Origin of the sequence: Streptomyces sp. NPDC047043 (assembly GCF_040644055.1) — a bacterium.
Taxonomy (GTDB): Bacteria; Actinomycetota; Actinomycetes; order Streptomycetales; family Streptomycetaceae; genus Streptomyces.
In genome coordinates this window covers 226,388-282,830 of sequence record NZ_JBEYVO010000005.1, presented here as the reverse complement: position 1 = coordinate 282,830, position 56,443 = coordinate 226,388, and the positions used below count along the sequence as shown (strand labels likewise).

The 56,443-nt window shown below is 71.1% G+C and carries 50 protein-coding genes and 1 pseudogene (2 of these 51 cut by a window edge); 36 read left to right on the top strand and 15 right to left on the bottom strand.

The window, feature by feature from the left end:
• The 3 genes in view from tatC to ABZ880_RS10340 are tightly spaced (at most 60 nt apart) and all read left to right on the top strand, a layout consistent with a single transcriptional unit that may run on beyond the window.
• Positions 1 to 357, top strand: partial view of a twin-arginine translocase subunit TatC gene (gene tatC / locus ABZ880_RS10350; RefSeq protein WP_361259791.1) — the end only. The gene continues 603 nt to the left of window position 1, outside the view; the window shows 357 of its 960 coding nt (coding positions 604–960); its start codon lies beyond the left edge, outside the window; it ends in the stop codon at positions 355 to 357.
• A 31-nt stretch (positions 358 to 388) separates the two neighbouring features.
• Entirely contained in the window at positions 389 to 1,291 is a 903-nt protein-coding gene (locus ABZ880_RS10345; RefSeq protein WP_361259789.1) for a diacylglycerol kinase, read from the top strand.
• 60 nt (positions 1,292 to 1,351) lie between these two features.
• A complete protein-coding gene (locus ABZ880_RS10340; RefSeq protein WP_361259787.1) occupies positions 1,352 to 4,213 on the top strand; it encodes a DEAD/DEAH box helicase in 2,862 nt (953 codons plus the stop codon).
• Between the two features lie 298 nt (positions 4,214 to 4,511).
• Here the strand turns inward: ABZ880_RS10340 and atzF are convergent, their stop codons facing one another.
• The 4 genes from atzF to ABZ880_RS10320 are packed head-to-tail and all read right to left on the bottom strand — an operon-like array spanning position 4,512 to position 11,117.
• Positions 4,512 to 6,161: an allophanate hydrolase gene (gene atzF / locus ABZ880_RS10335; protein WP_361259785.1), complete on the bottom strand. Its 1,650-nt coding sequence runs from the start codon at positions 6,159 to 6,161 to the stop codon at positions 4,512 to 4,514.
• Between the two features lie 14 nt (positions 6,162 to 6,175).
• Positions 6,176 to 9,688 (bottom strand): 5-oxoprolinase/urea amidolyase family protein, encoded by a 3,513-nt coding sequence (locus ABZ880_RS10330; protein ID WP_361259783.1) that lies wholly within the window; start codon positions 9,686 to 9,688, stop codon positions 6,176 to 6,178.
• Complete coding sequence (locus tag ABZ880_RS10325) at positions 9,685 to 10,296, bottom strand: urea amidolyase associated protein UAAP2 (protein WP_361259781.1); 612 nt, start codon at positions 10,294 to 10,296, stop codon at positions 9,685 to 9,687. The genes ABZ880_RS10330 and ABZ880_RS10325 overlap by 4 nt, the downstream gene beginning before the upstream one ends.
• Entirely contained in the window at positions 10,293 to 11,117 is an 825-nt protein-coding gene (locus ABZ880_RS10320) for an urea amidolyase associated protein UAAP1 (protein WP_361259779.1), read from the bottom strand. Before ABZ880_RS10320 ends, ABZ880_RS10325 begins: the two co-directional genes overlap by 4 nt.
• 187 nt (positions 11,118 to 11,304) lie before the next feature.
• Here ABZ880_RS10320 and ABZ880_RS10315 point away from each other — a divergent pair, with 187 nt between their 5' ends.
• The 6 genes from ABZ880_RS10315 to ABZ880_RS10290 all read left to right on the top strand — a co-directional run bounded on the left by ABZ880_RS10315 (position 11,305) and on the right by ABZ880_RS10290 (position 16,820).
• Positions 11,305 to 11,931 (top strand): TetR/AcrR family transcriptional regulator, encoded by a 627-nt coding sequence (locus ABZ880_RS10315; protein WP_361259777.1) that lies wholly within the window; start codon positions 11,305 to 11,307, stop codon positions 11,929 to 11,931.
• A 326-nt stretch (positions 11,932 to 12,257) separates the two neighbouring features.
• Positions 12,258 to 13,847 (top strand): ATP-binding protein, encoded by a 1,590-nt coding sequence (locus ABZ880_RS10310; protein WP_361259776.1) that lies wholly within the window; start codon positions 12,258 to 12,260, stop codon positions 13,845 to 13,847.
• Positions 13,844 to 14,251 (top strand): roadblock/LC7 domain-containing protein, encoded by a 408-nt coding sequence (locus ABZ880_RS10305; RefSeq protein WP_361259774.1) that lies wholly within the window; start codon positions 13,844 to 13,846, stop codon positions 14,249 to 14,251. The genes ABZ880_RS10310 and ABZ880_RS10305 overlap by 4 nt, the downstream gene beginning before the upstream one ends.
• Positions 14,248 to 14,646: a DUF742 domain-containing protein gene (locus ABZ880_RS10300; RefSeq protein WP_361259772.1), complete on the top strand. Its 399-nt coding sequence runs from the start codon at positions 14,248 to 14,250 to the stop codon at positions 14,644 to 14,646. The genes ABZ880_RS10305 and ABZ880_RS10300 overlap by 4 nt, the downstream gene beginning before the upstream one ends.
• Positions 14,627 to 15,247, top strand: coding sequence for an ATP/GTP-binding protein (locus ABZ880_RS10295; protein ID WP_361259770.1), 621 nt, complete (start codon positions 14,627 to 14,629; stop codon positions 15,245 to 15,247). Before ABZ880_RS10300 ends, ABZ880_RS10295 begins: the two co-directional genes overlap by 20 nt.
• A gap of 61 nt (positions 15,248 to 15,308) precedes the next feature.
• The gene (locus ABZ880_RS10290) at positions 15,309 to 16,820 is read left to right on the top strand and encodes a cytochrome P450 (RefSeq protein WP_361259768.1); all 1,512 of its coding nucleotides are present in this window, start codon (positions 15,309 to 15,311) and stop codon (positions 16,818 to 16,820) included.
• On the opposite strand, the gene ABZ880_RS10285 is transcribed toward ABZ880_RS10290, so the two are convergent.
• On the bottom strand, positions 16,814 to 17,764 hold the full coding sequence (locus tag ABZ880_RS10285; RefSeq protein WP_361259766.1) for an RluA family pseudouridine synthase: 951 nt from the start codon (positions 17,762 to 17,764) through the stop codon (positions 16,814 to 16,816). The two genes, ABZ880_RS10290 and ABZ880_RS10285, sit on opposite strands and share 7 nt — an antisense overlap.
• A 67-nt stretch (positions 17,765 to 17,831) precedes the next feature.
• On the opposite strand from ABZ880_RS10285, the gene ABZ880_RS10280 reads away from it, so the two are divergent.
• The gene (locus ABZ880_RS10280; protein ID WP_361259764.1) at positions 17,832 to 18,413 is read left to right on the top strand and encodes a GNAT family N-acetyltransferase; all 582 of its coding nucleotides are present in this window, start codon (positions 17,832 to 17,834) and stop codon (positions 18,411 to 18,413) included.
• Between the two features lies 1 nt (position 18,414).
• Here the strand turns inward: ABZ880_RS10280 and ABZ880_RS10275 are convergent, their stop codons facing one another.
• Positions 18,415 to 19,974, bottom strand: a complete 1,560-nt coding sequence (locus ABZ880_RS10275) for an amino acid permease (RefSeq protein ID WP_361259763.1) — start codon at positions 19,972 to 19,974, stop codon at positions 18,415 to 18,417.
• 223 nt (positions 19,975 to 20,197) lie between these two features.
• Here ABZ880_RS10275 and ABZ880_RS10270 point away from each other — a divergent pair, with 223 nt between their 5' ends.
• The 3 genes from ABZ880_RS10270 (at position 20,198) to ABZ880_RS10260 (ending at position 22,780) form a co-directional block, all read left to right on the top strand.
• On the top strand, positions 20,198 to 20,818 hold the full coding sequence (locus ABZ880_RS10270; RefSeq protein WP_361259762.1) for a PadR family transcriptional regulator: 621 nt from the start codon (positions 20,198 to 20,200) through the stop codon (positions 20,816 to 20,818).
• A gap of 172 nt (positions 20,819 to 20,990) precedes the next feature.
• The gene (locus ABZ880_RS10265) at positions 20,991 to 22,007 is read left to right on the top strand and encodes an ATP-binding cassette domain-containing protein (protein ID WP_361259760.1); all 1,017 of its coding nucleotides are present in this window, start codon (positions 20,991 to 20,993) and stop codon (positions 22,005 to 22,007) included.
• Complete coding sequence (locus tag ABZ880_RS10260; RefSeq protein WP_361259758.1) at positions 22,004 to 22,780, top strand: ABC transporter permease; 777 nt, start codon at positions 22,004 to 22,006, stop codon at positions 22,778 to 22,780. The genes ABZ880_RS10265 and ABZ880_RS10260 overlap by 4 nt, the downstream gene beginning before the upstream one ends.
• Positions 22,781 to 22,828: 48 nt before the next feature.
• Here ABZ880_RS10260 and ABZ880_RS10255 read toward each other — a convergent pair whose 3' ends face one another.
• The 3 genes from ABZ880_RS10255 to ABZ880_RS10245 form a co-directional block, all read right to left on the bottom strand.
• Positions 22,829 to 23,671 (bottom strand): siderophore-interacting protein, encoded by an 843-nt coding sequence (locus ABZ880_RS10255; protein WP_361259756.1) that lies wholly within the window; start codon positions 23,669 to 23,671, stop codon positions 22,829 to 22,831.
• A 102-nt stretch (positions 23,672 to 23,773) separates the two neighbouring features.
• Complete coding sequence (locus ABZ880_RS10250; RefSeq protein ID WP_361259955.1) at positions 23,774 to 24,703, bottom strand: 5'-3' exonuclease; 930 nt, start codon at positions 24,701 to 24,703, stop codon at positions 23,774 to 23,776.
• A 21-nt stretch (positions 24,704 to 24,724) separates the two neighbouring features.
• Complete coding sequence (locus ABZ880_RS10245) at positions 24,725 to 25,078, bottom strand: hypothetical protein (protein WP_361259754.1); 354 nt, start codon at positions 25,076 to 25,078, stop codon at positions 24,725 to 24,727.
• Between the two features lie 141 nt (positions 25,079 to 25,219).
• On the opposite strand from ABZ880_RS10245, the gene ABZ880_RS10240 reads away from it, so the two are divergent.
• From ABZ880_RS10240 to ABZ880_RS10220, 5 genes and pseudogenes are all read left to right on the top strand, one after another.
• Entirely contained in the window at positions 25,220 to 26,269 is a 1,050-nt protein-coding gene (locus ABZ880_RS10240; RefSeq protein WP_361259753.1) for a betaine/proline/choline family ABC transporter ATP-binding protein, read from the top strand.
• Positions 26,262 to 28,877: an ABC transporter permease/substrate binding protein gene (locus ABZ880_RS10235; RefSeq protein WP_361259751.1), complete on the top strand. Its 2,616-nt coding sequence runs from the start codon at positions 26,262 to 26,264 to the stop codon at positions 28,875 to 28,877. The genes ABZ880_RS10240 and ABZ880_RS10235 overlap by 8 nt, the downstream gene beginning before the upstream one ends.
• Before the next feature lie 151 nt (positions 28,878 to 29,028).
• The gene (locus ABZ880_RS10230; RefSeq protein ID WP_361259749.1) at positions 29,029 to 29,991 is read left to right on the top strand and encodes a hypothetical protein; all 963 of its coding nucleotides are present in this window, start codon (positions 29,029 to 29,031) and stop codon (positions 29,989 to 29,991) included.
• A gap of 120 nt (positions 29,992 to 30,111) precedes the next feature.
• Complete coding sequence (locus tag ABZ880_RS10225) at positions 30,112 to 30,690, top strand: XRE family transcriptional regulator (protein WP_361259748.1); 579 nt, start codon at positions 30,112 to 30,114, stop codon at positions 30,688 to 30,690.
• A gap of 6 nt (positions 30,691 to 30,696) precedes the next feature.
• Positions 30,697 to 31,305, top strand: a pseudogene (locus ABZ880_RS10220) (helical backbone metal receptor); the annotation flags it as partial.
• On the opposite strand, the gene ABZ880_RS10215 reads toward ABZ880_RS10220, so the two are convergent.
• Entirely contained in the window at positions 31,283 to 32,506 is a 1,224-nt protein-coding gene (locus tag ABZ880_RS10215; RefSeq protein WP_361259746.1) for a TDT family transporter, read from the bottom strand. The pseudogene ABZ880_RS10220 and the gene ABZ880_RS10215 sit on opposite strands and share 23 nt — an antisense overlap.
• A gap of 70 nt (positions 32,507 to 32,576) precedes the next feature.
• Here ABZ880_RS10215 and ABZ880_RS10210 point away from each other — a divergent pair, with 70 nt between their 5' ends.
• Positions 32,577 to 33,512, top strand: a complete 936-nt coding sequence (locus ABZ880_RS10210; protein WP_361259744.1) for a LysR family transcriptional regulator — start codon at positions 32,577 to 32,579, stop codon at positions 33,510 to 33,512.
• A gap of 15 nt (positions 33,513 to 33,527) precedes the next feature.
• Here ABZ880_RS10210 and ABZ880_RS10205 read toward each other — a convergent pair whose 3' ends face one another.
• Positions 33,528 to 34,232 carry a gamma-glutamyl-gamma-aminobutyrate hydrolase family protein gene (locus ABZ880_RS10205; protein WP_361259742.1) on the bottom strand — a complete coding sequence of 235 codons (705 nt, stop codon included), beginning with the start codon at positions 34,230 to 34,232 and terminating at the stop codon, positions 33,528 to 33,530.
• A gap of 66 nt (positions 34,233 to 34,298) precedes the next feature.
• Positions 34,299 to 35,033 (bottom strand): FCD domain-containing protein, encoded by a 735-nt coding sequence (locus ABZ880_RS10200; RefSeq protein WP_361259741.1) that lies wholly within the window; start codon positions 35,031 to 35,033, stop codon positions 34,299 to 34,301.
• Between the two features lie 95 nt (positions 35,034 to 35,128).
• Here ABZ880_RS10200 and ABZ880_RS10195 point away from each other — a divergent pair, with 95 nt between their 5' ends.
• From ABZ880_RS10195 to ABZ880_RS10180, 4 genes are read left to right on the top strand one after another with little or no spacing between them, the layout of a single operon-like run.
• Positions 35,129 to 36,493 carry a glutamine synthetase family protein gene (locus tag ABZ880_RS10195; protein ID WP_361259739.1) on the top strand — a complete coding sequence of 455 codons (1,365 nt, stop codon included), beginning with the start codon at positions 35,129 to 35,131 and terminating at the stop codon, positions 36,491 to 36,493.
• Positions 36,490 to 37,881, top strand: a complete 1,392-nt coding sequence (locus ABZ880_RS10190) for an aldehyde dehydrogenase family protein (RefSeq protein WP_361259737.1) — start codon at positions 36,490 to 36,492, stop codon at positions 37,879 to 37,881. The genes ABZ880_RS10195 and ABZ880_RS10190 overlap by 4 nt, the downstream gene beginning before the upstream one ends.
• Positions 37,878 to 38,660 carry a 3-oxoacyl-ACP reductase gene (locus ABZ880_RS10185; RefSeq protein WP_361259735.1) on the top strand — a complete coding sequence of 261 codons (783 nt, stop codon included), beginning with the start codon at positions 37,878 to 37,880 and terminating at the stop codon, positions 38,658 to 38,660. The genes ABZ880_RS10190 and ABZ880_RS10185 overlap by 4 nt, the downstream gene beginning before the upstream one ends.
• A 52-nt stretch (positions 38,661 to 38,712) precedes the next feature.
• Positions 38,713 to 39,624: a DUF2510 domain-containing protein gene (locus tag ABZ880_RS10180; protein WP_361259953.1), complete on the top strand. Its 912-nt coding sequence runs from the start codon at positions 38,713 to 38,715 to the stop codon at positions 39,622 to 39,624.
• On the opposite strand, the gene ABZ880_RS10175 is transcribed toward ABZ880_RS10180, so the two are convergent.
• A complete protein-coding gene (locus tag ABZ880_RS10175; RefSeq protein ID WP_361259733.1) occupies positions 39,621 to 40,823 on the bottom strand; it encodes an amino acid deaminase/aldolase in 1,203 nt (400 codons plus the stop codon). The two genes, ABZ880_RS10180 and ABZ880_RS10175, sit on opposite strands and share 4 nt — an antisense overlap.
• 277 nt (positions 40,824 to 41,100) lie before the next feature.
• Here ABZ880_RS10175 and ABZ880_RS10170 point away from each other — a divergent pair, with 277 nt between their 5' ends.
• The 3 genes from ABZ880_RS10170 (at position 41,101) to ABZ880_RS10160 (ending at position 44,766) form a co-directional block, all read left to right on the top strand.
• Complete coding sequence (locus tag ABZ880_RS10170) at positions 41,101 to 43,077, top strand: hypothetical protein (RefSeq protein WP_361259731.1); 1,977 nt, start codon at positions 41,101 to 41,103, stop codon at positions 43,075 to 43,077.
• Positions 43,074 to 44,264, top strand: coding sequence for a type VII secretion-associated serine protease mycosin (gene mycP, locus ABZ880_RS10165; protein WP_361259729.1), 1,191 nt, complete (start codon positions 43,074 to 43,076; stop codon positions 44,262 to 44,264). The genes ABZ880_RS10170 and mycP overlap by 4 nt, the downstream gene beginning before the upstream one ends.
• A 112-nt stretch (positions 44,265 to 44,376) precedes the next feature.
• On the top strand, positions 44,377 to 44,766 hold the full coding sequence (locus ABZ880_RS10160; RefSeq protein WP_361259727.1) for a hypothetical protein: 390 nt from the start codon (positions 44,377 to 44,379) through the stop codon (positions 44,764 to 44,766).
• Here ABZ880_RS10160 and ABZ880_RS10155 read toward each other — a convergent pair.
• Positions 44,755 to 45,756, bottom strand: a complete 1,002-nt coding sequence (locus tag ABZ880_RS10155) for a serine hydrolase (protein ID WP_361259725.1) — start codon at positions 45,754 to 45,756, stop codon at positions 44,755 to 44,757. The two genes, ABZ880_RS10160 and ABZ880_RS10155, sit on opposite strands and share 12 nt — an antisense overlap.
• 150 nt (positions 45,757 to 45,906) lie before the next feature.
• Between ABZ880_RS10155 and ABZ880_RS10150 the strand changes: the two genes are divergently transcribed.
• Positions 45,907 to 46,638: an SseB family protein gene (locus ABZ880_RS10150; RefSeq protein ID WP_361259723.1), complete on the top strand. Its 732-nt coding sequence runs from the start codon at positions 45,907 to 45,909 to the stop codon at positions 46,636 to 46,638.
• A 30-nt stretch (positions 46,639 to 46,668) separates the two neighbouring features.
• On the opposite strand, the gene ABZ880_RS10145 is transcribed toward ABZ880_RS10150, so the two are convergent.
• Positions 46,669 to 47,043 carry a DUF1844 domain-containing protein gene (locus ABZ880_RS10145; protein ID WP_361259721.1) on the bottom strand — a complete coding sequence of 125 codons (375 nt, stop codon included), beginning with the start codon at positions 47,041 to 47,043 and terminating at the stop codon, positions 46,669 to 46,671.
• Between the two features lie 376 nt (positions 47,044 to 47,419).
• On the opposite strand from ABZ880_RS10145, the gene infC reads away from it, so the two are divergent.
• The 9 genes from infC to ABZ880_RS10100 all read left to right on the top strand — a co-directional run.
• Positions 47,420 to 48,079, top strand: coding sequence for a translation initiation factor IF-3 (gene infC / locus ABZ880_RS10140; protein ID WP_361259951.1), 660 nt, complete (start codon positions 47,420 to 47,422; stop codon positions 48,077 to 48,079).
• 111 nt (positions 48,080 to 48,190) lie between these two features.
• The gene (rpmI, locus tag ABZ880_RS10135; protein ID WP_361259719.1) at positions 48,191 to 48,385 is read left to right on the top strand and encodes a 50S ribosomal protein L35; all 195 of its coding nucleotides are present in this window, start codon (positions 48,191 to 48,193) and stop codon (positions 48,383 to 48,385) included.
• 102 nt (positions 48,386 to 48,487) lie between these two features.
• A complete protein-coding gene (rplT, locus tag ABZ880_RS10130) occupies positions 48,488 to 48,871 on the top strand; it encodes a 50S ribosomal protein L20 (protein WP_004933571.1) in 384 nt (127 codons plus the stop codon).
• A 96-nt stretch (positions 48,872 to 48,967) separates the two neighbouring features.
• Positions 48,968 to 49,816, top strand: a complete 849-nt coding sequence (locus ABZ880_RS10125) for an RNA methyltransferase (protein ID WP_361259717.1) — start codon at positions 48,968 to 48,970, stop codon at positions 49,814 to 49,816.
• A 53-nt stretch (positions 49,817 to 49,869) separates the two neighbouring features.
• On the top strand, positions 49,870 to 51,015 hold the full coding sequence (locus ABZ880_RS10120) for an ATP-binding protein (RefSeq protein ID WP_361259715.1): 1,146 nt from the start codon (positions 49,870 to 49,872) through the stop codon (positions 51,013 to 51,015).
• A 139-nt stretch (positions 51,016 to 51,154) separates the two neighbouring features.
• Complete coding sequence (pheS, locus tag ABZ880_RS10115) at positions 51,155 to 52,276, top strand: phenylalanine--tRNA ligase subunit alpha (RefSeq protein ID WP_361259713.1); 1,122 nt, start codon at positions 51,155 to 51,157, stop codon at positions 52,274 to 52,276.
• Positions 52,276 to 54,789, top strand: coding sequence for a phenylalanine--tRNA ligase subunit beta (gene pheT / locus ABZ880_RS10110; protein ID WP_361259711.1), 2,514 nt, complete (start codon positions 52,276 to 52,278; stop codon positions 54,787 to 54,789). The genes pheS and pheT overlap by 1 nt, the downstream gene beginning before the upstream one ends.
• A 175-nt stretch (positions 54,790 to 54,964) precedes the next feature.
• Positions 54,965 to 56,038, top strand: coding sequence for a PP2C family protein-serine/threonine phosphatase (locus ABZ880_RS10105; protein ID WP_361259709.1), 1,074 nt, complete (start codon positions 54,965 to 54,967; stop codon positions 56,036 to 56,038).
• 337 nt (positions 56,039 to 56,375) lie between these two features.
• On the top strand, positions 56,376 to 56,443 hold the beginning of the coding sequence (locus tag ABZ880_RS10100) for a transcriptional regulator (protein WP_361259708.1). It continues 1,273 nt past the right edge of the window; the window shows 68 of its 1,341 coding nt (coding positions 1–68); it begins with the start codon at positions 56,376 to 56,378; its stop codon lies off the right edge, out of view.

The window sequence follows — 56,443 nt, the reverse complement described above, 5'->3', positions numbered from 1 at the left end:
CTGATCATGCTGAACCTGACCAGGGTGCTCACCGGCAAGCGGATGCTCGGCTGGTGGCGCGGCATGATCATGGGCATCACGGTGTTCGCGGCCATCGCCACGCCCAGCACCGACCCCATTTCGATGCTGGCGCTCGCCGGACCGATCTGGGTGCTGTACTTCGGCGCGGTCGCCTTCTCGCTGACGAACGACAGGCGCAGGCGCCGCCGCGAGGAGGAGGGCCCCGCCGACGACGAGGCCTCCGACCTGGATCTCACCCCCGAGGACATCGGCGAGGTGGAGACCGTCTCCGCGAGCCGGGCACTGCCCGAGCAGGCGAGCACGGACCGGGTCAACGGTTATGACGACGTGACCTGACAAGCGGGCGGCAGCTCGTAGGGTCACTCCCGTGACCAGCGAGATCACCCTCTTCGTCAACCCCACCGCGGGCCGCGGCCGGGGCGCCCACGCGGCGCAGCCGGCCGCTTCCGCTTTGCGGGCGGCAGGCTTCGCGGTGCGTACGGTCTCCGGGGAGAACGCCGAGGAGGCCCTCACGCGCGCGCGTGCCGCCGTCGCGGACGGGACCGGTGCCCTGGTCGCCGTGGGCGGCGACGGCATGCTCAACCTCGCCCTCCAGGCCGTCGCCGGCACCGGCACCCCGCTCGGTCTGGTCGCCGTCGGCACCGGCAACGACTTCGCCCGCGCCCTCGGCCTTCCGCTGCGGGACCCGGCCGCCGCGGGCCGCGTGCTCGCCGAGGCGCTCAAGGAGGGCCGGCTGCGGGAGATCGACCTCGGTCAGGCGAACGGCCACTGGTTCGGTGCCGTCCTTGCCTCAGGCTTCGACTCCCGCGTCAACGACCGCGGCAACCGCATGCGATGGCCCAAGGGCCGACTGCGGTACGACCTCGCGATGCTCGCCGAACTCGCCGCCTTCCGCCCGTACCCTTACCGGATCACGCTGGACGACGGTGACGTCCAGGAGGTCGAGGCGACGCTCGTGGCCGTCGGCAACGGGCCGTCGTACGGCGGCGGCATGAGGATCTGTCCCGGTGCCGATCTCACCGACGGGCTGTTCGACGTGACCGTGGTCGGGAACTGCGGCCGGGCCACGCTGCTCAAGGTGTTCCCGTCCGTGTACCGGGGGACTCACGTCGAGCACCCCAAGGTCACGGTGTTCCGGGCGGCGAAAGTCGAGCTGGCCGCCGAGGGCATCACCGGGTACGCGGACGGGGAGCGGCTCGGGCCGCTGCCGCTGACCGCACGGTGCATACCGGGTGCGCTGCGGGTCGTGGGTCCCCGAGACCGGCCGTAAGTCCGGTCGCAGGCCGTTGAGCTGCGTAAAGCCCAGGTTTCCAATTGGCTGATCCGGATAATGATCGTCCTGTTGTCAGTGGGGCCCGGTACGCTCGAAAGCACGATGACAGAGGACCTCTCACCGGCCGAGCGGTACGCGGCAGCTCGTCTGCGGGCAGCCGAGCAGGCCACCGCGCTCGCGGGCTTCCGCGAGATGTACGACTTCGGTCTCGACCCCTTCCAGATCGAGGCCTGCCAGGCACTCGAAGCGGGCAAGGGCGTGCTGGTCGCGGCACCCACCGGCTCCGGCAAGACGATCGTGGGCGAGTTCGCCGTCCACCTCGCCCTGCAACAGGGCAAGAAGTGCTTCTACACGACACCCATCAAGGCGCTGTCGAACCAGAAGTACGCCGATCTGTGCCGCCGTTACGGCGCGGACAAGGTCGGCCTGCTCACCGGCGACAACAGCGTCAACTCCGAGGCGCCGGTGGTCGTGATGACCACCGAGGTGCTGCGGAACATGCTGTACGCCGGGTCGCAGACGCTTCTCGGGCTCGGGTACGTGGTCATGGACGAGGTGCACTACCTCTCCGACCGGTTCCGGGGCGCCGTGTGGGAAGAGGTGATCATTCACCTGCCGGAGTCCGTGACCCTCGTCTCGCTGTCGGCGACCGTCTCCAACGCCGAGGAGTTCGGCGACTGGCTCGACACCGTCCGCGGCGACACCGAGGTGATCGTCTCCGAGCACCGGCCCGTGCCGCTGTTCCAGCACGTGCTCGCCGGGCGGCGGATGTACGACCTGTTCGAGGAGGGCGAGGGCAGCAAGAAGGCCGTCAATCCCGATCTGACGCGGCTTGCGCGGATGGAGGCCAGCCGGCCGTCGTACCAGGACCGGCGGCGCGGACGGGCGATGCGCGAGGCCGATCGGGAGCGGGAGCGGCGGCAGCGGTCGCGGGTGTGGACTCCGGGGCGGCCCGAGGTCATTGAGCGGCTTGATGCCGAGGGGTTGCTGCCTGCGATCACCTTCATTTTCAGCCGCGCCGCTTGTGAGGCCGCCGTTCAGCAGTGTCTGTACGCCGGGCTGCGGCTCAACGACGACGAGGCGCGGGGGAAGGTGCGGGCGCTCGTCGAGGAGCGTACGGCCTCGATTCCCACCGAGGATCTGCACGTCCTCGGGTACTACGAGTGGCTCGAGGGGCTCGAGCGGGGGATCGCGGCCCACCATGCGGGGATGCTGCCGACCTTCAAGGAGGTCGTCGAGGAGCTGTTCGTGCGGGGGCTGGTGAAGGCCGTCTTCGCCACCGAGACGCTGGCTCTGGGCATCAACATGCCTGCGCGGTCCGTGGTGTTGGAGAAGCTCGTCAAGTGGAACGGCGAGCAGCATGCGGACATCACGCCGGGCGAGTACACGCAGCTGACGGGGCGTGCGGGGCGCCGGGGGATCGACGTCGAGGGGCACGCTGTCGTGCTCTGGCAGCGCGGGATGAGTCCTGAGCATCTGGCGGGGCTGGCCGGGACGCGTACTTATCCGCTGCGGTCCAGTTTCAAGCCGTCGTACAACATGGCGGTCAATCTGGTCGAGCAGTTCGGGCGGCATCGGTCGCGGGAGCTGCTGGAGACGTCGTTCGCGCAGTTCCAGGCTGACAAGTCGGTCGTGGGGATTTCGCGGCAGGTGCAGCGCAACGAGGAGGGGCTGGAGGGCTACAAGGCTTCCATGACCTGCCACTTGGGCGACTTCGAGGAGTATGCGCGGCTGCGGCGGGAGCTCAAGGACCGGGAGACCGAGCTGGCTCGGCAGGGGGCGGCGGAGCGGCGGGCCGAGGCGGCTGTTGCGCTGGAGAAGCTCAAGCCGGGGGATGTCATCCATGTGCCGACGGGCAAGTACGCGGGGCTGGCGCTGGTGTTGGACCCGGGGCTGCCTGCCGGGCGCTCCAACGGGCATCGGGGATTTGAGCATCATGACGGGCCGCGGCCGCTGGTGCTGACTGCGGAGCGGCAGGTCAAGCGGCTGGCCTCGATGGACTTTCCGGTGCCGGTCGAGGCGTTGGAACGGATGCGGATTCCGAAGTCGTTCAATCCGCGGTCGCCGCAGTCGCGTCGGGATCTCGCGTCGGCGTTGCGGACCAAGGCCGGGCACATTTCGCCGGAGCGGGCGCGGAAGAAGCGGTCGCAGGCTGCCGATGACCGGGAGATCGCGCGGTTGCGTACGGCGCTTCGGGCGCATCCCTGTCATGGGTGCAGTGATCGGGAGGACCATGCGCGGTGGGCCGAGCGGTATCACCGGCTGCTTCGGGACACCTCGCAGTTGGAGCGGAGGATCGAAGGCCGTACGAACACGATCGCTCGGACCTTTGACCGGATTGTCGCGCTGTTGACCGAGCTGGACTATCTGCGTGGTGACGAGGTCACCGAGCATGGGAAGCGGCTTGCTCGGCTTTACGGTGAGCTCGATCTGCTGGCCAGTGAGTGTCTGCGGGCGGGGGTCTGGGAGGGGCTTGCGCCTGCGGAACTTGCGGCTTGTGTCTCGGCGTTGGTGTACGAGGCGCGGGTCGGGGACGATGCGATGGCGCCGAAGCTGCCGTCCGGGAAGGCGAAGGCTGCGCTGGGGGAGATGGTGCGGATCTGGGGGCGGTTGGATGCCCTCGAGGAGGACTTCCGGATCACTCAGACCGAAGGGGTGGGGCAGCGGGAGCCGGATCTTGGGTTTGCCTGGGCCGCGTATATGTGGGCCTCGGGGAAGGGGCTGGACGAGGTGCTTCGGGAGGCGGAGATGCCGGCCGGGGACTTTGTGCGGTGGTGCAAGCAGGTGATTGATGTGCTGGGGCAGATTTCGGCGGCGGCGCCTGTGGCTGGTGGGGATGGGGCGACGGTGGCGAAGAATGCGCGTAAGGCGGTTGATCTGCTGTTGCGGGGGGTTGTGGCCTACTCGTCGGTGGGGTGATTGTCGGCGGGCGGGTGCGGGTGGTGTGTGGCTTGTCGCGCACACGCGGCGGAGCCGCAAATCGATACAGCCCCGCGCCCCTGGGTGCCTGCGGCGCATCTGCCCGTTCGGTGGGGGTTCGCCCAGCGCCTGCGGTGTGTTGGGAGTCGGGGCCGCGCCGGGGGGGGGTGTCCGTCCTCGGTCGGGCGGTTGCTGTCTCGCTCCTCTGTGCTCGGCGGTGACGCCCGCCGCTGCGGGCGGACACCCCCCGGCACGTCCCCTTCCCGCCGTACGCGGCTTGTGGGTCCCAGGGCGGTCGCTAGCGGCTGAGATACGCTCGCCAGCCTCCGTACGACGTGATGTCCTCCGCGTCCTCCAGGGCCCTCGGCTCGCAGAGGAAGCCGGGGATCCGCGTGCCGGTGGAGAGTTCCACGCTGCCCAGTGTCATGGGGTGGGGGAGGGTGGCCAGGAGGCGGCCCAGGCCCTCGGTCGGGAGGCGCCATACCTCTGTCTCGATCTTGGCTCCGCCCTTGCCCACGTACACGAGTCCCGGCTTGCGGGGTTCTGTCGGCAGTGCGTGCAGTCTGTACGCCGGTGCCGTTGTGGTTGCGTGGTCCAGGCGGGCTCCCAGTGCCAGGAGCTGGGGGTTGAGGGGCTGGCCGGTCAAGTGGGCTCCTACCACCGCCAGTTGGGTTTCCGGGCGGAGCAGTTCGGCGATTCTTGCCAGGCGGTCGTCCGTGAAGGCCGGGCCTATCAGCATGACGCCGAAGGGGAGGGCGTTCACCTCGCCGGCCGGGACTGCGAGTGCTGCCAGGTAGAAGAGGTTGGTGGAGTTGGTGAAGCGGCCCAGGCGGGCGTTGGTGCCCAGGGGGTCGGCGGCCACCTCGGCGAGGGTCGGGTGGCCCGGTGCGGTGGGTAGCAACAGGGCGTCCGCGTCTGCCAGTTCGGCCAGGGCGCGGGTGCGGAGGGTCGCCAGGCGGTCCTGGTCGGCGTAGAGCTGGTGGGCCGGGATGTCGCGGGCCCTGGTGATGATGCCGGTGACCGTAGGGTCGAGGCCTTCGACGCCATCTGCGATCGCCTTGTCGATAAAGCTACCGACGGCCGTGTAGCGCTCGGCCACGAAGGCTCCCTCGTAGAGCATGGCCGCCGCCTCGGTGAAGGGGGTCAGGTCGAGGGAGCGGATGTCGGCACCCGACGATCTGAGTTGGGCGACCGCCGTGTCGTATGCCTCGGCCCAGCCCTCGTCCAGTTCGCCGAGTTGGTCTCGGGATGGGACCGCTATGCGCCATGGGCCCGGTGTGCGCTGGGGGAGGGGTGGGAGTTCGCGGGTCGGTGGGGAGGTCATGAAGGACAGGGCCTGTTCGGCCTCCGGGAGGGTGCGGGCGAAGACCGTCACGCAGTCGATCGAGGCGCAGGCCGGGACCACGCCTGTTGTCGGGACCAGGCCTCGGGTCGGTTTGAGGCCGACTATGCCGTTGAAGGCGGCCGGGACCCGGCCCGAGCCTGCCGTGTCCGTGCCCAGGGCGAGGTCCACTATGCCCAGGGCCACCGCTACCGCCGAGCCGGAGCTGGAGCCGCCGCTGATTCGGGACGGGTCGTGGGCGTTGCGGACTGCGCCGTGAGGGGAGCGGGTGCCCACCAGGCCCGTTGCGAACTGGTCCAGGTTCGTCGTGCCCAGCACGATCGCGCCGGCGGCGCGGAGACGGGCCACCACCGGTGCGTCGGACTCGGGCTCGTAGGCGTATGCCGGGCAGCCCGCGGTGGTGGGCAGGCCGGCCACGTCGATGTTGCCCTTCGCGGCGAACAGGCGCCCGGCGAGCGGGAGTTGGTCGCCTGCTGCCACGCGGGCGTCGATCGCTCGGGCCTCCGCCTCGACGTCCGGCTGCGGGCGCAGGTCGATCCAGATCTCGGGGCGGTCCACCGCCTCGATACGGGCGTAGGCGGCACGGACACGGGAGAGAGCGGACATTGCTTGTTCCTCTTTCAGTTCGTGGCCGGGGCCAGCACGACCAGTGCCGTTCCCGCCTCCACCTGGTCGCCCGGCCTTGCCAGGATCTCCGTGACCACTCCGTCCATCGGTGCGTGGACTCTCGACTCCATCTTCATCGCCTCCAGGGCCAGGAGCGGCTGCCCCGTCGTCACCTCGTCGCCCGGCGATACGTTCAACTGCCATACGGAAGCCGCGAATTCGGCCTCTATCAGGCGGCCGCCCGGCGGCACCGTCAGCTCCGTCGGGGGTGCCGGTGGTGCGGATGCTGCCTGTGCGCGGGTGAATTCGCCTGCTGCCTCCCACGCATCCCGCTCGGCCGCGAAGGCCGTCTGCTGGCGGGTCCTGAACCCCGCTATGGAGTCAGCCTGTTCGGTGAGGAAGGTGTTGTACTCGGCCAGCGAGAAGGTGCCTTCTTCGATGTGCGGGACGAAGCGGCCGGATGTGATGTCGGCTCGCAGGTCGAGGAGTTCGTCCGCTTCCACCGGGTACCACTTGATGCGGTCGAAGAAGCGGAGCAGCCAGGGTGAGCCCGGTTCGAACGCGCCGCGCTGCTGCCAGCCCGACCAGACCTGGGTGGTGCGCCCGACGAACTGGTAGCCGCCCGGGCCCTCCATGCCGTAGATGCACAGGTAGGCGCCGCCGATGCCGACCGAGTTCTCCGCCGTCCAGGTGCGGGCCGGGTTGTACTTCGTCGTCACCAGGCGGTGGCGGGGGTCCAGGGGGGTGGCCACCGGGGCGCCCAAGTACACGTCTCCCAGGCCCAGTACGAGGTATTCGGCCTCGAAGACCGTGCGGTACACGTCGTTGACGGAGTCCAGGCCGTTCACGCGGCGGATGAACTCGATGTTCCAGGGGCACCAAGGGGCGTCGTCGCGGACGCCCGCCATGTAGCGGGCTATCGCCTCGCGGGTCGCCGGGTCGTCCCAGGAGAGGGGGAGGTGGACCGTGCGGGAGGGGACGATCAGTTCGTCGGTGGGCGGGAGTGTGGAGGTGATCTCCCGTACGGCAGTGAGGAGTTCGCTTTGTGGGAGGCGGTTAGGGTCTGCCTGGATCTGGAGGGAGCGGATGCCGGGGGTGAGGTCCGTGATGCCGTCGGGGCCCTGCTCCGCGACTGCCTCCATCAGGGCGTGGACGCGCATGCGAAGTGCCAGGTCGAGCTGCATGGGGCCGAATTCGACCAGCAGGTTGTCGTCGCCGCTGCGGCGGTAGGTGATGTCGCCGTCCCGGGCCAGTACGCCGCCGTCCACGATCTCGGGTCGCGGTGAACCGTCGACCTCGACCGGGGCGAACTTCACGGTGTCGCCCGGGCGCAGCTGGCCCAGCTTCCAGCGCTCGCCGCTCAGGACCGTGGCCGGGCAGACGAAGCCGCCGAGGGACGGGCCGTCCGGGCCGAGCAGTACCGGCATGTCGCCCGTGTAGTCGACGGCGCCGACCGAGTACGGGGTGTCGTGGATGTTGGACGGGTGCAGGCCCGCCTCGCCACCGTCGGTGCGCGCCCAGCGCGGCTTGGGGCCGACCAGGCGTACACCGGTGCGGGCCGAGTTGAAGTGGACCTTCCAGTCGGCGGCGTAGAAGTCGTGGATGTCGTCCTCGGTGAAGAACTCCGGTGCGGCGTGCGGGCCTTCGGCCGCACCGATGTGCCAGACGGTGGAGAAATCCGGGCGGTTCTCCGACGGGACCGGGGTGCCGTCGGCGACCGTGCCGCCGTGCAGCACGTCGCCCGTACGCAGTGCCCGGCCGCCGTGCCCGCCGAAGCGGCCCAGTGTGAAGGTGCTCGCGCTGCCGAGGAAGGCGGGTATGTCGAGGCCGCCGGCGAAGAGTACGTAGGTGCGCAGGCCGTGTTCCGTAGGCGCGCCGATCTCCAGTACGGCACCTGCCGGCACCGTCACCGGCTCCCACTGCGCGGCCGGCCTGCCGTCGACCGTGACCTCGCCCGGTGCGCCCGTCACGCACACCGTCGTCGGGTGCGTGAACCTCAACGACGGGCCCTGGAGGGTGCATTCGAGGCCCGGTGCGCCCTCGGGGTTGCCCAGCGCGCGGTTGCCGAGCCGGAAGGACAGGTCGTCCATCGGGCCGGACGGGGGGACGCCGACCTGCCAGTAGCCGGTGCGGCCCGGCCAGTCCTGCACGGTGGTCAGGGTGCCGCCGGAGACGACCTCGATGCGCGGGGTCGGGTCGGTGACCTGCGCGAGGGTCGCCGTGGAGTGGGTGGCCGCTCGGAAGGCGTGGTCGGTGAGCGCAGCCCGGACCAGGCCCAGGTTCGTCTCGATCCCGTCGACTCGGGTGCGGGCCAGCGCCTCGTCCAGTCGGCGCAGGGCGTGGGCGCGGTCGGGGCCGTATGCGATGACCTTCGCGAGCATGGGGTCGTACGACGTCGTCACCTCGGTGCCGGTCTCCACCCAGCCGTCGACGCGTACGCCGGGCGGGAACTCGACCCGTGTCAACAGGCCCGCACTGGGCCGGTGTTCGCGTGAGGGATCCTCGGCGTAGAGGCGGGCCTCGACGGCGTGCCCGCGGGGTGCGCCCGGGTCGCGTACCACGTCGGACTCCCCGCGGGCCAGGCGCAGCATCCAGGCGACGAGGTCGACGCGGTAGATCTCCTCGGTGACCGGATGTTCCACCTGGAGGCGGGTGTTGACCTCGAGGAAGTACGCCTCCTCGCGGGCCGCGTCGTAGACGAACTCGACGGTCCCCGCGGAGCGGTAGTCGACCGAGGCGCACAAGTCGCGGGCGGATGCCGTGAGCTGGTCGCGCACGTGGGAGGGGAGACCGGGTGCCGGTGCCTCCTCCAGGACCTTCTGGTTGCGGCGCTGGAGGGAGCAGTCCCGGTCGCCGAAGGTGACGACCCGGCCCTCGCCGTCGCCGAAGACCTGCACCTCGACATGGCGGGCACGCTCGACCAGGCGTTCCAGGAAGACGCCGGCGGAGGAGAAGGAGGCGGCGGCCACGCGCTGCACGCGGTCCCAGGCGTCGGTCAGTTCGTCGGCCGATCGACATGCCGACATGCCGATACCGCCGCCACCGCCGGTCGCCTTGAGCATGACCGGATAGCCGATCGCCGCTGCGTGTGCGAGGGCCTCGTCCAGCGACGCCAGCAGGTCCGTTCCGGGTGCCAGCGGCACGCCTGCCGTCTGGGCCGCCGCGCGTGCCGTGTGCTTGGCGCCGAACAGCTCCAGCTGCTCCGGGGTGGGCCCGACGAACACGATTCCGGCGTCCTCGCAGCGGCGTGCGAAGGCCGCGTCCTCGGAGAGGAAGCCGTAGCCGGGGTGGATCGCACCCGCGCCGGTGTCCTTGGCCGCCTTCAGTACCAGGTCGGTGTCGAGGTACGACTCCTTCGCGGGCGCCGGGCCCAGCCGCACCGCCTCGTCGGCGAGCCGCACGTGGGGGGCCGAGCGGTCCGGGTCGGAGTACACCGCGACCGTGCGCAGGCCGAGTTCGCGGGCGGTGCGGATGATCCGTACCGCGATCTCGCCCCGGTTGGCGACCAGCAGTTTGTCGAAGCTCATGCGTCGTCCCCCGGAGCGGTGGCGCCGATCGTCATCTCCACCGCCGTCGGCTCGAAGCCGTTGCAAGGGTTGTTGATCTGGGGGCAGTTGGAGACCAGGACCAGGACGTCGCGCTCCGCGCGCAGGGTCAGCTTCAGGCCCGGGGCCGAGATGCCGTCGACGATGCCGAGGGTGCCGTCCTTCTCCACCGGGACGTTCATGTACCAGTTGATGTTGGAGACCAGATCGCGCTTGCCGAGGCCGTAACGTGCGCCCTCCGCAAGGAAGTTGTCCACGCACGCGTGCTGCGACCAGGTGTGGTGTCCGTACCGGAGGGTGTTGGACTCCTTGGAGCAGGCGCCGCCGACCGTGTCGTGGCGGCCCACCTCGTCGTCGATGACGGTCATGAGCGGCGTGTGCTCGTTGCTCATCAGCACGCTGCCCGTGGTCAGGAAGATGTTGCCCTGCGCGTGGATGGTGTCGGGCGCGCTGTAGCGGACCGACGTGTCGTGGGCGTCGTAGACGAGGAAGTCGACGGCCTGGTTGCCGTGCAGGTCGGTGACGGTCAGCGTCTGGCCGGTGCGGATCACGGACGACCAGGCCGCCCGGGCCGGAACCACGGTCTTCATGCGAGCCCCCTCGCGGCAATGAATTCGGCGGTGTTCAGGAAGGCGCGGCGGCCCTCGGGTGTGGCCTCCCGCAGCGGATCGCCGGGGGCGGTCGGCGCGGCGCGCCAGGCGAGCACCTCCAGTGGGGTGCTGACGTAGTCGGGGCGCGGGTCGGCCGGGTGCGGCACGTTGGCGATCAGGACGGTCAGGTCCTGCTCGGCGCGCAGCGTGACGCTGCCGCCCGGGCCGGACGAGCCGGTGAAGTCCAGGCTTCCGTCCTCGCGCACCTCGACGCCCTGGAAGAAGGAGAGGGACGGCGGCAGGTCGCGCGGCTCCAGGCCGTTCTTCGCGGCCGCCAGTTTGAACAGCTCGCGCCCGGCGGGGGAGTCGGACTGCGGGGTGCCGTCGCCGTACCGCTCCGTGTTGCGTACGAGGGTGGAGGTGCCGCACAGGGCGTCGTGCCGGCCCGAGGTGTCGGTGACGACGCTCGCGAGCACGCGGCCCTGGTCGGACAGCAGGAGCTGTCCCTCGCCGAGGTAGGCGTTCCACTGGACCTTCACCGTGTCGGCGACGTTCAGCCGCTCCCAGGGCCGGTCCGCCACGTACAGCAGCAGGTGGGCGCAGGCGTCGCCGTGCAGGTCGGTCAGGCGCAGCTCCGTGCCGCGGGCCAGCACCCGGTGGGTGTAGTTGCCGCCCGCCACGGTCTCGGCCCACACCAGGTGGCCCGCCTCGCAGGGCGGGTCCGGCCAGTCGGCGGACGGCACGACGGGCATGGCCTCGGCGCGCGTGCCCTCCTGGGCGCGTGCGTGGTCGCGGGCTCCGTACGTGGTCTCTGTCGCCATCGCGGGACCTCCGGCTCCGGGTCGTCTCTTCGGTCGTCGTCTCGTGCGGGGTTATTTCTGTCGCTCGACAGAAATTAGGAGGCGGTCGGGTCGCCGGGATTGCCCGCGTGTTGCCGGTGGGTTACCGCCCCCTCACCGGGTTCACCCTGAGATCGCCGTAACCAGGTGATATGCGAGGATCGAACGCATGGGGACGACAGGTGGGCGCCGGGTCGGCAGGCCGCGGGCCGCGCAGCGGCCGGACAGCGGACTCTCGCCGCGCGACGAACTGCTCGCGGCCGCCGCCGAGTTGTTCACCACCCGCGGCTACGCGGCCACCACCACCCGCGCGGTCGCCGAGCGCGCGGGCATGCGGCAGGCCTCCATGTACCACTACGTCTCCGGCAAGGAGGAACTGCTCGCCGAGCTCCTCGAGTCCACGGTCACGCCCTCGCTGACGTACGCCCGCGAACTCCTCGCCGACGACGCGACCCCGCCCGAGGACCGGCTGTGGGACCTGTGCCGGACCGACGTGGAGCTGCTGTGCGGCGGCCCGCACAACCTCGGCGGGCTCTATCTGCTGCCCGAGGTGCGCGCCGAACGCTTCGCCGGCTTCCATGCCGTGCGCGCCGAACTCAAGGACGCCTACCGGCAGTTGCTCGCCGCCACCACCACGGGCGGGGCGCTGGCCAAGAGCGAGCTGGATCTCCGTACGGACCTGCTGTTCGGGTTGATCGAGGGCGTGATCCTCGTGCACCGCTCCGATCCCGAGCGCCCGGTGTCGGTGTTCGCGGAGGCTACGGCGGACGCGGCCCTGCGGATCGCGGGCGTCTGAACTGGCCTTCCGGCGGCATCCGGAGGCCGATCTTCACTCGTCACGGTGAGTGGTATTCGTACGCCCATACGCTGTGACGCACCGTGTGCGAGTGAAACCTGAGCGTGTAAATGGGGCCGAGCGTACTCCCTGTGGCAGCCCCGTTTCAGGTGCTTGCTGAATATGACACGGCGATGATCCGGTCGGACTAAGCTCGCCCGCAGTGCACCGAGTTGAGGCGTATTCGTGCGCTTGTTCCCAAAAATACCGAAGATCCAGCGCAGTCCCATGCGTACCCCACTTGCAAGCTCCCCAGACACCCAGCCGATCTTTTTCAGAGGGCCTACATGGTGAGTGTTCAATCCCCTCCCCGGCGTGAACTTCCCTACGCGCGCTTGCTGTTGCTGCCCGCCATACTGATGGCCGCGGCGACCGGAGCCGCCGTCGCCTCGGTGACCGGGCCGGCCCGGACGGCAGTCGGCTGGTGCGGCGGTATCGCCACGCTGCTGGTGATCGCGACGGTGGCCGAAGCGGTGCGCCGCGGCCGAGCCCTGCGGGCCCTGCGCGAGAACGGCGCCCGTCACAGCGCGTATCTGGAACGGCGCATCGCCGGCCACGACCAGGAGATGCACCGCCTCGCGCACGAGATCACACCGACCGCCATTCACTGGTTGCGCGGCGGAAATTCGCCCGCAGAGGTGATTCAGCAACTCGGTGACATCGACCCGTCCTGGCGCGGACTGCCCGAGGCACAGGTGTCGTTGGTCAAGCAGGTGCTCGACATCATCGACACCGAGGAAGCCATCCGCGAGTCCTCGCAGCGCTCCTTCGTCAACGTCGCCCGCCGCGTTCAGGCGATCGTCCACCAACAGGCCAATGAACTCCGGGAGATGGAGGAGGACCACGGCCGCAACCCCGAGGTCTTCGACGACCTGCTGCGCATCGACCACGGCACCGCGCTGATCGGCCGCCTCGCCGACTCCATCTCCGTCCTCGGCGGCGGCCGCCCCGGCCGTCAGTGGCCGGCGCCGGTACCGCTGTACAGCGTGCTGCGCGGCGCCATGTCGCGCATCCTGGAGTACCGGCGCATCTCGCTGGACAACATCGCCAAGGTCAACATCCGCGGCATCTCCGTCGAGCCGGTCATCCACGCCTGTGCCGAACTCCTCGACAACGCCACGCGCTACTCGCCGCCGCAGACCAAGGTCCACGTCATCGCGACCGAGGTGCAGACCGGCATCGCCATCGAGATCGAGGACGCCGGCGTCAGCCTCAGCGAGGAGGCCCGCGCCCGGGCCGAGGGCATGCTGGAGCGCGCCAAGGCCGGCGTAGACCTCCAGGACCTCGGCGACTCCCCGCGCCTCGGCCTGGCCGTCGTGGGGCGCCTGTGCAAGGCGTACGACATGCAGATCTCGCTGCGCTCCTCGGCGTACGGCGGTGTGCGTGCCGTCCTCGTCGTGCCGCGCATCATGATGACGGAGGAGCCGGCGCCCGGCCTCGCGCACGGCATCGGCGTGACCTCCGCACCCAAGCTCGAACTCGGCGGCGTGGAAGGTCCCAACCGCGCCCCGAAGCGGCGCCGTCCCACCAGCCCGCGCATCCCGGCCGGCGTGTCCATGGAGGACGAGGTCCCCGTCGTCACCGAATGGACCGCGGGCGGTCTGCCGCAGCGGCGCAGCCGGGTGAAGACCCCGCTCAGCGTGCGGCTCGCCGAACAGGCCGCCGCGGAACGCGCCGAGCGGGAGGCCCAGGCGGCCCGGCCGGCCTGGGCGGCACCCGAGCCCGAGCCGGAGCCCGAGAAGAAGGACGAGCCCGAACCCGGGCTCTGGGTCGAGGCGTTCTGGAACGGACTCAAGGGCACGCCGGACCCGTTCGACATTCAGACGACCACCGAGCCGGCCCGCGTTGAGGCCGACGACGAGAGGGACCACAAGTGATCCAGCAGCGAGCCAACTTCGACTGGATGCTCAAGGACCTCGCCGACGGAGTACCGGGCATCGAGATGATCGTGGTGCTCTCCGCCGACGGCCTGCGCATCGCTCGCTACGGAGGCGATCCGGACGCGGCCGACCGCGTGGCCGCGGCCTGCGCGGGCCTGCAGAGCCTGGCGAGCGCCGTCGCCCACGAGATCCCGGACAGCGACGGCCGGATGAAGCTGGTCATCATCGAGATCAACGGCGGCTACTTCTATCTGATGGCCGCCGGGCCCAACGCCTATCTCGCGGTCCTCTCCGACGTGGTCGCCGAGCCCGGGCTGATGAGCAACCGCATGCGCGACCTCGTCGTACGCATCGGGGCCCATCTCACCAGTCCGCCCCGGCGCAACGGGCAGACCGTATGACTCCTCCGCAACGCCGGCGGCGATATCCCAAGGAAGAACCGCTCCCCGAACCCGGCCCCGCGCAGGGCGACCGGAAGGAGCCGGAGCGGCTGTACGTGGTCGCCGGACCGGACGGCGAGCGCGCCGACGTCGACCTGGTCACGTTAATCGTGGCGCGCGCCGACCCGCCGGCCTCGGCCACACCGGAGCAGTCGGCGACGCTCCGGCTGTGCGCGGCCCCCCTGTCGGTGGCCGAACTCTCGGCCTATCTGAACCTGCCGTTCAGTGTGGTGACCGTCCTGCTCACCGAGATGCTGACGGCCGAACTGGTGCAGGCGCGCGCCCCGATCGTCCGCCAGGCGCTCCCCGACCGTTCCCTCCTCGAAGCGGTGATGCATGGACTTCAAAGGCTCTGACACCATCCCCGGACCACGGACAGAGGATCATCTGCCGCACACGGCCCAGGCCGCGGTGAAGATCGTGATCGTGGGCGGCTTCGGAGTCGGCAAGACGACGATGGTCGGTTCGGTCAGCGAGATCAGGCCGCTGACCACCGAGGAGACCATGACGCAGGCCGGCGTCGGGGTCGACGACAACTACGGTTCGGACACCAAGACGGCCACCACCGTGGCCATGGACTTCGGCCGTATCAGCATCACCGAACAGCTGGTGCTCTACCTCTTCGGCACCCCCGGCCAGGAACGCTTCTGGTTCCTGTGGAACGGCCTGTTCGAGGGCGCGCTCGGCGCGGTCGTGCTGATCGACACCCGCCGCCTCGAGGTCAGCTTCGACGTCATAGGACGACTGGAGGAGCGCGGCGTGCCGTTCGTGGTCGCCGTCAACTCCTTCCCGGACGGGCCCCGTTACCCCATCGCCGACCTCCGCACCGCGCTCGACCTGGCCGAGGAGATCCCGATCATCGAGTGCGACGCCCGCCGCCGGGCCTCCAGCCGCGACGTCCTGATGACCCTGATGCGCTTCCTGCACTCGCTCGCCATGACGGGTGCGCTCACCTGACCGTCCTCACCCGTATCCGTCCCAACTCCCCCGACAACGGATCCACTTCGGAGCGACCACTGTGACGCCTGAATCCCACTCCCTCACCGGCACGGACCCCAAGGCCGGCCCACCGCCCGGCTGCCCCGCCCACGGCCGCGGCCCCGGCGGGCTGCACCGGCTCTACGGTCCCGAGGCGGAGGACCTGGCCTCCCTGTACGAGCAACTCCGCGACGAGCACGGCTCGGTGGCGCCCGTGCTGCTCCACGACGACGTGCCGATGTGGGCGGTGCTCGGCCACACCGAGAACCTGCACATGGTGCGCTCGCCCTCGCAGTTCTGCCGGGACAGCCGCCTGTGGACCCCGCTCATGGAGGGCATGGTCAAGCCCGACCACCCGCTGATGCCGCACATCGCCTGGCAGCCGATCTGCTCCCACGCCGAGGGCGACGAACACCTGCGCCTGCGGGCGGCGGTCACGGGCGCCATGTCGACCATCGACCACCGCAGCCTCCGCCGCCACATCAACCGCTACACCCAGCGCCTGGTCAACCGCTTCTGCGAGGAGGGGACGGCCGATCTCGTCGGCCAGTTCGCCGAGCACCTGCCGATGGCCATCATGTGCGAGATCCTCGGCATGCGCGAGGAGTACGACGACCGGCTCGTGCAGGCCGCCCGCGACGCGCTCAAGGGCACCGAGACGGCCATCGCCAGCCACGGCTACGTCATGGACGCGCTCAGCCGGCTCACCACCCGCCGCCGGGCCAAGCCCGAGGAGGACTTCACCAGCCACCTCATCACGCACCCGGCGCGGCTGACCGACGACGAGGTCAGGGAGCACCTGCGCGTCGTGCTCTTCGCCGCCTACGAGGCCACGGTCAACCTGCTGTCCAACGTGCTGCGCATGGTCCTCACCGACCCGCGCTTCCGGGCCCAGCTCAACGGCGGCCAGATGACGGTGCCGGAGGCGGTCGAGCAGTCGCTGTGGGACGAGCCGCCGTTCAGCTCGGTCTTCGCCTACTTCGCCAAGCAGGACACGGAGCTCGGCGGCCAGCACATCCGCAGGGGCGACGGACTGCTCCTGGGGATCGCCCCGGGCAACGTCGACCCGCGGGTCCGCCCCGACCTGGCGGCCAACATGCAGGGCAACCGCTCCCATCTCGCCTTCGGCGGCGGGCCGCACGAGTGCCCCGGTCAGGACATCGGCCGTGCCATCGCCGACACCGGTATCGACGCACTGCTCATGCGACTGCCCGACGTCGAACTCGACTGCGACGAGGACGAGTTGGTGTGGCGGCAGTCGATCTCCTCGCGCCACCTGGTGGAGCTGCCGGTGCGGTTCGCGCCGAAGCCGCCGCAGGACGTGATGCAGAAGCCGGCCCATGCGCCCGTCCCGTCGCAGCGCACCGACTGGCAGGTCGGCACCCCGCAGCCCGAGCCGGCCGCTGCCGCCGTCGCCGAGCAGGCCCGGACCGCCGCCCCCGCCGCCGAGCCGCAGCCGGTGGCCCCGCCGCAGCAGCCCGTGCCGGCGCCCGAACCGGTGCGCCCGATGGGTGCCTGGCGGCGTTTCCTGCGCTGGTGGCGCGGTTACTGACCGGACCGGTCGCCGTACGAGGACCAGGCCTCGAGCGTTCTCGTGCTCCGGAACCGGTGCTCCACCCCCGTGACCGGATCGGTGAACTCCAGCGCCCGCGCCAGCAGTTGGAGCGGCCGCCGGAAGTCACCGGCCGGCACGGGGTCCTTCACCACCGGATAGAGCGGGTCGCCGAGGATGGGCACGCCCAGCGCGTTCATGTGGACGCGCAGCTGATGGGTCTGCCCGGTGCTCGGCACCAGCCGGTACCGCCCCGGACCGTCCGCCCGGTGCTCGATCAGTTCCACCCGGCTGACGGCGTTCGGCTCGCCCTCCACCTCGTAGGCCGCGAGCACCCCCCGCTCCTTCACGATCCGGCTGCGCACGGTCCGGGGAAGGGCGAGCCCGGGATCGTACGGTGCCACCGCCTCGTACTCCTTGAAGACCCGCTTGTCGCGGAAGAGCGACTGGTACGCGCCGCGTTCCTCGGGCCGCACGGTGAACAGCACCAGCCCGGCGGTGAGCCGGTCCAGCCGGTGCGCGGCGCCCAGCGCCGGGATCCCCAGCTCCCGGCGCAGCCGTGCGAGCGCGGTCTCGGTGACGTGGCTGCCGCGTGGTGTGGTGGCCAGGAAGTGCGGCTTGTCGGCGACGACGATGTGCTCGTCGCGATGCACGACGTCCAGCGGGAACGGCACGGGCACCTCGGCGGGCAGCTCCCGGTGGAACCACACGAACATGCCGGGTTCGTACGGCGCATCGGACGCGACGGCCCGCCCGTCGGCACCGACGATCTTCCCCGCCTCGAACATCCCGTCGACGACCCCGGCGCGAGCCGGCCCCAGTCGCTCGACCAGATGCTCACGGACCGTGGCCCACGGACCCTCGATCGGCAGCCGCACCCGTACCGGATCCACTCCGTGCCGTTGCGGCAGCGGAGAAGGCGGGATCCGTGGCTTGCGTCTCATCACGATCAAGCCTACGGCGCCGGAAAACCCGTTGGACCCGCCGCGCCCCACGGGCAGGATGCCGATCATGCCCTACGTCACCAGCCCCGTCCTGCCCGCCGGAACCCTCGCCCGTAGCCCGCAGCCCGTCCTCCTCACCGGCGACGGGCTGGTTCTGCGCCCATGGCGGGCCGAGGACGCGCCCGACCTCCACGAAGCCTTCCAGGACCCGCTCATGCGCCAGTGGCACATCCGGCGCAGCGACTCGGTGGAGGAGGCCGCCGGCTGGATCGAGCAGTGGCTGAAGGAGTGGGAGGGCGAGCGGACCGCTCAGTGGGCGGTCGCCGACGCGGACAGCGACCGGCTGCTGGGCCGGGTGGCACTGCGTGAGATCGAACTCGGCGAGGGCACGGCCGAGGTCGCGTACTGGGCCGCGGCCGCGGCCCGGGGCCGGGGCGTCGCCGCCCGGGCGGCCTCCGCCCTGACCCGCTGGGCCTTCGACGAGATCGGCTTCCACCGCCTCGAGCTGATGCACGCCACCGCGAACCAGGCCTCCTGCCGCGTCGCCACCAAGACCGGCTTCGCCCTGGAGGGCACCAGGCGCAGTGCCCTCCTGCATCCCGACGGCTGGCACGACATGCACCTGCACGCGCGCGTACGGGGCGACTGAGCTAGGCCGCAGTCTCCGGAACCGCCGTGTCCGATACGGCAGTCGGGGCCGCGGTCTGCTTGCGGTACGCCCGGTAGGCGCCGCCGGCCACGAGTGTCGCGGCCAGGAACAGCACCGTGAACCACTGGAAGTACCAGTGCCCGCCCGCCGGGTCGTACACCGCCGCCCTCGGCCAGGCCAGGTTGACGGTCATCAGGAGGCCGTAGAGGAGGGCGAGGGCGTTGACCGGGATGCCCCAGCGGCCGAGGGAGAAGAGCTTGGTGCCCGTCTCGTCGGTGCCCTCCGAGGTGAACTCGCCGCGCAGGCGCCGTAGCAGAAGAGGGCCGGTGACCATCGCGTACGCCAGGTACAGCATCACGATGCAGGTGGTGCCGATGGCCAGGAAGGCGTCCGGGGAGGCGAAGTTGAGCAGGAGGAGGGCTGCAGCGAGGACGCCGACGACCAGGGCGGGGGCGCTGGGCATGCCCGTGCGCGGGTTGACGTGTGCGAGCCGCTTGGAGAAGGGGAGTTGGTCGTCGCGGGCCATGGAGAACAGCATCCGGCAGGCCGCCGTCTGGATGGCCAGGGTGGCGACCGCGATCGCCACCACCACGTCCGCCAGCAGGACCTTGCCGACACCGTCGCCGAGGCGGCTGGTCAGGACGTAGCTCAGGCCGTCGACGCCCAGGTGCCCGTCGGTCAGGCTGGGCGCGGCGAGCAGGCCGCCGAGGATGACCAGGCCGCCGAGCAGGCCCGCGGCGCCGAGCGCGGTGAGGATGGTGCGGGGCGCCGTACGCCTCGGGTTGTGCGTCTCCTCGCTCATCTCGCCCGCACTGTCGAAGCCGATCATCACGTACGCCGCCGTGAACGAGCCCACCAGCAGCGCCCCCAACAGGCCGGAGCTCGCCGCGCCTTCGGTGTGGAAGGTGATGCCGGGGGAGCGCTTGGAGTGGGTCAGCAGGAGCACGACGATCAGGACCGCGCCGATGATCTCCGCGGTGACGCCGACCCGGTTGATCACGGACAGCACGCGGTTGTCCAGGATGTTCACCACAGTGGTGAGGATCAGCAGGATCACACCGAGCACGGCCGCGTTGGCCGCGCCGTCCTCCGACGTCACCGCCGGGTCGGTGCCCACCAGTTGGAAGCCCGACCAGATCGCCGGCAGCACCATCTGCAGTGCGAGCGCCGCCGCCGCGACCACCACGATCTGCCCGATCACCATGATCCAGCCGGCGAACCAGCCGAAGGTGAGGTTCGAAAGGCGCGACGACCACTGGTAGATGGCGCCCGAGATCGGATACCGCGCCGCCAGCTCCGCGAAGCACGCGGCCACCAGCAACTGCCCGACCAGCACCGCCGGCCAGGCCCAGAAGAAGACGGGGCCGCCGAACGCGTACCCGAAGGCGAAGAACTGGAAGACCGTCGTCAGGACGGAGATGAAGGAGAAACCGGCCGCGAAGGAGGCGTACCGGCCCAGGCTGCGGTGCAGCTCCTGGCGGTAGCCGAACTCGGCCAGGGAGCCGTCGGCCGGGGAGTGCGGCGGATCGGGGCGTACGTCGGAGGGGGTGGTTGTCGTCACGGCGGCACCTGCCTTCGGCGCGGATTCCTGTCTACGGATTCCTGTCAGGCGACAGAAATTAGGGACGGGGTGTTTCGCCTGCGTCACGCCGTCGTGTCCGCGGCGGGCCCAAGTCCTCACGCCCTTGCCTCGCCCATCGAAACGCGATACATCGTGTGTATTGACGGCTGCTCGAGAGTCGCGATATGTTCGGCCACGGATATTCGTAAGCGAGGTGATCGTCATGGCCATGAAACGCCGCAAGCTCAGCAACCCGCTGGCGCTCGCCGTGATGGTCACGCTCTGGCAGAAGCCGATGCATCCGTACGAGATCGCCCAGACCCTGCGCCGGCAGGGCAAGGATGTCAGCACGAAGATCAAGTACGGCTCGCTCTACACGGTCGTGCAGAACCTTCAGAAGCACGGATTCGTCGAGGTCGCCGACGTCGAGCGGCAGGGCAACCGGCCCGAGCGCACGGTCTACGGGCTCACCGAGGCGGGGCGGGAGGAGATGGCCGACTGGCTGTCCGATCTGCTGGCCGTCCCGGCCAAGGAGTTCCCGATCTTCGAGACCGCGCTGTCGCTGCTCGGTGCCCTGCCTCCCGACGAGGTGGTGCGGCTGCTCCAGGAGCGCTTGCAGAACCTCGAGGTGGAGGCGGCGAGCGGGCGCGCGGCGCTGGAGAAGCTCTGCGAGACGCTCCCGCGGCTCTTCCTCGTCGAGGTCGAGTACAACCTGCACATGGTCGAGGCGCAGGCGCAGTGGGTCCGCGGTTTTCTCGAGGAGATCGAGAAGGGCTCGCTGCCGGGCGTCGACGGGTGGCGCCACTTCCACGAAACGGGGGAGCTGCCACCGGAGTTCACCTAACGAAACAGACCCCGGCCGGGCTGTTGCAGCAGCCCCGGCCAGGGTCTCGAACCCCGAGCTGAATCCGCCGTGAGGCAGTCCAGGCGATCGAGGTGCGGCACACCCAGGATAGCCCGGCACTCCTCAAGCGGACGGATCAGTTGTCATCCGCTCATTCAGGAGAGCTGTCGTCATGAGTACCACCCGTGCGCCCGCAGTGGAGGCGCGCCAGCTGATCAAGACCTACCCCGGTGAGGTCACCGCCCTGCGCGGCATGGACGTCACCGTCGAACCGGGCACCGTCTTCGGGCTCCTCGGGCCCAACGGCGCCGGCAAGTCCACCACCGTCAAGATCCTCACCACCCTGGCCGAGCCCGACTCGGGCACGGCCACCGTCGCCGGCCACGACGTGCTGCGCCACCCGGACCGGGTGCGCCGCGCGATCGGCGTGGTCGCCCAGAGCTCCGGCGCCGACCCGGTCGCCACGGGCCGCGAGAACCTCCAACTGCAGGGCAGGCTCTACGGGTTGAAGGGCGCCGCCCTCGCCACGCGCGTGGACGAGCTGCTCGACCGCTTCAGCCTGACCGACGCCGCGCGGCGCCAGGTCAAGGGCTACTCCGGCGGTATGCGACGCCGACTCGACGTCGCCCTCGGCCTGGTGCACCGGCCCGAGGTGCTCTTCCTCGACGAGCCCACCACAGGCCTGGACCCCGAGGCCCGCACGGCGATGTGGGACGAGATCGACCGGCTCGCGGGGGAGGAGGGGCTGACGATCCTGCTCACCACGCACTACCTCGAGGAGGCCGACCGGCTCGCCGAGCGCATCGCCATCGTCGACCGCGGGCGGGTCGTCGTGCAGGGCACGCCCGACGCCCTCAAGGGCGAACTCCGCGGTGACGCCGTCCACTTGGAGCTCAGGGAAGCGGTGGGCGAAGCCGGCCGTACGCTGCTCAAGGGCGCCCTCGGCGGGCTGCCCGGCATGCACGAGGTGCTGGTCGACGGGCGCCGCGTCAGCGTCCGCGCCGACGACGGGGCGGCCGCCGTACCCGCACTGCTCGGGGCGCTGGAGCGGGCCGGGGTCGGGGTCGCCGCCGCGACCGTCGCGCGCCCGTCCCTCGACGACGTCTACCTCCGTTACGCGGGCCGCCGTTACTCCGAGGCGGACGCCGAAGCCACCGAGAACCTCGTCCTCGCCGGAGGTGCGCGATGAGTACGGCCGTCTCCCAGACCTGGTACATGACGCAGCGTCAACTCATGGTGTTCACACGGCAGCCGGCGTACGCGATCATCACCCTGATCCAGCCGGTGATCTGGCTGTTCCTGTTCGGCAACCTCTTCAAGAAGGTCGTCGAGCTCGGCGGCTTCGGGACGACCACGTACCTCGACTACCTCGTCCCGGGTGTGGTCGTGATGAGTGCGCTGAGCTCCAACATGTGGGCGGGCATGGGCACGTTGGAGGAGATCCAGCGCGGCACGCTCAACCGGTTCCTGACCACGCCGGTGAGCCGGGCCGCGCTGATGAACGGCAACGTCGTCAACAACGGCCTGGTCACCGCGTTCCAGTCGGTCGTCATCGTGCTGCTCGCGCTGGCCGGCGGCGCCGACTACCCCGGCGGGATCGGCGGCATCGCGATCCTGGTCCTCGCCGCCGTGCTGCTCGGCACGATCTTCGGGGCGCTGTCCAACGCGCTGGGCATGCTGGTGCAGGAGCGGGAGTCGATCATCGGCATCAACACCTTCCTGCTGCTGCCGCTGACGTTCCTGTCCTCCGCCTTCATGGCGCCGTCCCAGATGCCCTCCTGGATGCGGCACATCGCCGACTTCAACCCGCTCAACTGGGCGATGGTCGCGGGCCGTTCGGCCCTGTCCGAGCACCCCGACTGGGGTGACGTGCTCAGCAGGGGAGGGGCGCTGCTCGCGCTCGCGGTGGCGGCGGTGTGGCTGTCGATCCGGACGTTCCGGTCGTACCAGCGGTCGGTTTAGGCGCAACAGAAAGCGGCCCGCGCCACGCGCGGGCCGCAGTGCCATGGCTCAGGCCGCCGTGGCCCCCTCCTGCTCCGCCTCGATGCGCGCGTTCCACTCCCGCTTGGAGGCCTGCCAGCCGTCCTCGTTGTGGCCGAGGCGCCAGTAGCCGGAGATCGACAGGTCCTCGCGCGGGATCTCCAGGTCGCAGCGCAGCAGTTGGCGCAGCTGCTTCACGAAGTGCGCCTCGCCGTGCACGAACGCGTGCGGGCGGCCCTCCGGGAACTCCAGCGCCCGTACGGCCTCCACCAGCAACTCGCCGACCGGACGGTCCCCGCGGTGCAGCCAGACGACCTCCACATCCGAGTCGATCTTCTGCTCCTCCTCGGGGCCCGAGACCTCCACGAAGGCGTGCGCGGTGGCGCCGTCGGGCAGCGACTCCAGGGAGCGGGCGATCGCCGGCAGGGCGCTCTCGTCGCCGACGAGCAGATGCCAGTCGGCGGTCGTGTCGGGGGCGTAGGCGCCGCCCGGGCCCATGAAGTGCACGGTCTCGCCCGGCTGTACACGCGCCGCCCACGGTCCGGCCAGGCCCTCGTCGCCGTGGATCACGAAGTCCAGGCTCAGTTCGTGGTGGACCGGGTCCCAGGCCCGCACGGTGTACGTCCGGGTCACCGGCCACTGCTCGCGCGGGAACTCCGCCCGGATCCGCTCCACGTCGAAGGGCTCCGGGTAGACGGCGCCCCCGGCCGGGAACAGCAGCTTCACATAGTGATCGGTGCAGGTGTCCGCCTGGAACCCGGCAAGACCTTCGCCACCGAGCACCACGCGCTGCATGTGCGGGGTCAGCCGTTCGGTCCGGACGACCTGCGCGGAGTGGGGCTTGCGCGGCTTCCGAGCGGGGCGTTCTGCCATGGCGGCCTCCCTGTTCCCAAGCTTAGGTTTACCTAAGTTAGCACCTTCCCCCAGTTAACACCTCTCCCATGAAGACTTGATGAGTGCGCGTCGCCGGAATCGTCACGTCCCCAACGTCGTCAGCAGACGCTGCAGCGACCCGCCCAGGCCCCAGCGGACCGCCAGTTCGTCCAGCGCACCAGGGTCGCGCGGGGCGTGCGGCAGGGTCGTGTCGACGTCCGGCAGCGGGACGTCGTCGGCGACCTTGACGACCTTCGGCGCGACGGCGACATACGGCCGCGCCTCGTCCAGCCGCTTGCGCTGCGACGGCGTGAGTTTCGCCTTCGGGTCCTCGACCGCGGCCATGATCCCGGCCAGGTCCCCGAACTCGGCGAGCAGTTTCGCGGCCGTCTTCTCGCCGATGCCCGGCACCCCGGGCAGTCCGTCGCTCGGGTCGCCGCGCAGCAGCGCCAGATCCGCGTACCCCGGACCGGCCACCCCATACTTCTCGCGCAGCCAGGCCTCGTCGGTGAGCTGCAGTGTGCCGACGCCCTTGAGCGGGTAGAGCACGCGCACCCCGCGCGCGTCGTCGACGAGCTGGTACAGGTCGCGGTCGCCGGTGACGATGTCGACCGGGCCCTTCGCCCGCGCCGTGAACGTGCCGATCACGTCGTCCGCCTCGTACGGCTCGACGCCCACGCGCGCGATGCCGAGCGCGTCGAGGACGGCCTCGATGACGGGCACCTGCGGCGACAGGGTGTCCGGCACCTCCTCCTCGTCCGGTCCCACCGCGTGCTCCTCGGCGACGCGGTGCGCCTTGTAGGAGGGGATGAGGTCGACCCGCCACTGCGGCCGCCAGTCGGCGTCCATGCACGCCACCAGATCGCTGGGCCGGTGGTCCTTGACGAGGCGGTCGATGAATTCGAGGAGCCCGCGCACGGCGTTCACCGGTGTGCCGTCCGGGGCCTTCACGGACTCCGGGACGCCGAAGTAGGCGCGGAAGTAGAGCGAGGCGGTGTCGAGGAGCATCAGTCGTCCGGTCACGCCTCGCATCATGCCGTACGGCACCGACAGTCACCCGCCGGCGAGCAGCCAACGCCACCGCGGAAGCTCGGTGACGACAGTCGTCGCGGCCAACAGGGACACCAGGGCAGCCGCCCAGACGGGAAAGCGCGACCACGCCGAGACCACCGCCGCGACGAGCTGGAGCAGCACGAGCAGAATCGTGGCCCACCCCGGAACCGCGACGATCACGTTCGCCTTGTCCCCGGGAGTCGAGAAGACGGTCGGAAGACCGATCAGCACCACCAGCGAGAACACCGCGAGCGGCCAGGAGTACGACCACAGCGCCCAGGGCGTCGCGACCCAGGCCACCAGCTCCGTCGCGAAGCGCAGCGCCGACGCGCGTCTGTCGTCCGGTCGTTCCACAGTTGTCCCCCCAACACCGATGTGAAGCACCGGCGGCGATCCTACGCACCGGTTGTGAACTGAACCACTCCCGCGTTTGCCCTGGTCGGCCGGGGGCAGGCGCGGCCCCGTCCCCCCGACCCCCACAGACGAGAGGCGCGCGTGTCAGCCAGACTTGAGGCCGAACAGCTCTACAAGGTGTTCGGCAGGCGACCGGACCAGGCAGTCGAGAAGCTCCGGCAGGGAACCGACCGCGAGGAGCTGCGCGCCGACGGCGCCACCGCCGCCGTGATCGACGCCTCCTTCACCGTGGAACCGGGCCAGATCTTCGTCGTCATGGGCCTGTCCGGCTCCGGCAAGTCCACCCTGCTGCGGATGCTCAACGGCCTGCTCGAGCCGACCGCCGGACATGTCCGCTTCGACGGCCAGGACCTGACCGCCCTCGGCGCCCGCGAGCTGCGCCAGGTCCGCGCGAACAAGATCAGCATGGTCTTCCAGCACTTCGCGCTGTTCCCGCACCGCAGCGTCCTGGAGAACGCCGCCTACGGCCTCGCCGTGCAGGGCGTGCCCCGCGCCGAGCGCGAGCAGCGCGCCGGCGAGGCGCTCGCCCTGTGCGGACTGGCCGGCTGGGAGAAGTCCTGGCCCGACGAGCTCTCCGGTGGTATGCAGCAGCGCGTGGGCCTCGCCCGCGCCCTCGCCACCGACGCCGACCTGCTTCTCATGGACGAGTCGTTCAGCGCGCTGGACCCGCTGATCCGCCGCGACATGCAGGACCAACTGCTGCAGCTGCAGCAGACGTTGAAGAAGACCATCGTCTTCATCACCCACGACCTCAACGAGGCCATGCGCCTGGGCGACCGCATCGCCGTCATGCGCGACGGCCGCATCGTGCAGATCGGCAGCGCCGAAGAAATCCTCATCCGGCCCGCCGACGACTACGTGGCCTCCTTCACCAAGGACGTCGACCGCTCCCGAGTGCTGACGACGTCCGCCGTCATGGACCGGGACGTCCGCGGCGACGAGGCCGACTGCGGTTGCGAGAGCGGCTGCGAGACCGCGACGCCCGACACACCGTTCACCGAACTCTGCGCGATCAGCGCCCGGTTGACGCACCCGGTGGCCGTCCTGGACGACAAACGCACACTCGTCGGAGTGGTCCCGCAGGCGCGCCTGGTCGGCTTCCTCGGCAACGGGGAGGTCACCCATGCCTAGGATCCCGCTCGGCGACTGGGTCAACGACACGGTGGACTGGCTGCTCAGCCATGTGTCCTGGCTCTTCGACTTCTTCAAGACCGTCTTCACCGGGACCTACGACGGCATCAACGCCGTCCTCCAGGCCCCCGAACCCCTGCTGCTCGCGGGCATCTTCGCCGTGCTCGCGTTCTGGCTGCGCGGCACGACCGCCGGTGTCCTCACCTTCGTGGGCTTCGCCTTCATCGACTCCCTCGAACTGTGGGAGGACGCGATGGTGACCCTGTCGCTGGTCCTCGTGGCCACCATCATCGCGCTGGTGATCTCGGTGCCGGTGGGCATCTGGGCCGCACGCTCCAACCGGGTCAGCGGCCTGGTCCGGCCGGTGCTGGACTTCATGCAGACGCTGCCCGCGATGATCTACCTCATCCCGGCGATCCTGTTCTTCGGCACCGGCGCCTCCGCGGGCATCGTCGCCACCCTGATCTTCGCGCTCGCCCCCGGTGTCCGCATGACGGAGCTGGGCATCCGCCAGGTCGACAAGGAACTGGTCGAAGCCGCCGAGGCGTTCGGCACCTCGCCCCGCGACACACTGCTGCGCGTCCAGCTGCCGCTCGCCCTGCCGACCGTGATGGCGGGCGTCAACCAGGTCATCATGCTCGGCCTGTCGATGGCCGCGATCGCCGGCATGGTCGGCACCGGCGGCCTCGGCGGCGACGTCAACGAAGCGATCGGCCAGCTCAACGTCGGCCTCGGCTCCGAGGCCGGCGTAGCCATCGTGATCCTCGCGATCTACCTCGACCGCATGACCAGCGCCCTGGGCACCCATGTCTCCCCGCTGGGCCGCCGATCCGCCGCCAAGGCCCGCGCGGCCCAGGGGGGCCTCAAGATCTGGTCGTACCGCCCCCGCCCGCAGGTCGCCGTGATCGGCGTCGTGATCCTCGCCCTGGTCGCCGGCGGCATGGGCGTCTTCGGCGGCAACAGCGGTGGTACGGCGCCCGTCGCCGAGGCCAAGAACGTCGGCCAGGGCAAGAAGATCAGCATCGGCTACATCCCGTGGGACGAGGGCGTCGCCTCCACGTATCTCTGGAAGGAGATCCTCGAGGAGCGCGGCTTCCAGGTGGACGCCAAGCAGTTCGAGGCCGGCCCGCTCTACACCGCCCTGTCGGCGGGCAACGTCGACTTCCAGACCGACGCCTGGCTGCCCACCACCCACGAGCAGTACTGGAAGAAGTACGGCAGCAAGCTCGACGACCTCGGCGCCTGGTACGACAAGACCTCCCTGGAGCTGAGCGTCCCGTCGTACATGAAGGGCATCGACTCCCTGGACGACCTCAAGGGCAAGGCGTCGACCTTCGGCGGGAAGATCACCGGCATCGAGTCCAGCGCCGGTGAGACGGCCCTGCTCAAGAGCAAGGTCCTGCCGGGCTACGGCCTCGACAAGGAGTACAAGGTCGTCGACAGCTCCACCCCGGCGATGCTGGCCGAGCTGAAGCGGGCGTACAGCCAGAAGGACCCGATCGTCGTCACGCTCTGGTCGCCGCACTGGGCGTACAACGACTACAAGCTGAAGAAGCTCAAGGACCCCAAGGGCGCCTGGGGCGAGGGCGACGGCGTGCACACCGTCGCGCGCAAGGGCTTCGCGGACGGCAATCCCGTCGTCGGCAAGTGGCTGAAGAACTTCAGGATGAGCGAGAAGCAGCTCACCAGCCTCGAGGCCGAGATCAACAAGGCGGGCAAGGGCAAGCAGCAGGACGCCGTGCGCGCCTGGCTGAAGAAGAACCCGGGCGTCGTCGACAAGCTGGCGCCGGTCGCGAGCAGTGCGAGCCCCGCCGAGGCGAAGCGGACCGTCAACGTGGCCTGGTTCCCCTGGGACGAGGACATCGCCGTCACCTACCTCTGGAAGCACGTCCTGGAGCGGCGCGGCTACAAGCTGAACCTCAAGCAGATGGACGTCGGCCCGGTCTACACCGGCCTCGCCTCCGGTGACCTCGACGTCAACTTCGACGCCTGGCTGCCGTACGCGCAGAAGAACTACTGGGACAAGAGCAAGGACAGACTCAAGGACCTCGGCACCTGGTACCGGCCGACCTCCCTGGAGGTCGCCGTGCCCTCGTACGTCAAGGGCGTGAAGTCCTACGAGGACCTCAAGGGCAAGGCGTCCGCCTTCGACGGGAAGATCATCGGCATCGAGCCGGGCACCGGCGAGATGAACCTCCTCAAGACCAAGGTGCTGCCGGGCTACGGCCTCGACAAGGAGTACAAGGTCGTCGACGGCTCCACCCCGGCGATGCTGGCCGAGCTCAAGCGTGCCTATGCCAAGAAGGAGCCGGTCGCGGTCGTGCTGTGGTCGCCGCACTGGGCGTACAGCCGCTACGACCTCACCAAGCTGAAGGACGACAAGAAGCTCTTCGGCGAGGGCAACACGATCCGCACCATCTCGAACGAGAAGTTCCCCGAGCAGTATCCGCAGCTGACCAAGTGGATCAAGAACTTCAGGATGAGCGAGGCCGAGCTCGGCAGCCTGGAGGGCGAGATCAACAAGCGCGGCCAGGGCCATGAAGAGGAAGCGGTCGCCGCCTGGCTCGAGGAGCACCCGGACATGGTGAGCCGGATGACCCCGCAGTAGCCGCCGGCCGCCGCGCCGACACCGCCCGAGGGGTGGCCTCCCCACGCGTCCTGACAGCGTGTGGCGAAGGCCACCCCTCGGGTCATGTCCGGGGGCGGCCCCGGCTTCGTACCCTCGACTCTCCCCGGTCGCCCGCCCCTGTGAGAGTCACGTGATCCGCCCGCTGCTGCCCGCCGTCGTCCTCGTGGCGGCCGTCCTGACGGGGCCGTCGAGTGCGGATCCCGTGTCGGCGGCCGCCGCCCGGTTCGCCGGGCTCGCCGGAGACGTGAGCGCGGCGGACGGCGCGGTGTTCGACGCCCGGGACGACACCGGCCGCACGATGGACACCGCGCAGATCGTCCAGGCCCCCGACGGCACCTACCTCGCCGTCTACCACACCACCCTGGCCGACGGCCGCTTCCACGCGGCCGTCGCGACCTCCACGGATCTGCGCACCTGGACCCGCCGCCACGACTTCGGCGCGGGCACCAGCCAGCCCGCGCTAGCCGCCGACGACACCGGCGGATACGTCCTCGCGTACGAAAAGGATCCGGCCAACCACATAGCGCTACGCCATTACCCAAGCCTCGCCGCCCTCCTGACCGGAAATGCCGCCCGCACATTCGACGCGCCGCGTACCCTCTCCGGCTGCGCCGAGGGCACTCCGGACATCACCTCGGTGCACGGCGGGACCGTCGAACTGACCGGCCACTACCGGGCCGACTGCGACACCGACCGCCAACTCCGCGCCGTACTGCGGGACTTCACCACCTGGCACGCAACGCCTGATCACAGGCTTGATCGGGCCCTGCTGGCATGGGACACGGGCGGGAACATCGGCGACCGCTCGCGCATTGAACTGAAGGGCGAGAGTCTTGTGCTGATCGAGGGGCAGCGGCGGCGCGGAGACTTCGGGAGCTGGCGGACGTACGCCTACGATCCCGCCTCCGGACGGGCCGGCCGGGAGGCGATCCGCACCCCCGGAGGCAGCCGCGCCTTCGCCAACCCGTCGGCCGGCCCCGTCACCGACCCGGAGGGCCGTCCGGCCCTGCTGGTCAGCCTCTTCGTCCCGAAGGAGGAATCCGCACCCGGCGAGTCCGGGGAGCTCATCTACTGGCGAGAGTTGGCGAATTGACCGCACGCGGTGTTTACGGGGATGTGACGGGCGCATGAAACGGTTTGCCGAACCTGCGTAAGGTGCAGAGAACTCATCAGAAGTAAAGGGACCGACGGAGCGAAGGAGGGAGCCGGAGCGATGGGCGACCACAAAGACGACCACAAGGAGCAGTCGCTGCGAGTGGGCGCGGCCGTGCGGCGGCGGCGCCGGGCGCTGGAGCTCACCCTCGCCGTCGTGGCCGAGCGCAGCGGCCTGTCGGTACCCTTCCTGAGCCAGGTCGAGAACGACCGCGCGCGGCCCAGCAGAACGTCCCTCGAGAAGGTCGCCGACGCCCTGCGGACGACCGCCGTGGAACTTCTCGCGGCGGCGGACCCGGCGTGCAGCGTGGACGTGGTGCGGGGCGAGGCGCCCGACCCGGCCGCCGAACCGCGGGTGCGTTCCCTGGTGCGCGGTCACCACCAGATGCACGCCTCGGAGTTCACCGGCGACCATGACGCGGGCCGCGAATTCCAGTACCGCAACGACCAGTTGATGTACGTCGCCGACGGCGCCGTGGAGATCGAGGCGGAGGGCCGCGCCTACCGGCTCGGCCGAGGCGACACCCTGTATCTGACGGGCGGGGTGCGCCACCGCTGGCGGGCGACCGTGTCGGACACGCGCGTGGTCGTCGTCGCGGTGGCCGAACACATCGAGGCGGTCCGGGACCGCTCGCGGTAGGTCCTGGTGGGCGTGCGGGTCGTATCCCTGGTGCCGTCGCTGACCGAGGCGGTGGCGGTCTCGGTGCCCGGCGCCCTGGTCGGCGTGACGGACTGGTGCACCCACCCCGCGGACCTGGACGTGCCCCGTATCGGCGGCACCAAGAACCCGAAGGTCGAGCGCATCCTCGCGCTCGCTCCCGATCTGGTCGTCGCGAACGCGGAGGAGAACCGCGAACCCGACCTGGCGGCGCTGCGCGCGGCGGGCGTCGAGGTCCTGGTGACGGTGGTATGTGACATACCACAGGCGTTCGCCGAGCTGGAGCGGATGCTGGCCGCCTGCGGCGCGAAGTCCCGCCCCCGCTGGCTGGACGAGGCGCAGGCGGCCTGGTCGGACCTCCCGCCACCACAGCGCCGTACGACGGCCGTGGTCCCGATCTGGCGCCGCCCCTGGATGGTGCTGGGCCGGGACACCTTCGCCGGCGACGTGCTGTCACGTCTCGGAGTGGACCACCTGTACACGAGCCACCCCGACCGCTACCCCCGCATCCCGGTCGAGGAGCTGCGCGCGGCGGCTCCGGACGTCGTCGTGCTGCCGGACGAGCCGTACCGCTTCACGCAGGAGGACGGCCCGGAGGCGTTCCCCGGGCTGCCCTGTGCACTGGTCGGCGGACGGCATCTGACGTGGTACGGACCGTCGTTGACCGAGGCACCACGGGTGCTGGGCGAGGCCCTGCGAGCAGCTCACCGCTGAGCAGACCGCGCGCGGTGTGCACGGCCGCGGTGCCCCAGGCGGCGACGAGGACGACGTACAGCCCGACCGCGAGCCAGTCGTACACGGCGAGCCCGGTGTGCCGCGCGAGCGCCTCGGCGCCGGTGACGCAGGTCCCCACGGGAAAGGTGAACGCCCACCAGGTCATCGCAAAGCCCATGCCGTGCCGGCGTGCCCGCACCACATGGGCGGTGGCGAGCCCGAACCACAGCAGTGCGAACCCCATGACGGGCACGCCGTACAGCACGGCGAGGATGCCGAACCCCTCGCTGTACGGCGTCGGTACGACACCGGGGGCGACGTCCGCGAACTTGCCGACGGCGGTGGTGGACTGCCCGAGCGGCCCCAGCACCAGGAACAGGGTCGGCGTGAGGGCCAGGGGCAGTGGGCCGCCGGTGACCAGCCGGGCGAAGACCACCGGCAGCATCAGCAGGGTTGCGAGCAGACTCAGCCCGAACATCGCGAAACAGGCGAGCAGCAGGGTCTCCCGTGGCTGCCCGGCCGGCAGATGCGGCACGAGCAGCGGCCCGAGCGCCGCCGACACCATGGGCGCGACGACGGGCAGCAGCCATACGGGCGTGGCCTGCCCCGGCTCGACCTTGTGTCGTACGGCCATCAGGTACGGCACGGCGACGGCGGCCGCCAGCCCCACGAGCGTCCCGGCGGTGAACAGCACGGCGTCGAGGGCGACTGCGGGCCCGGTGCCGATCCAGTCCGCGCCGACGGTGAGCGCACCGCCGCCGACGGCCAGCAGGGCCATGGCGAGACAGCCGTAGAAGGGCGCCGTCGCAGGGTCGAGGAGGTGGGCGCGGGCCTGGTCGCGGTGGTGCGCCCAGTGCAGGGCGCGGGCGGCGAGCAGGGCGACGAGGAGGGCGAGGGAGAACGCCCACACGGCGGCGCAGACGGTGCGCAGGCCGGGGACGTCGAGCGGGAGGGCGGCTCCCGCGGTGGCGACGATGGAGGTGCCCATGACGGTGGCGTACCAGTTCGGTCCGAGGTGACGGACGGCGGTGGCGCGCGGCGGGCGTGCGGTGGCACGCGGGAGGGGCTGGGCTGCGGTGACCATGGTTCCACCGTCCCGCCCGGGTGCGGCTGCCACCAGGGAGTATGTGTCTATGGGGGCATAAGCTGGTCTTATGAGCAGTGACGAAGGGGCGAGGGACGCCCGAGCCGCCGTGGGTGGCACGTTGGCGCATCGCGTGCCCGACCTCGGGGCGCTGGAGCTGCTGCTGGCGGTCGCGCGGCGCGGGAGTCTCGGTGCGGCGGCACGGGAGTTGGGCATCACGCAGCCGGCGGCCAGCAGCCGGATCCGGTCCATGGAACGGCAGTTGGGCGTTGCGCTGGTGGACCGCTCGCCGCGCGGCTCCCGGCTGACGGACGCGGGCGCGCTGGTGACGGACTGGGCCCGGCGGGTCGTGGAGGCGGCGGAGGCGTTCGACGCGGGGGCGCAGGCGCTTCGCGACCGGCGTGACTCGCGGCTGCGGGTGGCCGCGAGCATGACGATCGCCGAGTATCTGCTGCCCGGCTGGCTGCTCGCGCTGCGCGCCCAGCGCCCCGACACGGCGGTGTCGCTGCTCGCGGGCAACTCGACGGTGGTGGCGGAGCGGTTGCTGTCGGGCGAGGCGGATCTGGGGTTCGTGGAGGGGGTCAGTGTGCCGTCTGGCCTGGACTCGACGGTCATCGCGCACGACCGCCTGATCGTGGTGACGGCACCGGGGCATGCGTGGGCGCGACGGCGGCGCCCGCTGGAGGCCTCGGAGCTGGCGGCGACGCCGCTGATCCTCCGCGAGAAGGGCTCGGGGACCCGGCAGGTCCTGGACGCGGCACTGGGCGGGCTGGCGCGGCCGCTGATCGAACTGTCGTCGACGACCGCGGTCAAGGCGGCGGCGGTGAGCGGGGCTGGGCCGGCGGTGCTCAGCGAACTGGCGGTGGGGGAGGAGTTGGGGATGCGGCGGCTGGTGCGGGTGCCGGTGGACGGCGTCGCGCTGGCCAGGGACCTGCGGGCGGTGTGGCCGACGGGGCATCGGCCGGTGGGGCCGGCGCGGGACCTGTTGTCGCTGACGCGGACGTAAGGCCTCTCGCCCGGCTCAGGAAATGGCCGAAGAGCTCGTCGCGGCCTCGACCAGTGCCCGCATCACCCGCAGGTCGTCGCCCATCTCCGGATGCCACTGAACGCCCAGCACCCAGCCCGCGGCGGACGGGAGCTCCACCGCCTCCACCGTCCCGTCCTCCGCGTGCGCAGTGGGGACCAGGCCGGTGCCGAGGCGGTCCACGGCCTGGTGGTGGTAGGTGGGTACGGACGTCTCCTCCGGGACGGCGGCTGCGTACAGCGTGCCGGGGACCGGCTTCACCGGGTGCCGGCCGAAGACGCCGACGACCTCGGCGTGACCGTCGATGTGCTGGACGAGGGTGCCGCCCAGGGCGACGTTCAGCAGTTGCATGCCCCGGCAGATGCCCAGGAGGGGGACGCGGGCCGCCAGGGCCGCCTCGATCAGCGCCAGTTCCCAGGCGTCGCGGGCGCGGGCCGGCGGGCCCGTCCGGGGGTGGGGCTCGGCGCCGTAGCGCACCGGCTCGACGTCCGGGCCGCCCGCGATCACCAGCCCGTCGAGACGCGCGACGGTCGCCGCGGCGTGCTCGGGCGCGTCCGGCGGCAGCATCGCGGCGAGCCCGCCCGCCCGCTGCGCGAGCCGCGGATAGCCGGCCGGCAGCAGCGCTGCCTCCAGCTCCCACACGCCCCAGCGCGCGCCGGCCTCCAGATACGTACTGATGCCGATCAGCGGCCTGCCCGCCATGCGTCCTCCCGCCCGGAACAATGGGTCACGTTCATACCTTTGACGAGTTGCCCCGGAAAGGCAAGGTCACGCCAGAAACCCCCTGAGCAGCGCCGCCGTCCCCGCACAGTGCTCCCGCATCATCTCCCGAGCCCCGTCCGCGTCCCGGTCGAGCACCGCCTCCACCAGGGCGATGTGCTGACGCTGCGAGTGCTCCAGGTTGCGTACGAGGAGGGGGATGCAGTCGAGCAGGTCGTTCACCGACGCCCGTACCGCCGCGTACTGGGCCGTGAGCGTGGGCGAGCCGCACAGTTCGGCCAGCGTCAGGTGCAGCAGTGTGTCCAGGCGGCGGTACTCCGACAGGGGCGCGTCGTGCGTGCGGGCCAGTGCCTCCCGCAGCCGGTCCGCCTGCTCGTCCGACAGGCCGTGCGCCGCGCACAGACCTGCCGCGCCCACCTCCAGGACCTCACGGAAGCGCAGCACGTCCTCGATGTCGACCGCGGCGATCCGGCGCCGCAGCTCGTCCTCGCCGCCCGCGTCCGCGCGGGGCAGGACGAACGTCCCGCCGTACCGGCCGCGCCGGGACTCCACCAGGCCCTGGTCCTGCAGCACCTTGAGCACCTCGCGCAGCGTCACCCGGCTGATCCCGAGCCGCTCCGCCAGCTCCCGCTCGGCCGGCAGCCGCTCGCCCCCCGGCACCAGGCCCAGCCTTACGACTTGCAGAATCTGCTCCAGCGCCTCCTCGAAGCCGTTGCCCGCGCGCACCGGCCGCAGCACCGGTGTCAACCGGTCCTCCAGGCTGCCGTCCGGATCCAGCGACATCCCACCGCACCCCCTTCCCAAGCAATGGTTCTCCGAAATACCTTATGGCTTCCGGCCCGGCCGAAAAAGCGCGCAGAACCTGAAGGAGCGTTCCCGTGGCAGACCGCACACCCCCACTGAGCGTCGAGGAGCTGCACGCCCTCGTCGCCAGCGGTGAGATCGACACTGTCGTCCTGGCCTTCCCCGACATGCAAGGGCGGCTCCAGGGCAAGCGCTTCGCCGCACGTTTCTTCCTCGACGAGGTCCTCCACCACGGCACCGAGGGCTGCAACTACCTCCTCGCCGTCGACACCGAGATGAACACCGTCGACGGCTACGCCATGTCCTCCTGGGACCGCGGCTACGGCGACTTCGCCATGCACCCTGACCTGCGCACCCTGCGCCGCGTGCCCTGGAACGCCGGCACGGCCATGCTCATCGCCGACCTGGCCTGGAACGACGGAACGCCCGTGGTCGCCGCCCCGCGGCAGATCCTGCGCCGCCAGCTGGACCGCCTCGCCGAGCACGGCTTCACCGCCAAGGTGGGCACCGAGCTGGAGTTCATCGTCTTCAAGGACACCTACGAGCAGGCCTGGGACGCCAACTACAGAGGGCTGACGCCGGCCAACCAGTACAACATCGACTACTCGGTGCTCGGGACCGGGCGGATCGAGCCCCTGCTGCGCCGTATCCGCAACGAGATGGCGGGCGCGGGGCTGACCGTGGAGTCCGCCAAGGGCGAGTGCAACCCCGGCCAGCACGAGATCGCCTTCCGCTACGACGACGCCCTGGTCACCTGCGACCAGCACGCCATCTACAAGACCGGCACCAAGGAGATCGCCGCCCAGGAGGGCGTGTCGATCACCTTCATGGCCAAGTACAACGAGCGCGAGGGCAACTCCTGCCACATCCACCTCTCCCTCGCGGACGCGGCCGGCAACAACGCCATGCCCGGGGACGGCGAGGGCGGCATGTCGGACGTCATGCGCCACTTCCTCGCCGGACAGCTCGCGGCCCTGCGGGACTTCTCGCTGCTCTACGCCCCCAACATCAACTCCTACAAGCGGTTCCAGCCGGGTTCGTTCGCCCCGACCGCCGTCGCCTGGGGCTACGACAACCGCACCTGCGCGCTGCGGGTCGTCGGCCACGGCCGCTCGCTGCGCTTCGAGAACCGGCTGCCCGGCGGTGACGTCAACCCGCACCTCGCCGTCGCCGGTCTGGTCGCGGCCGGGCTGCACGGCATCGAGCAGAAGCTGGAGCTGCCGGAGCCCTGTGCGGGCAACGCCTACACCGCCGAGTACGAGCACGTCCCGACCACCCTGCGCGAGGCCGCCGAGCTCTGGGAGAACAGCCCGATCGCCAAGGCCGCCTTCGGCGACGAGGTCGTCGCGCACTACCGCAACATGGCGCGCGTCGAGCTCGAGGCCTTCGACGCCGCGGTCACCGACTGGGAGCTGCGCCGCTCCTTCGAACGCATGTGAGGCCCGTGTTGTCTGCCGAGTCCGTACTGGAAGTACTGAACCCCGCCACCGAGGAGGTCGTCGCCACCGTCCCCGCCGCCACCACGGCCGACGTTGACACCGCCGTCGTACGAGCCACGGCGGCACAGGCGAAGTGGGCCGCGCTGCCGCCCGCCGACCGCGCCAGGCTGCTGCGCCGGTTCGCGAGCAAGGTCGACGAACACCTGGAAGAACTGGCCCGGTTGGAGGTCCGCGAGGCCGGCCACACCGTCGGCAACGCCCGCTGGGAGGCCGGCAATGTGCGCGACCTGCTGGACTACGCGGCCGGGGGAGTGGAGCGGCTGACGGGACGGCAGATCCCGGTGGCCGGCGGCCTCGACGTGACGATCCTCGAACCGCTGGGTGTCGTCGGGGTCATCGCGCCGTGGAACTTCCCGATGCCGATCGCCGCCTGGGGCACGGCTCCCGCGCTCGCGGCCGGCAACGCCGTCCTCCTCAAGCCCGCCGAGACGACCCCGCTGACGGCCCTGCGGCTGGCCGAACTCGCCCTGGAGGCGGGCCTGCCCGACGGCCTGTTCCAGGTGCTCCCCGGTCACGGCCCCGTCGCCGGCAACGCCCTCGTCGAGCACCCGGGCGTCGCGAAGATCGTGTTCACGGGGTCAACGGCCGTGGGCAAACAGGTGTTGGCGAAGGGCTCGGCGCTGCTCAAGCGCGTCACCCTCGAACTCGGCGGCAAGAGCCCCAACATCGTCTTCGCCGACGCCGACCTCGAAGCCGCGGCAGCCGCCGCCCCCATGTCCTTCCTCGACAACTCCGGCCAGGACTGCTGCGCCCGCACCCGCATCCTCGTCCAGCGCAGCGCGTACGACCGGTTCCTGGAGCTGCTGAGCCCCGCGATCGAGGCGGTGACGGTCGGCGACCCGGCCGACGAGCGGACGGACATGGGCCCGCTGATCTCCAAGGTCCAGCTGGACCGCGTGCGTTCGTACGTCGACGCCGACGCACCCGGCATCCGCGGCAAGGCCCCCGAGGGCCCCGGCTTCTGGTTCCCGCCCACCGTCCTCACCGGCGTCGAGGCGCACGCGCGCGTGGCCGTCGAGGAGGTCTTCGGCCCGGTCGCCGTGGTCCTCCCCTTCGAGGACGAGGCGGAGGCCGTGGCGCTCGCCAACGCCACCGACTACGGCCTCTCCGGCTCCATCTGGACCCGCGACGTGGGCCGCGCCCTGCGCGTCTCGCAGGCCGTCCGCGCGGGCAACCTGTCCGTCAACTCCCACTCCAGCGTCCGCTACTGGACCCCCTTCGGCGGCTTCAAGCAGTCCGGTATCGGCCGTGAGCTCGGCCCGGACGCCCTGACCGCCTTCACCGAAACCAAGAACGTCTTCATCAGCACGGAAGGCCCCGCACAGTGACCGACACCCCAGTCTGCCGACGCCTGGTCGGCCGCACCGCCGTCATCACCGGAGCCGGCAGCGGCATCGGCCTCGCCACCGCGCGCCGGCTCGCCTCCGAGGGCGCGCACGTCGTCTGCGGCGACGTCGACGAGGCCCGCGGCAAGGCGGCCGCCGACGAGGTCGGCGGGATCTTCGTCAAGGTCGACGTCACCGACCCCGAGCAGGTCGAGGCCCTCTTCAAGACGGCCTTCGACACCTACGGCAGCGTCGACATCGCCTTCAACAACGCGGGCATCTCCCCGCCCGACGACGACTCCATCCTGGAGACCGGCCTGGAGGCCTGGAAGCGCGTCCAGGAGGTCAACCTCACCTCCGTCTACCTGTGCTGCAAGGCCGCGATCCCCTACATGCGGCGGCAGGGCAAGGGCTCGATCATCAACACGGCGTCCTTCGTGGCGCGGATGGGCGCGGCCACGTCCCAGATCTCGTACACGGCGTCCAAGGGCGGCGTACTCGCCATGTCCCGCGAACTGGGCGTGCAGTTCGCCCGCGAGGGCATCCGTGTGAACGCCCTCTGCCCGGGCCCGGTCAACACCCCGCTCCTGCAGGAGCTGTTCGCGAAGGACCCGGAGCGGGCCGCCCGCCGCCTGGTCCACATCCCGGTCGGCCGCTTCGCCGAGGCCGAGGAGATCGCCGCCGCCGTCGCCTTCCTGGCCAGCGACGACTCCTCCTTCATCAACGCCACCGACTTCCTGGTGGACGGCGGAATCGCGGGCGCGTACGTCACACCCCTGTAGACACGAAGCGGTCCCCGAGCTTCGGGGACCGCCCTAGAGTGCCGGAATGAGCATGTCGCCCCCGCCCGGTTGGTACCCCGATCCGTCGGCCCCCCACCTGCAGCGATGGTGGGACGGCACCGCCTGGACCGAGCACTGGAGCGCACCGGAGGCCCCCGGACCGCCGCCTTCCGGGGGCGGCGGTTCCGGTCGCGCCAAGGTCGTCGCGCTCACCACCGCCGGAATGGTGCTCGTCGCCGCGATCGTCACCGGAGCGGTCTTTCTCGGCAAGGACGACGACGGGGGCGCTGACGTCCAGACCGTGCCGAACCCGGTCACCGCCACCGCCGCACCGACGACCGACAGCCCCTCGCCCTCGGCCTCCACCTCCGAGCCGTCCGCCGACGACCCGTCCGTCGTCGTGGACCAACTCAACGGCATCACAATGCCGTTGCTCGACGGCTGGGTCCGGCCGAAGTACGTCAGCGAGCACGACGTCGTCATGACCACGGACGGCACCTACGACTGCCCGGGCGACTCCGGCGTCTGCCGGCACGGCCTCGTCATCTCCCGCACGGCGACCCAGAACGACGAGAGCTCCCCGAGGAAGCTCGCCGAGCAGGACATCTCGGACGCGGCCGACGCGGCCTACGACCGCGACCTCGTCGGCCGCCGGCCCTTCGGCGGAATCGAGTCCCACCAGCACGTCGAATCCGGCCAGATCGCGGTGGCCGGCCGCGCCGGGTACTTCGTCCGCTGGCGGGTCAAGACGGCCAAGGGGCCCGGCGGTTACGTCGAGTCGCTCGCCTTCCCCTCCAGCGTCGGCACCGAGTCTCCGGTGGTCGTCCGCTTCGTCTTCGACGCGGGCGAGGACGGCCCGCCGCTCGCCGACATGGACCGGATCACCAAGGGCATCCGATCCGTCGACGACGCGTCCACGGGCGGCGGAGTGGGCAGCAGCATCGGCCCGACCGACCAGCCCTAGAGGAACGTGTGGCCCTCGCCGCGATACGTCGGGACGGTCGCCGTCACGGCATCCCCCTCGACCAGATGCAGCACGTCGAACCGCTCGCACAGCTCACCGGCCTTGGCGTGCCGGAACCACACCTTGTCGCCGATCAGCAGGTCGTCCGCGGGTGAGCCGAGCAGCGGCGTCTGCACCTCGCCGGGCCCCTCCTGGGGGTCGTAGCGCAGCCCCTCGGGCAGGTAGGGAACGGGCAGCCGGTCGCGCCCGGGCGCACCGGAGGCGGGGTACCCACCGCCGAGGACCGTCACGACCCCGACGCCCGGCCGTCGCACGACGGGCTGGGCGAACAGGGCGGCCGGACGCCCGCTGAAGGACGTGTAGTTGTCGAACAGCCGCGGCACGTACAGCCCCGACCCCGCGCCGATCTCGGTGACCGCGTCCTCGGCGGCGGTGTGCTGCACACTGCCGGTGCCGCCGCCGTTGACGAACTCCAGATCCGGTACGACGGCCCGCACCGCACGCACGACCTCGCCGCGCCGCTCGGCGAGCTCACGGCGGGCGGTGGCCTGCATCAGCCGTACGGCACGCGACCGCAGGGGCTGCCCGGCGACGGAGTCGCCGACGCCGGCGATGTGCCCCTCGTACGCCATGATCCCCACGACCTTGAACCCCGGCCGCCGCGCCACGGCCCGGGCCAGGTCGGCGACCTGGGCGGGGGAGTGCAGCGGCGACCGCCGCGCACCGACGCGCACGCGGCCCCCGAACATCTTCAGCGAGGTGTCCAACTCCAGGCAGACACGGATGACTTCACGACCGCCGTCGCGGGCCTCGTCGATCAGCCGGAGCTGCGCCGGGTCGTCGATCATGACGGTGATCGCGGCGGCGAGCTTGGGGTCGGAGGCCAACTCGGCGAACGCGGCCCGGTCCGCGGACGGATAGGCGAGCAGGACGTCGTCGAAGCCGCCGCGCGCCAGCCACAGGGACTCGGCGAGGGTGAAGGACATGATGCCCGCGAACCCGTCCTTCGCCAGTACCCGCTCCAGCAGGGCCCGGCAGCGTACGGACTTGCTGGCGACACGGATCGGCTTGCCCGCCGCGCGGCGGGCAAGATCGTCCGCGTTGGCGTCGAAGGCATCCAGGTCCACGATCGCAAGAGGGGCTTCGAGATGGGCGGTGGCCCGGTCGTAACGGGCCCGGTCGGCGGCGCGCGCAGTCATGAACGAAGCCTGCCAGACTGGATTACCGCAGGGTAGGGGGACGTTCCGGGCAGATGCCCCGGGCTCGTGGACTGGTTCCCGTTCCGACAGGGGCAACCCGTAGAGTGACGCGCACGTAGGGCGGAACGACGTCGGCCACAGCCCGTGCACCGGATGCCGGACCGCCCGTACGGGTATGCGTGTCCGGGACGGGAACGGCCCGGCGTCGACCGATTGAGCGCAAGGACGACGGCCCGCGTACAGGTAGACGGCCCGGGCGCGAGGAAACGGGGGGTGCATGAGCACGGAAGCGCAGCATGCCTCCACCCCTCCGCGCCCGACCGACCCACCACGGCCACCTCACCCGCCGGCGACGGGCGAGGACGGCGCGAACAGACCCGACACGACGGGTACGACCACGGAGGCCTCGACGCACGGCGACACCACCGCGGACCACGCAGCTTCTGCGGGGAGCGTCCCGGCCGACCCGGACCGTCCGGTTGCGACGAACGGTACGTCCACCGACCGCGCGACGACCGCGGACCCTTCAGCCCCCGCCTGGTCGCCCTGGCGCCAGGCCGAACGCTTCGAGGCCTTCAGGCACCGTCCGGCGTCCAAGGGCGCAGGTGGGGGTGGCGAGGACGGGGCCGACGCGGACTCGTCGGCTCGCGGTGGTCCCCGGTCCGAGGGGCGTTCGCCCTCGGGACGCGGCGGCGCGACCGACGCGAACTCCTCGCCCTACCGGCAGGAAGCGGGCGCCTCGTCCACTCGTGGCGCCAAGCCCGACCCCGTCCCGTCACCCCGCCCGGGCACCGAGACCGGCCCGGCCGCCTCGCGTCGCCCCGGCACCGAGCCCGACGCCGACCGCTCTCCCTCCGGCTCCGCCGACGCCCCGCCCCGCTTCCCGCGGCTGCGCGCGCCCTTCGCCGGGGACGCCTTCCCGCTGACGCCGCCCCCGCCGCAGGCCTCGGCCCGCTTCCCTGACGCTCCTCCGGCGGCCGGTACCGGGGGTGCGAACCGCTCGGGCACCGGCGTGCCGCCACGCCCGAGCCACCGCCCCGCCCAGCCGCCCCGCCGCCCGGACGAGACCGCGCAGGAAACCACCACCCGGCTGCGCCCGGTCCCCGCGGACAGCCCGGCCTCCGACCCGGTACGGCGTCCTGGGGCGACCCCGCCGCCCCGGACCCCCTCGTCCGCCGAACCCGTCCGCCGCCCCGGCTCGGCCGTTCCGCCGATGCCGGAGACCCGTCCGGGTGCCGCCACGCCTCCCGCGGCACCCCCGCGCCCGACCTCCCCGCCCGCCGATCCGCCGCGTCGCCCCGCCCCGGCGGACGCGCCGGCCAGGCCGGACGGCCCCCCGGACGCCCCCCTCGGCTCCGGAGTCGTCGTACCGGACCCGGCCCTCTCCTGGAGCGCCCCGACGGTGCCCGGTGGGACGCCCGGTGCCGGCCGGCCCGTCGTCTCGTTCGGGGAGCCCGAGGGGTACGACGAGCGGGCCCGGCCCCGGCCACTCGGCGGGCGGATGCGGTCGCGCACCGCTGCCGTCGCCGCCTGTGTCGTGCTCGGGCTGGGGCTCATCGGCGGGGCAGTGACCGGGAGTTGGCTGGTCGGGGACTCGGAGGACAGCGGCACCCGCGACACGTTCGCCACCGCCGGGAGCCTGTGGCACAGCGTGCCCGTGGACCGGCTGTTCCCGCAGTCCGTGGAGGGCAGCGGCGCCGGACCCGGCGGCGCCGACCGGACCTGGACACGCGTCGCCGTCGCGCCGGACAGCGGCTGCAAGGACGCCTTCGACCCGCTGCTGAAGAAGGCCCTCGCCCCTGTCGGCTGCCGTCGGCTGATCCGCGCCACCTACACCGACGCCACCCAGAGCTTCGTGACGACCGTCGGCCTGCTCTTCACCAAGGCCGACGCCACCACCATGAAGGCCCTCGCCAAACGCTTCCGGAGCGAGGACCTCGGTGACCGCACCGACCTCATGCCCCGCCCGTACGCCGCGAAGGGCACCGTCGCCGCCCGCTTCGGCACCAAGCAGCGCGCCTCGTGGACCGTCTCCGTCCTCACCGACGCCCCCGTCGTCGTCTACTCCGTCTCCGGCTGGGCCGACGGCCGGACCGTCGACACCCCGCAACCCGCCGAGCAGGCCATGCAGTCCGGCGCCACCACGGCCCCCGCCCAGGCGGGCCTGGGCAACGAGGCCCAGGGCCTCGCCGACCGCATCGAGCGGGCCCTCAGGAAAGACGTCACCTCGTCGCCCTCGGAGCAGCCCTCGTGAAGCGCCGCAGCGGCAGCCGCAGCCGCAGTCGTATCGGAACGCTGGGCGTCCTGCTCGCCGCCTCCGTCGCCCTCGTCCCGCCGACCGCCGCGCACGCCGACGGCATCCGTGCCCAGCAGTGGGCCCTGGACGCCATGCACACCACGCAGGCCTGGCAGACAACCAAGGGCAAGGGCATCACCGTCGCCGTCCTGGACACCGGCGTCGAGGCCGACCACCCCGACCTCGTCGGCAACGTGCTGACCGCCAAGGACATGATCGGCTTCGGCGCGAAACAGGGGCAGCGGGCCTGGGCCCGGCACGGCACCGCCATGGCGGGCATCATCGCCGGCCACGGACACGGCCCCGGCGATGCCGACGGCGTCATGGGCATCGCCCCCGAGGCGAAGATCCTGCCCGTCCGCGTGATCCTCGAGGACGGCGACTCGGCCCGCGGCAAGGCCCGCTCCACCCGCGGCAACGCCCTCGCCGAGGGCATCCGCTGGGCCGCCGACCACGGCGCCGACGTCATCAACCTCTCCCTCGGCGACGACTCGGCCTCCGCCCACCCCGAACCCGCCGAGGACGAGGCGGTCCAGTACGCCCTGAAGAAGAACGTGGTCGTGGTCGCCTCGGCCGGCAACGGCGGCGACAAGGGCGACCATGTCTCCTACCCGGCCGCCTACCCGGGCGTCATCGCCGCGACCGCGGTCGACCGCTACGGCACCCGCGCCTCGTTCTCCACCCGGCGCTGGTACTCCACGGTCAGCGCTCCCGGCGACAAGATCGTCATCGCCGACCCCGACCACAAGTACTACGAGGGCTGGGGGACCAGCGCCGCCTCGGCGTTCGTCTCGGGCGCGGTCGCCCTCATCAAGGCCGCCCACCCCGGTCTGACCCCCGCCCAGATCAAGCAGCTCCTCGAGGACACCGCCCGCAATCCCCCCGCCGGCGGCCGCGACGACTCCCGCGGCTTCGGCTTCATCGACCCGGCCGCCGCCATCAAGGCGGCCGGCCGCCTCAAGCCGGAGGGCCTGCAGGTGGCGTCCTACGGCGAGAAGTACTTCGGCTCCGGCCCGGACGCCGCCAAGTCCGAGGACGACACCAGCAGTTGGGCCGCCCCGCTCGCGGGCAGCCTCGGCGGGGTGCTGCTCGTCGTGGCGGTCGTCCTGTGGCGCGGCCGCCGACCGCGCTACGACGACTTCTGACGCCTTCCGCACCCCCGCAGCGCCCGCGCGGATCGGCGCATCGGGGGAAGGCCGAGGAGACGGCCGCGCGCCCGGCGGTCGGGCTCGGGGACGGGCGCTACGTTCGGGCGGTATGGCGCAGCCCATCTTCTACGTCGACCACTCGGACATCCGCGGGGGCAGTCTCGCCGACGTCCGTACCGCGATGCGCGACCTGGCCGAGTTCGTCGAGAACCGCGAACCTCGGCTCATCTCCTACCACTTCTACATCGACCGGGCGGCGTCCACGATGACCACGGTGGCCGTCCACCCCGACGCGGCGTCGCTGGAGCTGCACCTGCAACTCGGCGGACCGAAGTTCCGCGCGTTCGGCGCCCTCATCCGCATGAGATCCATCGACGTGTACGGCGATCCGGGCCCTGCCGTCGTGGAGCAGCTCCGTGAGAAGGCCGAGTACCTCGGCGGAGGCACCGTCACACAGCACACCCTGCAGGCGGGATTCAGCAGGCTGCTACGAGGCTGAGGAGGACGGGGACGGGGTGGCGGATGCGGACGACGAGGACGCGTCCCCGGCGATCGCCGAAACCGCCGCCTTCGCCGCCTCCTCGACCAGCGAAATCCCCTTCGCCTGCGTCGAGTTGCCCTTCGACAGCACCGCCACCAGGTAGTCGTGGCCGTCGGCCGTCACCCGCCCGATGCTGTTGACGTCCCACAGCCCGGTGGTGCTGCGGGCCAGCCAGCCGTTCTTCAGCGCCCACTTCGACCCGCCGGCCGCCGCCGACACTCCCCAGTGCTGGTCGGCCTCGATCTGCTTCATCAGCCCCTGCAGATAGGTCTGCGAGGACTCGCTCAGCTCCGAGTCGTCACCGAACACCTGCTGCAGCAGGGTCAGTTGATCGGCGGCCGTGGTCTGGGTCAGCCCCCACAGCATGTCGTCGCCGCCCTCGGTGTCGGTGAGCCCGAACCGCTTGTTCGCGGCCTCGAGCCCATCCGCCTTCCCGATGGTCCGCCACAGTGCGGACGCCGCGGTGTTGTCGCTGTTCTCGATCATCGTGGTGGCGTACGACTTCTCGGTCGCCGTCAGATGCCGTCCGTCGTCCTGCGCCTGCAGCAACAGCGTCGCCAGGATGTCGACCTTGACGATGCTCGCCGTGTCGAAGGCACCGTCCCCGTACGAGGCGCTGTCGCCGGAGTCCAGGTCCAGCACCGCCACCGACACCTTCGCCTTGCCCGCGACGGACACCGTCTCCATCGCCTCGGCCAGCAGCGCGTCGTAGTCCACCGTCGGCTCCGCCACGGGTTCCACCGATTCCTCCCCGTCGGCCGTGGCCGGGGTGGAGGCCGACGCCGACGACGATACGGGGCTCGCACCCGAGTGCGCCTGAGCCTTCACGTACACGGTCCCGGCGGCCGTACCGCCCACGACGGCGACCGTGGCGAGGGCGGTGTAGAGCAGAGGGCGCGTCCGGGAGGGACGAGCGCGGCGGCTTCGGCGGGCTCTGGAGGACTCCATGCCCGCGATGCTCGGGGCGCCGACTGTGTGCCCCGTTAGACGGAAGTTAGATGTGTGTCAGGGAAATCTGAGAAAGCCGTGAAGCCCGTGAACAAGCGGTTTCCGGGGCCGCACAAGCCCAGCAGCATCCCCCCTATAGGGTCGGTGACCGTGGCGAACAAGAACATTCCCGACTCCGGTTTCTCCGACGACGACGGCTCCGCCGACCCCCGGCTGAGCGCCGCGCTCACCGCCTGGGCCGAGGACCGCACCGCCCTGGGGCCCGTCCTGGAGGCGCTCAAGGGCTCCCGGCTGCTCGTCCCCGTGGTGGCCGTGCTCGGCGAGGTCGAGGAGGACGAGAACGGACTGCGCCGCGAGAAGACCAGCGACATGGCCGTCCCGACCCTCAGGGCCGGATCCCGCACCGCCCTGCCGGCCTTCACCTCCACCGACTCCCTCGCCCGCTGGGACCCGGCGGCCCGCCCCGTCGCCGTACCCCTGCACCAGGCCCTGCAGGCCGCCGCCCACGAGAAGGCGGACACGGTGGTGCTGGACATGGCCGGGCCCGTGCCCTTCGAGCTGACGGGACCCGCGCTGCTCGCGCTCGCCGAGGGCCGTACGACGACCGATCCGCTCGCCGACCCGGCCGTACGGGAGGCGGTGCGCATCGCCGTCGCCGCCGAGTCCGCCGTGCTGAGCGCGCACCTCGGGCCGGGGCAGGCCGACGGCACCCTCGCCCTCGTACTCGATCCGGCGGCCGCTCCCGCCAAGGCCGCCCGCGCGGTCGCCGAGCGGCTCGCCGCCGACGAAACGCTGAGGGCCCGCCTGGTGCGCGGCCTCGACCTGGCGCTGCTGCCGGCCGGGGCGACGCCGCCGGGCGAGCCCTTGTACGTACGGGGATGAACCCCTCGTAGGAAAGAAAACGAGTGCGGACTAGCCGTAGATGGGGCCCGTGTACTTCTCGCCCGGGCCCTGGCCCGGCTCGTCCGGGACGATCGACGCCTCGCGGAAGGCCAGCTGCAGCGACTTCAGGCCGTCGCGCAGCGGGGCCGCGTGGAAGGAGCTGATCTCGGTCGCGGACGCGTCCAGCAGACCCGCGAGTGCGTGCACCAGCTTGCGGGCCTCGTCCAGGTCCTTGTACTTGTCGCCCTCCTCGGTCAGACCGAGCTTCACGGCGGCGGCGCTCATCAGATTGACGGCGACCGTCACGATCACCTCGACCGCGGGGACCTCCGCGATGTCGCGGGTCATCTCGTCGAAGTCGGGAGCCTCGGACGATTCGGTGGACTCAGGAGGGGTGTCACTCATGCCCCACACGATAGGCCCCGGTGCACGACGGTTCGCACCACCCCCGGGCAGCTGCTAACCTTGTGTGACGACCGGCCGGACACGCCCAGAGAAGGACAAGCGTGGCTGGCCCACAAGTGGAGGCTCCGATCTCCCACCCGACTGTCCTCCGGGACGGCGGGTCACCCCGGTCAGGCGGCCACCATCGTTCCGTACGGACGATGGAGTCGCCCGAAAGCGCCCCGCGGGATCGCGGCGGTGCTCCGGCAGTGTTTTGGAGCCCCGCCTGTGATCGTCCGGGGCATTTTTCATGCTTCGGCGCGGTTAGGTCTAACGAAAGAGAGACATAACGCGGCTGTCCGCCAGACCGCCGTGTGGTGCTAACCGAGGAGGATCCATCAGCGCCGAGCCCCGCATCAACGACCGGATTCGCGTTCCCGAGGTGCGACTTGTCGGTCCCAGTGGCGAGCAGGTGGGCATCGTCCCGCTGGCCAAGGCACTGGAGCTTGCGCAGGAGTACGACCTGGACCTGGTCGAGGTCGCGGCGAACGCCCGTCCGCCCGTGTGCAAGCTCATGGACTACGGGAAGTTCAAGTACGAGTCGGCCATGAAGGCCCGTGAGGCGCGCAAGAACCAGGCGCACACGGTCATCAAGGAGATGAAGCTCCGGCCGAAGATCGACCCGCACGACTATGACACCAAGAAGGGTCACGTCGTCCGGTTCCTCAAGCAGGGCGACAAGGTCAAGATCACGATCATGTTCCGTGGTCGCGAGCAGTCCCGGCCCGAGCTGGGCTACCGACTGCTGCAGCGTCTCGCGGAGGATGTCCAGGACCTCGGTTTCGTGGAGTCGAACCCGAAGCAGGACGGCCGAAACATGATCATGGTTCTCGGTCCGCACAAGAAGAAGACCGAGGCGATGGCCGAGGCCCGCCAGGCGCAGGAGGCCCGCAAGGCGTCCGCGAAGGCCAACCCCGGCAAGTCGCAGAACGCCGCGGACGCCGACAGCGTCGTGGAGGAGTCCGAGGCGCCTGCCGAGGCTTCCGCCGAGGCGTGATCCACGGGGACGCAAGTCCCCAAGGACGTAACCGATACAACAGCGACGTTCCACCGTGCCCGGTTTCACGACCGGGCACCGGAACGCCACCGACGAGGAGAGAACGGCGCTATGCCGAAGAACAAGTCGCACAGCGGTGCCAGCAAGCGCTTCAAGGTCACCGGCTCCGGCAAGGTGCTCCGTGAGCGCGCCGGCAAGCGCCACCTGCTCGAGCACAAGTCGTCCCGCCGCACGCGTCGCCTCACCGGCAACGCCGAGATGGCCCCGGGCGACGCCGCGAAGATCAAGAAGCTTCTCGGCAAGTGACGTACGCGGCGCCCTGACTGAGCGCCGTACGTCTGGACCGGGACCCAATCGATTCCGGGCCGTGTGAGTCCAACCACGGCCCCGCTACAAGGAGTTAAACAAGTGGCACGCGTCAAGCGGGCAGTCAACGCCCACAAGAAGCGCCGGGCGATCCTCGAGCAGGCCTCCGGCTACCGCGGTCAGCGTTCGCGCCTGTACCGCAAGGCCAAGGAGCAGGTCACCCACTCGCTGGTCTACAACTACAACGACCGCAAGAAGCGCAAGGGTGACTTCCGCCAGCTGTGGATCCAGCGCATCAACGCCGCTGCCCGCGCCAACGGCATCACGTACAACCGCTTCATCCAGGGTCTGAAGGCCGCGAACGTCGAGGTCGACCGCAAGATCCTGGCCGAGCTGGCCGTCAACGACGCCACGGCGTTCGCCGCGCTGGTCGAGGTCGCGCAGAAGGCCCTGCCGGCCGACGTCAACGCCCCGAAGGCGGCGTGACGCCGACGCTGGCCCAGAGCCGACGTGACATGAGGGACCCGCAGGCTGACGAAGCCTGCGGGTCCGTTGTTTCCTGAGCTTCCGAAGGTGAACCACATGCCCTCCGCCAGCCCCGAGCTGATCTCCCCCCGTTCCCCCCGCGTCTCCGCCGCCCGGCGGCTCGCCAGGCGGAACTTCCGGGGCAAGGAGCGGCTGTTCCTGGCCGAGGGGCCGCAGGCCGTGCGGGAGGCGGCGGCGTACGGGGACACGCTGGTCGAGCTGTTCGCCACCGTCGAGGCCGCCGAGCGGTACGCCGACATCATCGGGGAGGCGCGAGCCGTCGGCGCCCGGATCCATCTCGCCGACGACGATGTGATCACCGACATCTCGACGACCGTCACACCGCAGGGGCTCGTCGGGATCTGCCGGTTCCTCGACACGCCCTTCGAGGAGATCCTCGCCGCCCGGCCCAAGCTCGTCGCCGTACTCGCGAACGTCCGGGACCCCGGGAACGCCGGGACCGTGCTGCGGTGCGCCGATGCCGCCGGGGCCGAGGCCGTCGTCCTGACCGACGCGTCCGTCGATCTCTACAACCCCAAGGCCGTACGGGCCTCCGTGGGCTCGCTGTTCCACCTTCCCGTCGCCGTCGGCGTCCCCGTCGAGCAGGCCGTGGCCGGGCTCAAGGGCGCCGGAGTGCGGATCCTCGCCGCCGACGGGGCCGGGACCGACGACCTCGACCACGAGCTCGACAAGGGGACCATGGGCGGGCCGACCGCCTGGGTGTTCGGGAACGAGGCATGGGGGCTTCCGGAGGAGACCCGCGCGCTCGCGGACGCCGTCGTGCGCGTGCCGATCCACGGGAAGGCCGAGAGCCTGAACCTGGCCACCGCGGCCGCCGTATGTCTCTATGCGTCGGCCCGTGCACAGCGCGCCTCCGGAGGGTGCCGCTCCGTCACCGAGAGCTAGTAGGGTGACCAGCTCGGGGGCCACCTGCGCCGTCTGAGAGGTGGGGTACGGGGATGAGTGTCGGCACGAGCGGTGCGAAAAAGGCACTGCGGGCACGGGACGTGCACCGGCCGCCCGCGCCCCGGCACGGCGATCTCGCCGAGCTCGGCATCGACCCCGACGAGCTGCCCGACGGCCTCGTCGTCGCCGACGAGCACGGCCACGTCATCTGCTTCAACGCCGCCGCCGAGCGCATCACCGCCGTCTCCGCCCAGGACGCCCTCGGGCAGCGCCTGGAGAAGGCGCTGCCGTTAGAGGACCTGGAGGGGCGGCGCTGGTGGCAGCTGACCGATCCGTACGGCGGCCTCGCCATCCGACAGCGGCAGCCCGAGCGCAACCTCCTCCTCCCCGGGGGGCGTGAAGTCCTCGTATCGGCGCGTTACGTCCGCAGTGAACCCACCGGGCCGGTCCGTCGCGTCGTCGTCTCCCTCCGCGACACCGAGGCCCGCCGCCGCACCGAGCGCAGCCATGCCGAGCTGATAGCGACCGTGGCTCATGAGCTGCGCTCGCCGCTGACCTCCGTGAAGGGCTTCACCGCCACGCTGCTCGCCAAGTGGGAACGGTTCACCGACGACCAGAAGCGGCTGATGCTGGAGACCGTCGACGCCGACGCCGACCGGGTCACCCGGCTCATCGCCGAGCTGCTGGACATCTCGCGGATCGACAGCGGGCGGCTGGAGGTCAGGCGCCAGCCCGTCGACATCGGCGCGGCCGTGGGACGGCACATCCAGGCGTACGTCGCCGCCGGGCAGCCCGCCGACCGGTTCCTGCTGCGCATCGAGCAGCCGCTGCCCGACCTGTGGGCCGACCCCGACAAGGTCGACCAGGTGCTCAGCAACCTGCTCGAAAATGCCGTGCGGCACGGCGAGGGAACCGTCACGATTGACGTCACGGCCACGGCGTCCCCCCGCGAGGGCGAGGACACCGGCACGTCGGTCACGGTGAGCGACGAGGGGCCCGGCATCCCGGAGGAGTCCATGAACCGCGTCTTCACCCGCTTCTGGCGGGGCAGCAAGCGCGGCGGCACCGGCCTCGGGCTCTACATCGTCAAGGGCATCGTCGAGGCCCACGGCGGCACCATCACGGTCGGCCGCGCCCCCCAGGGCGGCGCCGAGTTCCGATTTACGTTGCCCGTGGCGGCGCCGGCGTATCTCGCCTGACGGGCCACGGGCGCATTCGTACACCTCCACCCCGTTAGACTCGGCCTTTGGCACCTTTGTGTCCCATGGACGGCCCTCTGACCTCTGCGTGAGTCGGTGACGGGGACCTTCAGCCAGCCAATCGGAAGCACGGGAAGAGATGTCGGCACCGAATAAGTCGTACGACCCGGTAGAGGTCGAGGCCTTGAAACCGGAAGAGATCGAGCGCATGCGGGACGAGGCGCTCGCCGCCTTCGCAGCCGCGGACTCCCTCGACGCGCTCCAGGAGGCCAAGGTCGCGCACACCGGGGGCACCTCCCCGCTGGCCCTCGCCAACCGCGAGATCGGCGCCCTGCCCCCGCACGCCAAGGCAGCCGCCGGAAAGCTCGTCGGCCAGGCCCGCGGCGCCGTGAACAAGGCCCTCGCCGCCCGCCAGGCCGAGCTCGAGGCCGAGCGCGACGCGCGCGTGCTGGTCGAGGAGTCGGTGGACGTCACGCTGCCCTACGACCGCGTACCGGCCGGCGCCCGCCACCCGCTGACCACCCTGTCGGAGCGCATCGAGGACGTCTTCGTGGCCATGGGCTACGAGGTCGCCGAGGGCCCGCAGGTCGAGGCCGAGTGGTTCAACTTCGACGCCCTGAACATCGGCCCGGACCACCCGGCCCGCGGCGAGGCCGACACCTTCTTCATCGAAGGCCCGGACGGCGGCACCGAGTCCGGCGTCGTGCTGCGCACCCACACCTCGCCCGTGCAGATCCGCTCGCTGCTCGACCGCGAGCTGCCGGTGTACGTGATCTGTCCCGGCCGCGTGTACCGCACCGACGAGCTGGACGCCACGCACACCCCGGTCTTCCACCAGGTCGAGCTGCTCGCCGTCGACGAGGGCCTGACCATGGCCGACCTCAAGGGCACCCTCGACCACATGGTCCAGTCGCTGTTCGGCGAGGACATGAAGACCCGGCTCAGGCCGAACTTCTTCCCGTTCACCGAGCCGTCCGCCGAGATGGACATGGTCTGCTACGTCTGCCGCGGCGAGTCCGTCGGCAACCCCGACCGCCCCTGCCGCACCTGCTCCTCCGAGGGCTGGATCGAGCTCGGCGGCTGCGGCATGGTCAACCCGCGGGTGCTCACCGCCTGTGGCGTGGACCCCGAGAAGTACAGCGGATTCGCCTTCGGGTTCGGCATCGAACGGATGCTGATGTTCCGCCACAACGTCGAAGACATGCGAGACATGGTCGAGGGTGACGTCCGGTTCACCCGGCCGTTCGGGATGGAGATCTGATGCGGGTCCCGCTTTCCTGGCTGCGGGAGTACGTCGACCTGCCGGCGACTCAGACCGGGCGTGACGTCCAGGCCAAGCTCATCTCGGCGGGCCTCGAGGTCGAGACGGTCGAGCACCTCGGTGCCGACCTCAAGGGCCCGCTCGTCGTCGGGCAGGTGCTGACGATCGAGGAGCTGACGGAGTTCAAGAAGCCGATCCGCTTCTGCACCGTCGACGTCGGTCAGGCCAACGGCACGGGTGAGCCGCAGGAGATCGTCTGCGGTGCCCGCAACTTCGCCGTCGGCGACAAGGTCGTCGTCGTCCTGCCCGGCGCCACGCTGCCCGGCGGCTTCTCGATCTCCGCGCGCAAGACGTACGGCAAGACGTCCCACGGCATGATCTGCTCCAGTGACGAGCTGGGCATGGGCGACGACGGCACCAAGGGCATCATCGTGCTGCCGCCGGAGTCCGAGGTCGGCAAGGACGCCATCGAGCTGCTCGAACTGGTCGACGAGGTCCTCGACATCGCCGTCACCGCCAACCGCGGCGACTGCCTGTCCATCCGCGGCGTCGCCCGCGAGACCGCCATCGCCTACGGCCTGCCGCTGCGCGACCCGGCGCTCCTGGACGTCCCCGGCCCGAACGCGTACGGCTACCCGGTCCAGGTCTCCGACCCGCTCGGCTGCGACCGCTTCACGGCCCGCACGGTCACCGGTCTGAGCCCCGAGGCACGCTCCCCGATCTGGCTGCAGCGCCGTCTGCAGAAGGTCGGGATGCGCCCGATCTCGCTCGCCGTCGACGTCACCAACTACGTGATGATGGAGCTCGGCCAGCCGCTGCACGCCTACGACCGCAACCTGGTCCAGGGCACGATCGGCGTCCGCCGCGCGGCCGAGGGCGAGAAGATCGTCACCCTCGACGGCGTCGAGCGGAAGCTGCACGCCGAGGACCTGGTGATCACGGACGACCGTGGCCCCATCGGGCTCGCGGGCGTCATGGGCGGCGCCAACACCGAGATCGCCGACCACGACGACGTCGAGAATGCGTCGACGGATGTCGTCATCGAGGCCGCGCACTTCGACCAGATCTCCATCGCGCGCACCGCCCGCCGCCACAAGCTGTCCTCCGAGGCGTCCCGTCGCTTCGAGCGCGGCGTCGACCCGCAGGCCGCGTCCGCCGCGGCCCAGCGCACCGTCGACCTGCTGGTGCTGCTCGCGGGCGGCACCGCCGAGGCCGGCGTCACCGAGGTCATCGCGCCGTCCGCGCCGCACACCATCACCGTCCCGGCCAACCATCCGGACAAGGTGGCGGGTGTCGACTACGGCCGCGAGATCGTCGTACGGCGGCTGCAGGAGGTCGGCTGCGACGTGTACGGGCAGGACGAGCTGATCGTCACCGTGCCGTCCTGGCGGCCCGACCTGGACGACGTCAACGACCTCGCCGAAGAGGTCATCCGGCTCGAGGGCTACGAGAACCTGCCCTCCACGCTGCCCAAGCTCCCCTCGGGCCGCGGCCTGACCCACCGGCAGCGGCTGCACCGCCGCGTCGGGCGCGCGCTGGCCGGTGCCGGGTACGTCGAGGCGCCGAACTACCCGTTCATCGGTGAGCAGGTCTTCGACCAGCTGCTGCTGGCGGCCGACGATCCGAAGCGCCGCGTCGTCAAGCTCACCAACCCGCTCAACGACGAGGAGCCCGCGCTCCGCACGTCGCTGCTGCCGGGTCTGCTCGCCGCCCTGCGGCGCAACGACGGCCGGGGCTCGCACGAGCTGGCGCTGTTCGAGACCGGCCTGGTCTTCCTCCCCCGCGAGGAGCAGAAGGCCGCCGTCTCGCTGCCCGTCGACCGGCGTCCCACCGACGAGGAGATCGCCGAGCTGAATGCCGCGCTGCCCGAGCAGCCGCGCCAGGTCGCCGTCGTCCTCGCGGGCGCCCGCGAGCAGGCCGGCTGGTGGGGCAAGGGCCGTCCGGCGGACTGGGCCGACGCGGTCGAGGCGGCGCGGGCGGTTGCCCGTGAGGCCGGTGCCGAACTGCTCGTCCGCAAGGGGCAGTACGGGCCGTGGCACCCCGGTCGGACCGCCGAGCTGGTGGTCGTGGCCGACGGTGCGGAGACGGTCGTCGGACATGCCGGTGAGCTGCACCCGCGGGTGGTGAAGGCCCTCGGTCTGCCCGAGCGGACCAGCGCGATGGAGATCGACCTGGACGTGCTGGAGGCGGTCGGCAACGACACCCCGCAGGCGCCGAGCATCTCGACGTTCCCGGTGGCCACGCAGGATGTGGCGCTGGTCGTCGACGCGTTCGTGCCGCATGCCGATGTGGAGGCCGCCCTGCGTGAGGGTGCGGGTGAACTGCTCGAGGGCATCCGGCTGTTCGACGTGTACGAGAACGCCGAGCAGTTGGGCGAGGGCAGGAAGTCGCTGGCCTATGCGCTGCGGTTCCGGGCCGTGGACCGGACGCTGACCGTCGACGAGGCGTCTGCGGCACGTGATGCGGCGGTTGCCCTGGCGGGTGACCGTACGGGGGCCGTTCTGCGCGGATAGGGCCACCCGCATATGCCCCCACCTGCATAAATGCAGTTGTCCGGAGGTTGCTCACTCATTCGGGTGACAAGTCCGGGTGATCTGGCCCAATCCGGCCATGCGGTCGACAGAATCGGACCGGCCTTTCGAGGTCGGTCCGATTGCGCTTTCGGGGCCTGACTGGGGGACCATCGGCATGATCCGCATCAAGGCTGGGGTTCCCCGCAGTGCGGGGAGGCGGCCGTTGCGCCGGGTGCTCGCGCTGGGGCTGCCCACCATGTGGGGCGCCATGGCGATCACATACAAACTGGCCTGTCCGCTCGCCCGGCAGAACGGACTGGAGGCGCGCATCGTCACCAGCGCCGTCTTCTTCGCCGTGGGCACCGGGCTGATACTCCACGTCCGGCATGCGCTGCTGCGCGAACTCAAGGAGGCGCGGCAGGTCGCGGGTGCCGCCCAGAGTGTGCTGCTGCGGCCGCTGCCTCCCCGTATCGACGGGCTGAACACCGCCGCCGCCCAGCTCTCCGCGGACCGCGGCGCGGCCATCGGCGGTGACCTCTACGAGGTGATCGCCACCGAGCACGGTGTGCGGGTCGTGATGGGTGATGTGCGCGGGCACGGACTGGCCGCCATCAGCACCGTCGCCGCCGTGCTCGGCAGCTTCCGCGAGGCCGTGCACGACGAGCCCGAACTCGGCTGTGTGCTACGGCGGCTGGAGCGCGCCCTCGCCCGCCATCTGCGCGAGCGGGCCCGCAGCGAACACCCCTCGGCCGGGCCCGAGCCGGACGGCCCGGTCGCCGAGGAGTTCGTCACCGTACTGCTGCTGGAGATCCGGTCGGACGGCGAGATGCGCGCCCTCAACTGCGGGCACCCCTGGCCGTATCTGCTGGGGCCGGCCCGGGCCGAACTGCTGGCCCGGGCCGAACCGCTGCCTCCCCTCGGGCCGTTCCCGTTGCCCGCCGAGCTGACCGCCGTCCGCTGCGGTCAACTCCTGCCCGGCGAGGCGCTGTTCCTGCACACGGACGGTGCCGAGGACGCCCGTGACGGACGTGGCCGGTTCTTTCCCTTGGCGGCCACGCTGGCCGAGGCCGTCGCCGCCGGGCCGGTGTGTCCGCGGTCCGTGCTGCGCGCCGTCTTCGCCGGGCTGCTGCGGCACTCAGGGGGAAGGCCCGCCGACGACGTCGCACTGCTCGTCCTGCACAACGACCGCCGCCATGTCGTGCCGGCCCATGGCGAGCCGGTCGGACACCGGGCGCACCGCCTCACGTGACGTCGAGGCCGCGATGCGCCACGCTCCCCCGCGGTGCGCCCGGCGCTCCCGCGTGGTCTGGGCGGGGCTCCCCCTGGAGTGGTGTCTCTGCGCGGCGCGCCGTCCGCCCCGCCACGGAGTGTCGGGCAGGCAGCTGGGCGGACGGCGCGGATTCGGGCCGCCGCACTGTACGAGGGGGAGCCGGCGGCCCGGCCGGCCTCTTGCGAGGCATTTCAGTCAACCGGCTGGAAACTCTCCGCGACAGTGCGCGCACGCTGCGGATTCGAGCACTCCGTTCACACCCCGTGTGAAGGCGTTCGCACTACTCTGACGGCACCGAGCCACCCGGGGGGCACATATGCAGCCCAACACTCTGCTCGACGCGATCCTGGACGAGGCCGGGATCTCGCATGCGGGGCTGGCAGC

Excerpts from the sequence above, each read along its gene's own strand:
- ABZ880_RS10340 (WP_361259787.1), top strand. The coding sequence starts at position 1,352 with ATGATCGTCCTGTTGTCAGTGGGGCCCGGTACGCTCGAAAGCACGATG.
- atzF (WP_361259785.1), bottom strand. The coding sequence starts at position 6,161 with ATGTCCGCTCTCTCCCGTGTCCGTGCCGCCTACGCCCGTATCGAGGCG.
- ABZ880_RS10330 (WP_361259783.1), bottom strand. The coding sequence starts at position 9,688 with ATGAGCTTCGACAAACTGCTGGTCGCCAACCGGGGCGAGATCGCGGTA.
- ABZ880_RS10325 (WP_361259781.1), bottom strand. The coding sequence starts at position 10,296 with ATGAAGACCGTGGTTCCGGCCCGGGCGGCCTGGTCGTCCGTGATCCGC.
- ABZ880_RS10320 (WP_361259779.1), bottom strand. The coding sequence starts at position 11,117 with ATGGCGACAGAGACCACGTACGGAGCCCGCGACCACGCACGCGCCCAG.
- ABZ880_RS10315 (WP_361259777.1), top strand. The coding sequence starts at position 11,305 with ATGGGGACGACAGGTGGGCGCCGGGTCGGCAGGCCGCGGGCCGCGCAG.
- ABZ880_RS10310 (WP_361259776.1), top strand. The coding sequence starts at position 12,258 with ATGGTGAGTGTTCAATCCCCTCCCCGGCGTGAACTTCCCTACGCGCGC.
- ABZ880_RS10300 (WP_361259772.1), top strand. The coding sequence starts at position 14,248 with ATGACTCCTCCGCAACGCCGGCGGCGATATCCCAAGGAAGAACCGCTC.
- ABZ880_RS10295 (WP_361259770.1), top strand. The coding sequence starts at position 14,627 with ATGGACTTCAAAGGCTCTGACACCATCCCCGGACCACGGACAGAGGAT.
- ABZ880_RS10285 (WP_361259766.1), bottom strand. The coding sequence starts at position 17,764 with ATGAGACGCAAGCCACGGATCCCGCCTTCTCCGCTGCCGCAACGGCAC.
- ABZ880_RS10280 (WP_361259764.1), top strand. The coding sequence starts at position 17,832 with ATGCCCTACGTCACCAGCCCCGTCCTGCCCGCCGGAACCCTCGCCCGT.
- ABZ880_RS10270 (WP_361259762.1), top strand. The coding sequence starts at position 20,198 with ATGGCCATGAAACGCCGCAAGCTCAGCAACCCGCTGGCGCTCGCCGTG.
- ABZ880_RS10265 (WP_361259760.1), top strand. The coding sequence starts at position 20,991 with ATGAGTACCACCCGTGCGCCCGCAGTGGAGGCGCGCCAGCTGATCAAG.
- ABZ880_RS10260 (WP_361259758.1), top strand. The coding sequence starts at position 22,004 with ATGAGTACGGCCGTCTCCCAGACCTGGTACATGACGCAGCGTCAACTC.
- ABZ880_RS10255 (WP_361259756.1), bottom strand. The coding sequence starts at position 23,671 with ATGGCAGAACGCCCCGCTCGGAAGCCGCGCAAGCCCCACTCCGCGCAG.
- ABZ880_RS10250 (WP_361259955.1), bottom strand. The coding sequence starts at position 24,703 with ATGCGAGGCGTGACCGGACGACTGATGCTCCTCGACACCGCCTCGCTC.
- ABZ880_RS10235 (WP_361259751.1), top strand. The coding sequence starts at position 26,262 with ATGCCTAGGATCCCGCTCGGCGACTGGGTCAACGACACGGTGGACTGG.
- ABZ880_RS10225 (WP_361259748.1), top strand. The coding sequence starts at position 30,112 with ATGGGCGACCACAAAGACGACCACAAGGAGCAGTCGCTGCGAGTGGGC.
- ABZ880_RS10215 (WP_361259746.1), bottom strand. The coding sequence starts at position 32,506 with ATGGTCACCGCAGCCCAGCCCCTCCCGCGTGCCACCGCACGCCCGCCG.
- ABZ880_RS10210 (WP_361259744.1), top strand. The coding sequence starts at position 32,577 with ATGAGCAGTGACGAAGGGGCGAGGGACGCCCGAGCCGCCGTGGGTGGC.
- ABZ880_RS10205 (WP_361259742.1), bottom strand. The coding sequence starts at position 34,232 with ATGGCGGGCAGGCCGCTGATCGGCATCAGTACGTATCTGGAGGCCGGC.
- ABZ880_RS10200 (WP_361259741.1), bottom strand. The coding sequence starts at position 35,033 with ATGTCGCTGGATCCGGACGGCAGCCTGGAGGACCGGTTGACACCGGTG.
- ABZ880_RS10180 (WP_361259953.1), top strand. The coding sequence starts at position 38,713 with ATGTCGCCCCCGCCCGGTTGGTACCCCGATCCGTCGGCCCCCCACCTG.
- ABZ880_RS10175 (WP_361259733.1), bottom strand. The coding sequence starts at position 40,823 with ATGACTGCGCGCGCCGCCGACCGGGCCCGTTACGACCGGGCCACCGCC.
- ABZ880_RS10170 (WP_361259731.1), top strand. The coding sequence starts at position 41,101 with ATGAGCACGGAAGCGCAGCATGCCTCCACCCCTCCGCGCCCGACCGAC.
- ABZ880_RS10160 (WP_361259727.1), top strand. The coding sequence starts at position 44,377 with ATGGCGCAGCCCATCTTCTACGTCGACCACTCGGACATCCGCGGGGGC.
- ABZ880_RS10155 (WP_361259725.1), bottom strand. The coding sequence starts at position 45,756 with ATGGAGTCCTCCAGAGCCCGCCGAAGCCGCCGCGCTCGTCCCTCCCGG.
- ABZ880_RS10145 (WP_361259721.1), bottom strand. The coding sequence starts at position 47,043 with ATGAGTGACACCCCTCCTGAGTCCACCGAATCGTCCGAGGCTCCCGAC.
- rpmI (WP_361259719.1), top strand. The coding sequence starts at position 48,191 with ATGCCGAAGAACAAGTCGCACAGCGGTGCCAGCAAGCGCTTCAAGGTC.
- ABZ880_RS10125 (WP_361259717.1), top strand. The coding sequence starts at position 48,968 with ATGCCCTCCGCCAGCCCCGAGCTGATCTCCCCCCGTTCCCCCCGCGTC.
- ABZ880_RS10120 (WP_361259715.1), top strand. The coding sequence starts at position 49,870 with ATGAGTGTCGGCACGAGCGGTGCGAAAAAGGCACTGCGGGCACGGGAC.
- pheS (WP_361259713.1), top strand. The coding sequence starts at position 51,155 with ATGTCGGCACCGAATAAGTCGTACGACCCGGTAGAGGTCGAGGCCTTG.
- pheT (WP_361259711.1), top strand. The coding sequence starts at position 52,276 with ATGCGGGTCCCGCTTTCCTGGCTGCGGGAGTACGTCGACCTGCCGGCG.
- ABZ880_RS10105 (WP_361259709.1), top strand. The coding sequence starts at position 54,965 with ATGATCCGCATCAAGGCTGGGGTTCCCCGCAGTGCGGGGAGGCGGCCG.